We start from the raw sequence: 56,613 nt of genomic DNA on the forward strand, positions 1-56,613 counted from the left end.
CCAGGAGATGCTCAGCGAAATTGAATTCTCCGTGAAGATGCGGAGTACCCGCGGTTAGACGGAAAGACCCCGTGCACCTTTACTGCAGCTTCAGAGTGGCATTAGGAAAGAACTGTGTAGCATAGGTGGGAGGCTTTGAAGCACTGGCGCCAGCCGGTGTGGAGCCATAGGTGAAATACCACCCTGTTGTTTTCTGATGTCTAACCTCGATCCATGAAACTGGATCAGGGACCCTCTGTGGCGGGTAGTTTGACTGGGGCGGTCGCCTCCTAAAGAGTAACGGAGGCGCGCGATGGTAGGCTCAGGACGGTTGGAAACCGTCTGTTAGAGTGCAATGGCATAAGCCTGCCTGACTGCGAGACTGACGAGTCGAGCAGAGACGAAAGTCGGTCATAGTGATCCGGTGGTCCCGAGTGGAAGGGCCATCGCTCAACGGATAAAAGGTACGCCGGGGATAACAGGCTGATGATTCCCAAGAGCTCATATCGACGGAATCGTTTGGCACCTCGATGTCGGCTCATCACATCCTGGGGCTGGAGCAGGTCCCAAGGGTTTGGCTGTTCGCCAATTAAAGTGGTACGTGAGCTGGGTTCAGAACGTCGTGAGACAGTTTGGTCCCTATCTGCCGTGGGCGTCGAAATTTGAGAGGAGTTGACCCTAGTACGAGAGGACCGGGTTGAACATACCTCTGGTGTACCTGTCGTGGCGCCAGCCGCGCAGCAGGGTAGCTATGTATGGACGGGATAACCGCTGAAAGCATCTAAGCGGGAAGCCTCCCTCAAGATAAGATTTCACAGAGCCGTGGAAGACCACCACGTTGATAGATCGGATGTAGAAGCGCGGTAACGCGTGGAGCTAACCGATACTAATTGCTCTATTCGCACTTTAGAGTCCCGCCATCAACGACAAGCCTGACCGGTTTGTCTGCGACAAGCGGATGATTGATCAGACAGTATGCACGGACATCGATTGAAACCCTTTTGACCTACGCCGGCTTCATTGCTTGGTGACCATGGCGTCAGTGACCCACCCGATCCCATCTCGAACTCGGCCGTGAAACCTGACAGCGCCGATGGTACTATGGCTCAAGCCCTGGAAGAGTAGGACGTCGCCAGGCATTGCAGCCGACGTAAGGTCAAAACGGAAAACCCATTCACAAAGTCGGGGCGGCGTTGGCCGCCCTTTGCTGTTTCTGCGCCGCCGCTCCGGTCGGCCGCAGCTGGTTGACGCGGGATGGAGCAGCCCGGTAGCTCGTCAGGCTCATAACCTGAAGGTCGCAGGTTCAAATCCTGCTCCCGCAACCAACAAAAACCCGCCTTCCCCTGGGGACGGCGGGTTTTTTGCGTCCGGCGGGCGCGGCGATGTATCCGCTATGGAACCAGTCCGGCTCTCGCGCATTCCTCAGCCTCGGCGAGTTTGATATTCGCGCGAAAGGGTGAAATCGGTGCCGCGACCAGCGAGGCGCGCGATCCGGGTGGGGGGTATATGGCCGAAGCCGCAGGCAAAGGGATGGACGATGCCGTTCGCGGCATTCGCGACCGGCTGATGATCGAACTCGAGCGGCTCGATGCGCTCGGCGAATTCGTCGCGGCGGTCGAACTCGACACCGCGATCCGTATCCTCAACCGGCGGCTCGGCGACGAGCCGGGCCCCGAGGCTTCACTTTTTCCCGGCTGACGAACGATAGGCGCGGCCCGGCGCATCGGTGTCCCACGCGAGGAACAGCAAGTCGTCGAGGACCGCGCGGCGCGTACCCCCGATCCGCAGCAGCGGGCGCAGCGGCAGGGCGGCCGCATCGGCGCCGCGATCGATGTCGAAACGGATATATTGCCAGCCACCGCCCGCGACCTGCCGGGTCCCCGCAGGCCGGAGCGGTGCGCTTTCGAGCGCTTTGGTACGGCTGGCGCCCTTCGGCTGCTCCTGAAGCAGCAGTTCGAGCGTCGCGGGCCCCTCGGTCCTGATCCACCCGCCGAGCGTCAGCCGCCGTTCGGCGACCGGACGGAAGAAGGTCTTGGGCGCGATCGTCATCGGTGCGTCGCCCGCCGCCAGGGCGGCCATCGCCGTCGAGCCGCGGTGGGCATCGCCCACGAAATCGAGGGTCCCACCGTCGATTCCCCAACTCCGGTCGCGTGCCTCGCCATAGCGAGCCGCCTCGAAATCGCCGCGCATCAACAGATCGCGCGAGGTCGGCGCGTCGACGGCACAGGCGGCAGCGGGGCGGTGGAGATCATAGCCGAAGGCGATCAGGCCTTCCTCCGCGGGCCCGGCGCAGAATTGCGGCACTGGAATCGCCGCCGACGGCTGGATGACGCCGTGGCCGCCGGCAAGGCCGATGCGCGTGCCGCGCTCGGCCGACAGTTCGACGATCCGGCGCAGCGCCGCCTGACGCATGCCGGCGACGGCGGGGACGGGGCGATAGTCGAGGAGCTGGATCGGGATCATCTCGGCACGGAACAGCCGGTCGCCGTCCATCCAGACTTTCAGCGCATAGGTCGCCTGGGTTTCGGGGAAATATTGGTCGAACAGGAAGTTGCCGAGCGAATAGGCGATCAGGCGTCCCTTGTAGAGTTCGAGCCCGTGCGAAACGTGCGGGTGGTGCGACACGACGAGCGCGGCGCCGTTGTCGATCGCGAGCTTCATGCGCCGCTCGCTGATCTCGGTCGGGCGGTGGCTATATTCGCTGCTGCCATGATATTGGACGATCGGCGACCGGCCGGCCTTGACCTCGCGCCGCACCGCCGCCTCGATCGCTTCGTCGCTGCCGAAAGCCGCGCCGCCCTTGCCGCCTTCGGCGACCTGGTTCGGCTCGACCTTGCCCTTCCAGCCGACGAAGCCGAGCATCGACCAGGCGCGGCCGCCGGCGTCGAGCCGGGCCGCCTTCGCCGCCTCGGCCTCGTTCCGCCCCGCGCCCGACCAGGGCAGCTTCGCGGCGTCGAGCGCCGCGAGGGTCGAAGCGAGGCCGGGCTCGACATAATCATAGACATGATTGTTGCCGAGGGTGACGAAATCGATCCCCGCGTCGGCGAGCACCTTCGCCGCGTCGCTGTGGGTATAGAAGACGACCGACTTGTCGGGCGCGTCGCCGAGATCGCGGGTCGCGAGCACGGTTTCGAGATTGACCGAGGCGAGGTCGGCGCCCGCGAAATAGGGCTTCATCGGCTCGAGCAGGCGCGCCATGTCGGCGGTGCGGCTTTCGGGGTGAATCAGCACCCGTTCGTTCCAGATCGGATCCTCGAAGCGGCGCCCCATCATCACGTCGCCGCCGAAGAAGAGCTCGACGCGGCCCGGCGCGCGCGCGACCGCCTCGACCGCGGGCAGCGTCCAGCGGCCGTCGGCGCCGGCAAGCTCGCTGGGCGAAAAGGTGAAGACGGCGTCGAAGATGCCGGGGCCGCGGATCGTCAGCTGGACATGGTCGGCGTCGGTCGCGATCCCCGTGATGCGGCCATCGGGGGCGATCCGCGCCGGCGCGCCGTTGATCCGCACCTCGAGCGCCGCGAGATCCGCGCTCCCGCCGACGATGCCGAGTTGACCAGTGATCTCGTGCGAGGCCGGAGCCACCGCCGCCACGGCGTGCGGCGCCGCAAGCGGCGCGCATTCGCCGACGCCGAAAGCCAGCACGAGCGCGAGCGCCGTCGATGCCATGAGCCGCATATGATGATGTCCTATTTCGCGAAGAGCTGATCGAGGTCGGCGAAGGCCTTGAATTCGAGCGCATTGCCCGACGGGTCGTGGAAGAACATCGTCGACTGCTCGCCCGGCTCGCCGGGAAAGCGCGTATGCGGCTCGATCACGAAGCCGACCGACGCCGCGCGCAGCCGGTCGGCGAGCGCCTGCCAGTCGGCGGGCGGCAGCACGACGCCGAAATGCGGCACCGGCACCTCATGGCCGTCGACCGGATTATGCCCCGCGACCGCGTCGCGCGCGCCGACGCGGTGCGCGACGATCTGGTGCCCATAAAGGTTGAAGTCGATCCAGTCGCGGTCGCTGCGCCCCTCGCGGCAGCCGAGGACGGTGCCGTAGAAATGGCGCGCGGCGTCGAGGTCGTGCACGGGAAAGGCGAAGTGGAACGGGGCAAGCGCGGGCATGGCGGGCTCCTATTCGGCGGGTTTCAGCGTCGCGGCGAGAAAGGCGAGGATGTCGGTCTCGGTCGCGGCCTTGGCTTCGGCATTGGCCTTGACCGACTGGCGGCTCCTGGTCGGCGTGTCGTAACTGTGCGTCGCGCCCTTGAAGGTCGTGAGCGTGATGTCGCCACCCTTTTCGCGGGCACGGGCGACGAGCTTTTCGCAGAGCGTCGGCGACACCTCCTCATCGGCGGTGCCGATGAAGACGCGCACCGGGTTGTAGGGGCGGTAGCCGTCCTTCGCGAAGCGCTTCTTGAGGCCGCAGCCCGGATAGAGCGCGACGCCGACGCGAAAGCCGATCCTGCGCATGTCGCCCGGCTTGTCGTCGGCCATCGCGGCGAGCGTCGCGCTGCCGCCGTTCGACCAGCCGAGCAGGGCGACGTGCGTTCCGTCGACGTCGGGGCGCTGCTGGAGATAGCGGAGCGCGCCATAGGCGTGCAGCGGGCGATAGGCGACCTCGTCGACCACGGCGGGTCGGTCCTTGTAGGTGCCCGCCTTGAAGCCCCCCGGATAGCCGACGGGTCCGAAATCGTCGACCATCAGCGCGATATAGCCGCGGCGCGCGAGCAGCCGGCCCCACGCCTTGTGCCGCGCCGAGAGCGTGGCGGCGTCATATTCGCCCTTGGCGAGGCTCGAATAGGCGCCCGAGCGGCCGTGCATCATCACCACAGCGGGCGCGGTCGCGGGCGCATCCTCGGCCTTGAAGACATAGCCCTTCACCTCGGTTTTGCCGTCGCGGCTCGGGAATTCGACCGCCTCGACCTGGACTTTCTGGGCCACCGCGGGCGCGGCGATCGCGGTGAGGGCGAGCGACAGCGACAGGACGCGCAGCATCAGCGTTTCTCCGGCAGGATGATCGTCTTCGCGACACCGTCGCGGCGCGCGTCAGCGGCGCCGTCGAAGCGGCCGCCCTGAATCAGGACACCGTGAAGCCCCGAATCCTCGCCCGATCCCGCGCGCACCGCGACGCCGCGCCGCGCCATTTCGGCGCGAAGCGTCGGCGCGAAGCGGCTTTCCTCGCCCGCGAAGCTGTCGCCGCGCGCGACGAGGTTGGGCAGCGCGAAGGCGTCCTTCAACGGCATGTGCCAGTCGATCGCGCCGATCAGCGCCTTCGACACATAGCCGAGGATCGCATTGCCGCCCGGCGAACCGATTGCGCCCGCGAGGCTGCGGTCGCGGTTCAGGATGATCGTCGGGGTCATCGACGAGCGCGGCCGCTTGCCTGGCGCGATGGCATTGGGGCCCTTCGGCACGAAGGAGAAGTCGGTCATCTGGTTGTTGAGGAAGAATCCGTCGACCATGCGGCCCGAGCCGAAATAGCTTTCGACCGTCGTCGTCATCGACACCGCATTGCCGTCGCCGTCGATGATCACGAAATGCGAGGTGCCGGGAACTTCGGCGGTCGCGTCGATGCGCGCGGTGATCGCGCCGGGCGGCGTTCCTGCTTCGGGCGCCGGGCCGGCCGTCTCGCCGATCAGCGCTGCGCGCGAGGCGACATAGGCGGGATCGAGCAGGCCTTTGACAGGCACGTTCGGAACATCGCCGACATAGGCGTCGCGATCGGCGTACATCAGCCGGCTCGCCTCGGCATATTCGACCCAGGCGATCGGGTCGTTGGGGCCGCGCGCGGCGATGTCGGTGCGCTCGACCATCGCCATCAACTGGAGCAGTCCGACCCCGCTCGACGGCGGCGGCGGGACGCAGAGGATATAGACGCGGTAATCGCCGCACAGCGCCTGCCGCACGACGGGTTTGTAGGCCGCGAGGTCGGCCTCGGTCATGCTGCCCGCGAGATCGCCCTCGTGCAGCCGCGCGACGATGCGCTTCGCGGTTTCGCCGCGATAGAGCGCGTCGGGCCCCTCGGTCGCGAGGCGATGGACGAAGGCGGCGTAGGCGGGGTTTTTCAGCGTATCGCCGGCGTGGACCTTGCCGCCATGACCGTCGCTGAAATAGCGCACGACGTCGGGCGCGTTCGACTGCGGATAGGGGCCTTGGACGAAATGCTCCATCCGCTTGGTGACGGTGAAGCCGTCTTGCGCGACGCGGATCGCGTCGCCGAACAGGGCGTTCCACGCCAGCTTGCCATGCTGTTTCTGCGCGAGCGCGAGCATCGCGACCGCGCCGGGAACGCCGGTCGCGCGGCCGCTCAATACGGCGGTGCGGAAAGGCAGCGGCTGACCGCCGTCATCGAGGAACATATCGGCAGTCGCCCCCGCGGGCGCCACCTCGCGCCCGTCGTAGACCGTGACCGCTTTCGTCGCCGCGTCATAATGCACCATGAACGCACCGCCGCCGAGCCCCGAGCTTTGCGGCTCGACGAGCCCGAGCATCGCCTGGACCGCGACGGCTGCGTCGACGGCGTTGCCGCCGCGACGCAGCACGTCGAGGCCAGCCTCGACCGCCAGTGGATGGGCAGCGGCGAGGAAAGCCTGGCGTTGAGCCGGTTCGACCGCGGCCGGCGCGGCCGATTGCGGCGGCGGCGCGTCGGGCGTGCAGGCGGCGAGCAACGTCGCCGCGGCGAGGATCAGCGGCCGCATCATGGTTCGACCGCCAGCGCGCCGGGGCGGCGCGGGTCGGCGGCGCCGAGGAACAGCCCCTTGTCGATCATGATCGATTGCTCGCTTCCCATCGTCTCGTCGCTGGTGATCGGATGCCCCATCGCCTTCAGCGCCGCGACCGTGTCGGGATTGAAATTGGGCTCGACGCGCAGCGTATCGACCGCGCCCTGATAGATGCGCGGCTGGTGCGTCGCCTCGGCGATGTTCATGCCATGATCGATGACGTTGACAATGACTTGAACCACGGACGTGATGATCGTGCTGCCGCCCGGCGTCCCGGTGACGAGCCACGGCTTGCCATCCTTCATCACGATCGTCGGCATCTGCGTTGACAACATGCGCTTGCCCGGGGCCATCGCGTTGAGCGGCGGCGGCGCGCCGGTTCGCTGCGCCTCCCATGCCTGTTCGTGGCTGAAATTGTTCATCTCGTTGTTGAGGAGGATGCCCGTCCCCTCGATCATCACGCCGGAGCCGAAATCGGAGCCGAGCGTGAAGGTCGTCGACACGACATTGCCGTCCTTGTCGGCGACCGAGAAATGGGTCGTCGACGGGCTTTCATATTTCAGCGGGTCGCCCGGCAGCATTTCGGCCATCGGCCTGGCCTTCGCGGGATCGATCAGCTTCGCGCGTTCGGCGGCATAGGCCTTGGAGACGAAGCCGCCCACCGGCGCGGTGACGAAGCCGGGGTCGCCGAGCGCGCGGTAGCGGTCGACATAGCCGAGCTTCATCGCCTCGGCCATGACATGCAGCGACCGCGCCGATCCCGCACCCATCGCCTTCAGGTCGAAATGCTCGAGCTGGTTCAATATGTTGAGCAGTGTCGCGCCGCCCGCGCTCGACGGCGGCGCGGTGTAGATGGTGTAGCCGCGATAGCTGCCGACGAGCGGCGCGCGCTCCTCGGGCCGATAGGCGGCAAGGTCCTCCATCGTGATCAGCCCGCCGTGCGCCTTCATGTCGGCGGCGATGCGGCGCGCGACCTCGCCCTTGTAGAAGCCGTCGGCGCCGTGCTTCGCGATCTCGCCCAGCGTCCAGGCGAGCGCGGGGCGCTTCATCACCTCGTCCTTCGCATAGAGCGAGCCGTCCGCCTTATAGAAGGCGGTCTTGCCCGCTTCGCTCTTCGACAGCCGCTCCTTGCCCCAGCTGAAGACGAAGGCTTCGTCCGCGCTCAGCTTGACCCCGTTCGCCGCCAGCGCAATCGCCGGCGCGACGAGCTTGTCCCAGGAGAGCTTGCCCCATTTCCTGTGCGCATAATCGAAGCCCGCGACAGTGCCGGGCACCGCGGGGGCCATATAGCCGTAGCTCGCGACGCGGCGTTCCTTGCCCTGATTGTCGACGAACATCGCGGGGGTCGCGGCGCGCGGCGCGACCGAACGGAAATCGATGACGCGGACTTCGCCCGACGCGGCGTCATAGACGTTCATATAGCCGTCGCCGCCGATATTGCCCGCGCGCGGCAAGGTCACCGACAGCGCGAAGCCGATCGCGATCGCAGCATCGACCGCATTGCCGCCGTCGCGCAAGATCTGCGCCCCGACCTCGCTCGCGATCGCATTCTGGCTGACCACCATGCCGCGCGTTCCGACGACCGGCGAATGGACCGACGGATATTCCAGCAGGTGGCGGCTCTGCGCCGCGAGCGGTGCGGGCAGCGCCAGCGCCAGCGCGAGCGCGGCGGTGATCGAGCGGCGGAAGAGCATGGCGGACCTCATTCGTCGTTGGGTGAGAGATATTCGGCGACGTCCATTTCCTTTTCCCACCGGGCGACGGCGGTCGCGATAGAGAGGTCGGATGTGACGTTGGGGATGGTGCGGATCATGTCGAGGATGCGGTCGAAGGGGAGGACGAAGCCGACGACGATCGCGGTCTGCGCGGGCGTGATGCCGATCGCGTGGAGCACCGCGGCGAGAACGAAGAGCGAGCCCGACGGGACCGGCGCGACCCCCATCGCGACGATGGTGGTCGTCCCGGCGATGACGAAATAGTCGGCGAGGCTCAGATCGACGCCGAACGCCTGCGCGGCGAACAGCGTCAGCATCGCGACATACATGGCGGCGCCGTCCATGCCGATGGTGGCGCCGAGCGGCAGCACGGTCGAGGCGACCGGCGGCGAGACGCCGAGGTTGCGCTCGGCGACGCGGATCGCGACGGGCAGGGTCGCGCTCGACGAAGAGGTCGAGAAGCCGACCATGATCGCATCGGCGATGCCGCGGAAGAAGGGCAGGGGCGGCAGCCAGGCGAGCAGCCGCACGACGATGCCGCCGTGGATGACGAGGGTGACGATCGCCGAGCCGACGACGACACACAGCGCGAGCTTGAGCACCGCGAGGAAGCTCGATACGCCCGTGGTGCCCATGACCACCGCGATCAGCGCGAAGACCCCGAAGGGCGCGGTCTCCATCACGAAGCCGACGATGCGCAGCATCACCTCCGACCCGCCCGTGAGCAGCCGGCGCACCGGTTCGGCTTCCTTGCCCGCGGCGATGACCCCGGCGCCGACGAGCACCGCGAAGAAGATGACCGACAGCGTCGACCCGTTCGCCATCGCGCCGATCGGGTTGTCGGGCACGATCTCCATGAACATGCGCGCGGTGTCCTGCGGCTCGGCGACGACGCGCGGCACCGCGCCGGCGAAGCTCGCCCCCGCTCCCGGCGCGATCAGCGTCGCGACGATCAGCCCCGTGGTCACCGCGAGCGCGGTGGTGAACACATACATGCCGAGCGTCTTCACCCCGATGCTGCCGAGGCGCCTGGGATCGGCGAGCGCGGCGACCCCTGACGCGATGGTGAGGAAGACGAGCGGGATGACGAGCATGCGGATCAGCCGCACGAACAGCTCGCCGATCCACGCGATCGACGTCGCATCCTCGCCCCACATCACCCCGACGATCGCGCCGAGCACCAGCGCCCCCAATATCCGCTTCCACAGCGCCACCGCGAACCAGCCGCCTAGCAGGCGGCGCAGAAGGCCGGGGCGGCCCGCGCCGCTCCCCTTGCCCTCGTCGGGCTGGTCAATCGTCGTGTCGGTCATTCAGGCGCGTCCCCATATCGTCCGCTCTCCGGCGGCTTCCATCTCATTCATTCGGGCCGGTTCGGCGCCCGCCGCTCCAACCCCCTATAGGGAGGAAACGACGGGCGCGCACCGCGACCCAGTGCGGCGTGGCGCGATCAGAAGCGCTTGCTGATCGACGCGTAGATCTGGCGGCCCCGGTTGCTGTAGAGGTCGCCGATATAGCCATAGGTCCCGTCGGCCAGCGGCGCGAGCTTGTTGAAGATGTTGCGCGCGCCGATGCGGAAACGCGTGTCCTTCAACAGGCCCTTTTCGGGTTCGTACTGAACATAGAAGCTGTGCGTCATATGGTCGCCGACCCGGAAGCGTGTGCCGTCGTCGAGTGCCGCCGAGGTGTCGGTGACCGCGCCGACATAGCTGCTGTACCAGCCGGCACCCCAACCGTTCAGACGCCAGGTCAGGCTCGCCGAACCGCGCCATTTCGGACGCCCATTCTCCTCGATCAGGCTTTCGGCGCCGACGATGTTGACGAAGGGATTGAGCACGCCTGCGTCCTGCGCCTCGATCAGAGCCTGCGCGAGCGGTCCGGGCGCCTGATAAAATTCGAGCAGACGTGCCGCGTTCACGCGCAAGCTGAAGTCGCCGATTCCGGTATCTTTGACCTGATAATAGAGGCCAAGGTCGAAGCCACGCACTTTGCGGGGGCTGAGGTTGGTGTAGTTGTCGACCACCTGAATAATCTCGCCGACCGGCTCGATGCCACTGCCCGCAAAATCGTCGATATCATCCTGAGTCGGAGCAGCGCGCTCGACGTTGGGGTTGGATGAGCCTTGCAACCGCAGGAGATAATCGAGAATTAGCGCGTTGCTGTCTCCGAACAGCCCTATCACGTTCTTTTGGCGGATTTCCCAATAGTCCGCAGTAAAAGTGAGGCGGCCGGCGTCACCCATATTGACCTGGAAGGTGCCGCCAACCGAGAGATTCTCCGATTCCTCCGGCCTCAGGTCCTGGCTGCCCGAACGATTGCTAACCACGCCCTGGCTGCGACCCGAAAGGTCAGTGCAGTCGGCGAAGGTAGTGATGCGCCCCAAGCGGAAATCGGCCTCGCAGCGGACCCAGTCGGTGCGGGTATTGGAGCGTTGGATGCCGCTCTCGAAGAGTTGCGGCAGATTCGGTGCTCGGAAACCCTGCGACCAGGAACCGCGAAGTTGAAGGTTGCGGACGGGATACCAAGAGAGCGCGACTTTGGGTTTGGCGACGGTGCTGAAGCCCTGATAGGATTCCATGCGTCCCGCGAGCTGGAGGTCGAGCGAGTGGACCAGCGGCACGTCCATTTCGGGCGACACCAAAGGCACCGCGAATTCGAGATAGGCCGAGATGGTATTGCGCGCGCCCGAACTGTCGGGCGTGGGGCTCGCGCCCATCACGTCGCTGCCGTTGCCCGATCCGTCGAGCGCGACGAAAGCGATAGTTCCGTCGAGCCGGTCGTCGCGGTCGTCGGCGAAGGTCTCGCGCCGGAACTCGACCCCCGTCGCCATGCCGACCCGGCCGGCGGGCAGAGTGAACAAGTCGTTTTTGCTGAGTTTCAGGTCCGCCATCATCAGCTCGGTGGTGCTGATGCGCGACACCCCGACAATGAAACTGTCGATCACGCTCTGCGGATTGGCGGAGCTGTCGTAGCGCGAAGGGTTGAGCGGATCGCCGCCGTTGAACGGGTTGTAGGCTGTGGCGTCGGTACGCGAGAGCGCTTCCTGGAATAGCGTCAGGCTGGGTTGGTACATCGTGTCGTTGGTGCGCGCCTTTGAATAGAGGAGTGCCGAATCGAAATCCAGGCCGAGCAGTTCGCCGCGCAGTCCGCCGACGAAGCGAATCGTGTCGTTGCGGACGTTGACACGCAGCGGCCCGGCATCGACGACGCGATAATCGTCCAACTCAAGCGCCACGCCGTCAGCCGGAACTCCGGAGAGGCCGGGGATGCGGTTGGGGCTACCCACGGGACCGAGGGGGTTCCAATAGCCGGTTGTGGGAATGATCAGTCGCTGGCTGGCGAGCGCGGTTTCCTGCTCGCGGAACGATTCATAGTCGGAGTGATACCAGCCCGCCTCTGCGAACAGTTCGATGCCGGTGCCGAAATCATGGTTGAGGAAGCCGAACAGGTTGATGCGATTATTGCGGCCCTGGAGCGTGCGGTCGGTGTTGATGTCGTAGCGCAGGTTGCGGTCGGCGCCGGTCGTCGCGAGCGTGCTGTTATCGAAGCAGGTTCCCGGCGCTCCGGGCGCGATACAGCCATCGTTGGTGTCCGGCTGAATATGGAACGAGCCGCCGGTGCCGGTCGCCAGGGTGACGCCGTCCACACGTGTCGTGGGAACTGCATTGCTTGAGGTCGGACGTGAATAATCGGGATGCAGGCGATAGAATTCGCCCCACATCGTAGTCGTCGACGTGTTGTCGAAATCGGCATTGTCCTCCCACGGCGTCCCCACGAACAGCGGCCGCATGTCCGACGACGCCGAATTGCGGCGCTCTCGCGCATAGAGCGGATCGCGGTGATTGAACGACCCGAAGAGCGAGATGTTGGTGCGGCCGTCGTTGAAGGTGTGGCCGGCCTCGAAGGAGACTTCATATTCCCGCTGGTCGCTATCGTCGGTCAGGCTGTATTCGCCGTTCACGCGCAGCCCGTCGAAATTATCCTTGAGCACCGTGTTGATCACGCCCGCGACCGCGTCGGAGCCATAGACAGCGGCGGCGCCGTCGAGCAACACCTCGACCCGGCGCACCCCCATCACCGGGATCGCGTTGGTATTGACGCTCTGCACCGGAACCAGATTTTCGGACTGGGTGCCGGGGTGGAGGACCATGCGGCGACCGTTCAACAGCACTAGCGTGTTGCCGGTGCCGAGCGCGCGCAGGTTGATCGAGGCGACGTCGCCGCGCGCGTCGTTGATCCCGCCCGCGTCGCGGCTTTCGTTGAAGGCGACGTCGCCCGCCTGCGGGATGGCGCGGAACAGGTCGTCGCCGCTCGTCGCCGCGATCGCGTCGATATCCTGTTCGTTGAACAGGGTGACAGGCAAATTGCCCGCGACGTCGGCGCCCTTGATCTGCGAGCCGATGACGACGATTTCGTCGCCGTTGCTGCTCTGATCGTCCTGCACGTCGCTCGCGATCGGCGGCGATTCCTGCTGCTCGCTATTGTCCTGCGCCATCGCGGCGCTGGCGCTGGCGATGAGCGAGATGCCGCCCATCAGGCTGAAAATACGAAGACCCCTGTTCATCATTCTGCCCCTTCCCTGGGTTAACCGAATATCCTGCTCAATCCTCTCCATCGACGATCGCGGCGACGCGCTCCGCCGATCCGGCCGCATAGGTCCATCCCAATGCGCCATGTCCCGTGTTGGCGATGACCCCCGGCGCGATCGGCCGGGTGATCGGCAGCGAATCGGGCGTCATCGGCCGCAGGCCCGCCCAGCTCGTCTCGATCGCCTGATAGTCCGCCGCCTCGGGCAGCGCGGCGCGCGCGCTGCCGATCAGCGCCGCGAGCCGGCGTTCGTCGATCCGCGTATCGCTGCGGCCGAGTTCGGCGAGGCCCGCGATCCGCATCCGATCGCCCAGCCGCGCAAAGACGACGCGGTTCGCGGCGTCGGTCACGCTGACCGCCGGCGCGGCGGCGCCGGGCGGCGCGGTGATCGAATAGCCCTTCATCGGCACGATCGGCAAGCGGATGCCGAGCCGCCGCGCGAGCGCGGCCGACTGGAGCCCCGCGCACAGGATGATGCGGTCGGCCTCGATCCGCCGGCCCATATGGGTGACGGCGGCGGGCCGGGCGCCGGTGGTGTCGATCCGCGCGACGCCGGTGCGAAGGACCATCTCGCCGCGCCCCGTCGCCGCGAGCGCGGCCGCGGCCCCGGCGCAGAATCGATAAGGGTCGCCGACCTCTTCGCTGTCGGTATAGACGGCGCCGGCGATCGCCGAGCGGATCGAGGCGAGCATCGGTTCGATCGCGATCGCCTTGTCGGCGTCGAACAGGCGCTGGCGCGCGCCGTGCGCGGCCTTGATCGCGGCGAGGCGCTCGGCGGCGGCGAAGCTCTTGGCCGAGCGATAGACGATCATCTTGCCCGGCGCCGCATGGCCGAAATCGAGCGCGTGGCGCTTCGCGAGGCCGTGCAGCGCGCGGTGCGATTCAAAGGCGAGCGCCATGCCGTCCAGCGTGTTGCGGCGAAAGCGCGCCGCGGTGGTGTTGCGCAGAAAGGCGAGTCCCCAGCGCAGGAAATCGGGATCGAGGCTGGGGTGGAGCCGAAAGGCGGGGTCGAGCGCGAGGAGCAGCCGCGGCATCTGCATCAGCGTCGCGGGGCTGGCGAGCGCATCGGTATAGGCATAGCTCAGCTGCGCGCCATTGGCGAAGGAGGTGCCGCGCCCCGGGCCCTCGGCCGCATCGACGACGGTCACGCGGTGCCCGCGTTCGGCGAGCGTCAGCGCGGTCGCCATCCCGACGACCCCGGCGCCGATAACGAGCAGCTCCTCGGGCCGCCGCGCCATCGGCGGTTCGTCCAGACGAAATTCGGCCCGCATGCGTCAACCCGATCCCCTTTCGGCCGGGCTATCCGAATGGTCTCGTCGCCCGCCTTGAGGGGTCAGAATATCGCGCGGTGGCTCGCGGCCAATGCGCAATATTTGTGACGCCCATAGCCGCGGGTTATGGTCTAGGCGTTGCGGCTGTTTTCGAGGGTTTCCTCGAGGGTGCGGAGGAATTGCCGCGCGACCTTCGACGGCGGGCGATCCTCGAGCGTGACATAGGAGATGGTGAAGCCGAGCGGCGGATCGGTCGGCAGCCAGCCGAACCCCGGCGACTGCCACGCGCGCGCGGTGAACTCGTCGATCACCGTCACCCCGCCTTCGAGCTGGGCGAGGCGGGCGGCGATGAAGAAGGTCTGCACCGACACCGATTCGCGATAGGCGATCCCGCGCCCGCGCGCCGCGCGCGTCAGCACGTCGCCGATCGGGCCGGTCGCGGCGACGCCGATGACGTCGCGGTCGGCAAGCTCGCTCAGCGGCAGGCGCGCGCCGACCTTGCCGAAAGCGCCCGTGGGAAAGAAGACGACGAGCTCGCCCTCGGCGAGCAGCGAGCGCGTCAGCCGCGGATGCGGGGGCGGCGTGTAGGCGACCGCGATATCGGTCTCGCGCTCGATCAGCGACTGGACGAGGTCGTCATGGTGATGGGTGTGGACCTCGAAGGTGACGCGCGGCCATTGGCGGCGGAATTGCGCCATCGCCTGCGGCACGATGTCGAGCGCGAGGCTGGGGACGATGCCGAGCCGGATATGCCCGCCGCCCGCCTGCGACAGGTTGCGCGCGGTGTGCTGGAGCGAGGTCAGCCGGTCGAAGATGTCGCCCGCCTCGCGCATCAGCGCATGCGCCTCGTCGGTGGGGACGAGGCGGCCGCGCGCGAGCTGGAACAGCGGAAAGCCCAGGCTGTCCTCGGCATGATGCAGCGTCTTCGACACCGACGGCTGCGACACGCCGAGCGCGCGCGCCGCGGCACTGATCGACCCGTGGGTGTAGACGGCGTGAAAGACTTCGATCTGGCGGAACCGCATGCCCCCGCTGTAGGCGCGCAGCAGGCGGGGGCCAACAGTCTTTGCGGTCATCGGCGCAGCGCGATCGCCTCGACCTCGATCAGCGCGCCGGGCGCGAGCAGCGCCGACACCACGGTCGAGCGCGCCGGCCAGGGTTCGCCGAACAGCCGGCGATAGGCGGCGTTGAACGCGGCGCCGTCAGCGGGGTCGGTCAGCCAGGCGGTGACTTTCACGACATCGGCGGGGGTGCAGCCTTCGCCTTCGAGCGCCGCGGCGAGATTGGCGAGCGCGCGCTCGGCCTGCGCCTCAATCCCGCCCGCGACGATCGCTCCGTCGTCGCCGCGCGCGAGCTGGCCCGAGGTGAAGACGAGCGCACCCGCGGAGCGGGCGGGCGACAGCGGCGGCGTGGTCATGGCGTTCCCCTTTGGATTTGCGATGGCGCGGCGACGCTATGCGCGCGCCGACCGCGGGAACATGGCAAATGGGGTGGTTGCCCATAGGCGGAGGTTATGGGCTGGGAGCGATATCAGCTCCGGCTCGAAGGACCCTCGCGATAGTCCCTGGGATTGATCCCGTGGCGGCCGAGCTTGTCGTAGAGCGTCTTGCGCGGCACGCCGAGAATCGTCATCGCCCGCGCGATGTCGCCGCCGCACGCGGTCATCGCGTCGCGGATCACCGCGCTCTCGAAGCGCGCGACGCGCTCGGCGAGCGTCATCTCGCCCTGGAGCGGCGCCCGCCCGGCGTCGGAGGGGAGGTCGAGGACGACGCTATAGGCGAAATTCTTGAGCTCGCGGACATTGCCCGGCCAGTCGTGCTCGACCAGATAGCGGCGGGTGCGGTCGTCGATGCGGAACCCCGGCAGCCCCATCTTTCCTGCCGCCTCGTCGAGGAAATAGGCGAAGGTCTGCGGAATGTCCGAACGCCGCTCGCGCAGCGGCGGGATGCGCAGCTTGACGACGTGGAGCCGGTAATAAAGATCCTCGCGGAAGGTCCCCGCGCGCACCGCGTCCATCAGGTCGATCTTGGTCGCGGCGACGACGCGCAGGTCGACCGGCTCGGGCGCCGCGGCGCCGATCGGCTGCACCTCGCGCTCCTCGATGACGCGGAGCAGTTTCGCCTGGACGGCGGGGTGCATCGTGTCGATCTCGTCCAGAAACAGCGTCCCGCGATGCGCGCTGCGGATGCGGCCGGCGTGGCCGAGCTTGCCGGTGGCGCGGTCGATAAGGTCGCTGCCGAACAGCTCGGCCTCGGCGAGTTCCTGGGGCAGCGCGGCGCAATTGACCGCGACCAGCGCGCCGCCGCTGCGGCGGCTCTGCCGGTGGATCATGTGCGCGACCAGTTCCTTGCCGGTTCCGGTCTCGCCCTCCACCAGCACGTCGATGTCGGCCTGCGCGAGCTGCGCGATCGTCTCGCGCAGCCGCGTCATGCCCGCGCTTTCGCCGATCAGCGGGCTGTCGATGTCGGCGACCGCGGCGACGAGGCGGCGGTTGTCGAGGATCAGCGCGCGATGCGCGAGCGCGCGGCGCGCGGCGCTCGCCAGATGGTCGGCGGCGAACGGCTTGGCGAGAAAGTCGAAGGCGCCGTCCTGCAGCGCGCGCACCGCCATCGGCACGTCGGCGTGGCCGGTGATCAGGATGACGGGGATGTCGGGATCGACGCCGTGGATCGCCGCGCGCAGTTCGAGCCCGTCCATGCCGGGCATGCGGATGTCGGTGACGACGATGCCCGGAAAATCGCGCGCGATGCGCGGCAGCACGCTCGCCGCGTCGGCGAAGGCCTCGACCGCGAGGCCGGCGAGGTCGAGCGACTGGAGATTGGCCTCGCGCAGCTGCGGATCGTCGTCGACGAAGAGGATCGTCTGCTGGCCGGTGAAGAAGCTCATGCGCGCCGTAGCTCCAGCCGGAAGCCGGCGCCGCCGAGCGGCGAGGCGATCAGCGACAGTCTGCCGCCGAAATCGGCCATGATCTGGCTCGCGATCGCGAGCCCCAGGCCCAGCCCGTCGGCGCGCCCGGTGACGAAGGGGGTGAAGAGCTGCGGCACCAGCTCGGCGGGCACGCCGGGGCCGTTGTCGCACACGTCGATGCGGACGGGGTCCGCGCCGTGGGCGCGGATCGAAAGGCGGGGATCCGGGGTCTCGTGCAGCGCCTCGGCGGCGTTCTGCAGCAGGTTGACGAGAATCTGCTCGAGCCGGACGCGGTCGGCGTGGACTCGCGCGCCGGGATCGCCCAGCGCGACGTCGAGCGCGATGCCCTGGCCGCGCAGGCGGTCGCCGATCAGCAGCATCGTCCCGTCGAGCGCGGCCTGCACCGCGACCGGGCCGAGCGGCATCGGCTTTTTCCGCGCGAAGTTGCGCAGCTCGCCGGTGATCGCGCCGACGCGCGCGGTGAGGTCGACGATGGTGCCCAGGTTGCCGCGCGCCTTGTCCGCGTCGCCGCGGTCGAGATAGCGCAGGCTGTTTTCGGCGAAGGTGCGGATCGCCGCGACGGGCTGGTTGATCTCGTGCGCGACGCCGGCGGTGATCTGGCCGATCGAGCCGAGCCGGCTCGCCTGCGCCAGCTCCTCGCGCGCGGCGCGGTAGCGGCGGTCGGTCTCGCTCTGGAGTTCGGAAGCCTGCTGGAGCTCGGCGTTGGCGGTGCGCAGATCCTGCGTCCGCGCCGCGACCTCGCGTTCGAGCGCCTGGTGCGCGGCGTGGCGCATCGCCTGGCGCTCGACGAGGCGGAGCAGGGTGACGATCGCCGCGCCAACGAGGATCAGCAGGATGAGGAAGATCACGCGCGCGGTGGCGTTGGCGGCGTCGCGGCGCGGCGCAAGCGGCTGGAGCTGGTGCAAGGTGGTGCCGGGGAGCGAGATGCGCTCCGACGCCTGGCGATAGAGCGCCGCGCCGCCATCCCCGGCGATGCGCAGGTCGCCGCCGCGAGGCTGGAGCCCCAGTGGCGCGAGCGCGCGCTCGCCATAGCGCCGCGAGGCGCGCAGCCGGTCGCGCGCCGCCGCCGACAGCCGATCGAGCGAGCGGAACTGCCACGCGGGTTCGCTCGCCATGATGATGATGCCGCTGCTGTCGGTGACGAGCGTGGCGCCGCTCGAATCGGCCCATTTGCGTTCGAGCCGGTCGAACTCGACCTTGACCACGATCACCCCCAGCGTCCTGCCTTCGGGCGCGACCTTGCGCGCGAGATAGAGGCCGGGGCGGCCGCTGACGGTGCCGAGCGCGAACAGCTCGGCCTCGCCCTGATCCATCGCGCCGCGATAATAGGGGCGGAAACGGTAATTCTGTCCGACGAAGCTGGTGGGCGCGCGCCAGTTGCTCGCCGCGATCGTCGTGCCGTTACGGTCGAGCACATAGATGACCGCCGCATCGGTGCGCGTCGCAAGCTGTTCGAGTTCGGTGTCGAGACGCCGCGAAGCGGCGGCGCTGTTGTCGGCGAGCGCGAGGCGGACGTCGGGAAATTCGGTGAGCACGCGCGGCAGCAGGCGGAATTTCTGCAGCTCGCTTTCGAGCAGGCTGGCATGCGCGCGGGCGCTCTGGCGCGCCTCGGCGTCGGTCTCCGACCGCGCATGGCCGAGCGCCCATTGGTTGAGCCCCACCGCCGCGATCAGGAGCACCAGCGCGCCGGCCAGCGTCGCCAGCACCAGCCGGCGCCGGTCGAGCCAGGGGCGGGCAGCAAGGGGCGAATCGTCGGCGGGCATTTGTGCGGAATATCGCACAAACATCGATTGTTCCATGCGGAAAATTGCACAAATCAAGCCGGCCTGAGCGGAGCGATCAAATATTATTGTTGTAAATCAATTATATAATACTGGCCTTCTCGCCCTTTGACCGGGACTCTCCACCTTTCTAGCTTTCCCCAAAATCCGGGCGAACGGCCGGAGCCGCGCCGCGAGCGCGACGAACAAAGGGAGAGGCTGGTGGCAGCCACGATCGATCTGATGCCGCAGGAAGCGGCCCGGCCCCGCCCCTGGTGGTCGCACCTCTATGTCCAGGTGCTGACCGCCATCTTCGCGGGCGTGCTGCTCGGCCATTATTTCCCCGAGATCGGCATCGCCTTCAAACCGCTCGGCGACGGCTTCATCAAGCTGGTCAAGATGATCATCGCGCCGGTGATCTTCCTGACCGTCGCGACCGGCATCGCCTCGGTCGGCGAGGCGAAGACGCTCGGCCGGCTGACGATCAAGACCTTCGCCTATTTCCTCTTCTTCTCGACGCTCGCGCTGATCGTCGGGCTGATCATCGCCAACGTGGTGCAGCCGGGCGCCGGGATGAACATCGACCCCGCGACGCTCGACGCCGGGGCCGTCGCGCAATATCAGCAGAAGGCGCATGAGGCGACGCTGACCGGCTTCCTCCTGTCGATCATCCCGGAAACCTTCGTGTCGGCGTTGACCTCGGGCTCGATCCTCCAGGCGCTGTTCGTCGCGATCCTCTTCGGCCTCGCGCTGTCGCACACCGGCGCGGCGGGGGCGCAGGTGCTGGGGATCCTCGAGAAGGTCTCAGTCGTCTTCTTCCGCATCGTCGCGATGCTGATGCGCTTCGCGCCGGTCGGCGCGTTCGGCGCGATGGCGTTCACGATCGGCAAATATGGCGTCGACTCGCTCGCCAACCTCGGTGCGCTGATCGCGACCTTTTACCTCACCTCGCTCTTCTTCGTGATCGTCGTGCTCGGCACGATGGCGCGGCTTTGCGGCTTCTCGATCTTTCGCCTGATCGCCTATCTCAAGGCCGAACTGCTGCTCGTGCTCGGCACCTCCTCGTCGGAGGCAGCGCTGCCGAGCCTGATCGAGAAGCTCGAACGGGCGGGCTGCGCGAAGCCGGTGGTCGGCATGGTCGTGCCGACCGGCTACAGCTTCAACCTCGACGGCACCAACATCTACATGACGCTCGCCGCGCTGTTCGTCGCGCAGGCAACGGGCATCCACCTGAGCCTCGGCGAGCAGCTCGCGCTGCTGCTCGTCGCGATGGTGAGCTCGAAGGGCGCGGCGGGGGTCACCGGCGCGGGCTTCATCACGCTCGCGGCGACGCTGTCGGTGGTGCCCTCGGTGCCCGTCGCGGGGCTCGCGCTGATCCTCGGCATCGACCGCTTCATGAGCGAATGCCGCGCGCTCACCAATTTCATCGGCAACGCGCTGGCGGCGATCGTCGTCGCGATGTGGGAAAAATCGCTCGACCGCGATGCGCTCGATCGCGCGCTTCACGGCGAGCCCGCGCCGGGGCTCGCCGCGCGTCCGGTCGAGACCGACACGGATTGAGGTCCGCCCGGGCCAGCAAGGAACAACGACAATGGGGAGTGAGACAATGATTTCGACCAAGGCCCGCTGGGCCCGCCGCAGCAGCTACACCGCTTTGATCCTTTGCGCCGCGCTCGCGCAGCCGCTCGCCGCGCAGGAGACGCCGGCCGACGCCGCTAGCGCCGACGCGCCCGCCGGCGAGATCATCGTCACCGGCAGCCGCATCGCGCGCGACACCTATGACACCGCCGCGCCGACGATCGGGGTGACGAGCGAGGATCTGCTCGAATCGGGCGACAGCGAACTCAGCGAGACGCTCGCCGACCTGCCGCAGCTCGAATCGTCGACCAACGATTCCACGGTCACCGGCAGCACGCAGAATTCGGGGCTCAGTTCGATCGAGCTCCGCCATCTGGGTCCGAACCGCACGCTGGTGCTGGTCGACGGGCGCCGCACGGTGTCGAACAGCGGCATCACCAACCTCGTCAGCCTGTCGACGATCCCGAGCGACTTCGTCGACCGGGTGGAGATCATCACCGGCGGCACCTCGTCGGTCTATGGCTCGGACGCGGTGGCGGGCGTCGTCAACATCATCACCAAGAAGAACGAACGCGGGCTCACCCTGCGCGCGCGCACCGGGATCACCGATCAGGGCGACGGACAGGAACTGACGCTGGGCGCGACATGGGGCGCGCGCTTCGCCGACGGGCGCGGCTATCTTCTCGTCAGCGGCACCTATGACCGCGACTGGGGCATTCGCGCCGTCGACCGCGAATGGGCGATCCGCCCGGTGTCCTACGACTATGATTTCGATACCGGCCTCAACATGTTCGAGGGTGTCTATCTGAACGGCAGCGGCGCGCCGACCAGCGGATCGCGCCCGGCCTCCGAATTCCCGCCGCTCGTGATGAGCGACCTCAGCTCCTTCATCCCGGGGGGCGTCTTCTCGGGCGGCAATTCGTCGCGCGACCGCTTCTACCGCAATGGCGAGCTGGTTCCGCTCGGCCCCGACGTCCAGACCGGCCAGCCGATCGACATCGGCACGACCGATAACGGCAACACCGGCTATTTCCTCCCCAACCGCGACGGCTACAACCAGCGCACCGGCCGTTCGCTGATCCTCGCGCGCAAGCGTTACCTCGGCGCCGCGAAGCTCGATTTCGAATTCTCCGACACGCTCGAAGCGTTCGCGCAGGTCCAATATTCGCGCATCGAATCGGGCGAGACGCGCGAATCCTATGGTCTCGGCTGGGATTCGACCTTTCCGCTCACCGACCCCGTCACCGGGATCACGACCGAGATCGAATATGGCAAGATCCCGTGTCGCCGCGCCCCCGGCGCGTGCAATCCGTTCGTGCCGCCCGAACTGCGCGGGTCCGAAACGCCCTCGACCGGGGTCGGCATCGCGTGGGACCGCCGTTTCGACGAGGTTGGCGGCCAGATCACCGAAAATACTCGCCAGACGATCCGCAGCTGGGCCGGGCTGCGCGGCAAGATTTCGGATAGCTGGAACTGGGAAGCGAGCGCCGGTTTCGGCCAGTATAAGCAGGATCAGTGGCGCCGGAACGAGATCAACGGCCTGAACCTCATCCAGGCGCTCAACGCCGAGATGGGGCCCGACGGCCCGCGCTGCGTCGACGCCGACGCGCGCGCGGCGGGCTGCGTCGCGATCGACCTGTTCGGCGAAGGATCGATCACTCCCGAAATGGCGAACTGGATCCGCGCCGACCTGCACCAGGATCTGACGATCCGCCAATATACCGCGCAGGCGTTCGTCACCGGCGACCTGTTCCAGCTCCCCGCCGGCCCCGTCGGCGCCGCGTTCGGCGTCGATTTCCGCAAGGACAGCCAGCAGCTGCGCGGCGACCTTCTCGCCCAGACGGGGGGCACCACGGGCAACGCGATCCCCAATTTCGGCGGGTCGATCAGCGCCTGGGAAGGCTATGGCGAGGTCAGCGTGCCGCTGCTCAAGGACGCGCCGGGCGCCCATCTGCTGAGCATCGACGCTTCGGCGCGCGCCGCGCATTACAGCATCGACAATGTCGGCACGGTGCTGAGCTATCGCGCCGGCATCCAATATGCGCCGATTCCCGATATCCGCTTCCGCGCCCAGTTCGCCCGCGCCCAGCGCGCGCCCGACATCGCCGAGCTGTATTCGCCGCCGCGCGGCAATTTCGAGAGCGCCGACGACGAATGCGACGGCGTGACCCCGACCACCGCCGGCCGCCTCGCCGCGAATTGCCGGCTCGACCCGGGAATCCAGGCGCTCTTCGCGCGGCAGGCGGCCGACGGCGTCGATCAGGAATATCAGCAGGCGGGCAATAACATCTACAGCCCCAACGGCGGCAGCCTCGACCTCAAGGAGGAGACCGCCGACACGCTGACCTTCGGGACGGTGATCGCGCCGCGCTTCCTTCCCGGGCTGACGCTCGCGGTCGATTATTACGACATCCGCATCAAGGACGCGATCGACGCCTATTCGAACCGCGATATCCAGCTGCAATGCTATGACACCGACGTGCCGCAGGCGGAGAACCCCTTCTGCGCCGACATCACCCGCAACCCGATCAACGGCCAGATCGTCTCGCTGGTGCAGCGCCAGGCCAACCTCGCGAGCTTCGACACGACGGGGATCGACGTCGCGTTCAACTATCGCTTCCGCCTCGACGATCTGGTCGGCATCCCCGGCCGGTTCGACCTGCGCTATGACGGCACGCACGTGCTGAAGCAAAAGGTCAGCTTCGAGGGCGTCGACGGCACCGTCACCAACGACCTCGCGGGCAGCCTCGCCGACGGCAGCTTCAAATATCGGGCGCGCGGTTCGCTGAGCTGGAAGCTCGATAATTTCCGCATCCGCTGGACGACGACCTATTATGGCAAGATCAACGACAGCAACCAGCTGCGCGACGATTATCGCGCGCTGCTCGCTACCAACCCCGATGCCGAGGTGCCGATCTTCCTCAACATCGGCGACGTGTGGGAGCACGACCTGTTCCTGTCGTTCGACGTCGACAGCGGCGGCAAGGAGTTCCGCCTCTATGGCGGGGTGAACAATCTGTTCAACTCGATCAGCCCCTTCCTGCCCACCGGCACCGAAGCGGGGCGGCTCACCAACCAGGAGGGCGTCTACGACATCGCGGGCCGCCGCTTCTACGTCGGGGCGACGGTGAAATTCTGATGCGCGGCATCGGTCTTCGAGCTTCGCGGGCCTTGTCCACTGGGTCCGTGAAGGCCATCGCGGCGGCGGCGCTGCTGGCACTGGTAGGGTGCGCGCCCGGCCAGGCGCTCGCCAGCGCCGCCCCGCATGGCGAGACGGCCTTGCAGAAAAAGCTGTTCGCGGCGGGGGCGAAGCGCTTCACCTTCGACGGCTGGGCGGGACCCGCCTTTCCGGTCTGGACCTATCGCTCGGCGGACACCCCCGCCGACGCGCCGGTGCTGTTCGTGTTCCACGGGGTCAAGCGCGACGCCGACAAATATCTCGGCGAGTGGATCGGCCTGGCGCGGAAATATCGGATCGCGCTGATCGTCCCCGAATATAGCCGCGAGGCGTTTCCGGGCGTGCGCTCCTACAGCCACGGCTGGTTCACCGAAAAGGATGGCACGCCGCGCCCCGCGGACAAATGGTCGTTCGCCGCGATCGAGCCGGTCTTCGCCGCGGTGAAGGCGCGCGAGGGGCTGACCGCCGAAACCTACGCGCTCTACGGCCATTCGGGCGGGGCGCAGTTCGTCCACCGCTATATCCTCGCGGGCGGCGGGCCGCATATGGGACGCGCGGTGTCTGCCAACGCGGGCTCCTATGCGATGCCCGATCCCGCGGTCGCCTGGCCCTTCGGGCTCGGCGGGCTGCCCGCGGGCCTGTGGAATCCCGCGAAGGCGCTCGCGCTGCCGGTGACGGTGCTGCTCGGCACCGAGGACACCGACCCCAATCATCCGAGCCTGCCGCGCCAGCCCGAGGCGATGGCGCAGGGGCCGTACCGGCTCGCGCGCGGCGAGGCCTTCTACGCGAGGGCGCGCGCGCTCGCGGCGGCGGAGCATGTCGGCTTCGGGTGGAGCTGCGCGCTCGTGCCCGGCGTCGGTCACGACAATGGCGGCATGGCGCCGGTCGCGGTGCGCATATTGTTCGGCGACGCGAAACCGGTCGCGGGGGGCGACTGCAAGCCGCTGTCCCAATAGCCTCGTATCTGCGTTACGGATGCGCCGGTCACCAAGGAGTCGGATATGAAATATGGCATCGGCCTTTTGATCGCCTCTGCCGCGCTCGCCATCGTCCCGGCGGCCGCGGCGCAGGAAACCGCGCCCGCGCCGGCGGCCGAAAAGGCCGTGGCGCCGCGCACGATCCTGTTCATCGGCAACAGCTTCACGCAGGGCGCGCATTCGGCGGCGCGCAACTGGCACGCCGGCACGGTCACCGACCTCAATGGTGCGGGCTATGGCGGGGTGCCGGCGCTGTTCAAGTTGTTCTGCGAACAGGCGGGGCTCGACTATGAAGTCAGCCTCGAGACGCAGGGCGGGAAGACGCTCGGCTTTCATTACGACGAGCGCCGCGGGCTGTTCGACCGGGCCTGGGACGTCGTCGTGCTGCAGGAACTCAGCGTCCTCAATCGCGCGAAGCCGGGCGACACCGCCAACTATCTGCGCGACGTCGCGCGGCTGACCTCGCTGTTCAAGGCGCGTAACCCCGCGGTCGATATCCGGCTGGTGGCGACCTGGACGCGCGCCGACCAGACCTACCGGCCCGAGGGGCATTGGTACGGCCAGCCGGTCGCCGCGATGGCCGGCGAGTTGCGCGCCGCCGCCGACCGCGCCCGCGCCGCGACGCCGGGCGTCACCGGGGTGCTTCCCGTCGGCCAGGCGTGGAACCGGGCGATGGCGGAGGGCGTCGCCGACCCGAACCCCTATGACGGCATCGCTTACGACCAGCTCGATCTGTGGGCCTATGACCATTATCACGCGAGCGTCGCGGGCTATTATCTGTCGGCGCTGGTGACCTTCGGCGCGGTGACGGGCATCGACCCCACCACGCTGGGGGCCAAGGAAAAGGGCGCCGACGAGCTCGGCCTTTCGGACGCGCAGGCCGCGGCGCTGCAGCGCGTGGCGCGCGACACGCTGGCGGCGCAGGGGCGCAGCTGATCGGAGGCTGATGGGACTTGGGCTTCGCGCCGCCCCGTGCTAGGCGGCGCGCCCATGCTGACGATCAACGGCCTCACCGTGCGCCTTGGCGGGCGCACCATCCTCGACCGCGCGAGCGCGAGCCTGCCGGCGAAGAGCCGGACGGGGCTGATCGGCCGCAACGGCGCGGGCAAGTCGACGCTGATGAAGGCGATGATCGGCAGCCTCGAGGCCGACGAGGGCGGCATCGAGATGCCGCGCAAGACGCGCATCGGCTATATCGCGCAGGAAGCGCCGAGCGGAACCGCGACCCCGTTCGAGACCGTGCTCGCCGCCGACACCGAGCGCGCCGACCTGCTCGCCCAGTCCGAAACGGTCACCGACCCCGACCGGCTCGGCGACATCCACGAGCGGCTGATCGCGATCGACGCCTATACCGCGCCGGCGCGCGCGGCGCGCATCCTGATCGGGCTCGGCTTCGACGAAGCGATGCAGGGCCAGCCGCTCGACAGCTTCTCGGGCGGGTGGAAGATGCGCGTCGCGCTCGCCGCGCTGCTTTTCTCGAACCCTGATTTGCTGCTGCTCGACGAGCCGTCGAACCACCTCGACCTCGAAGCGACGATGTGGCTCGAAATCTTCCTGCGCGGCTATCCGGGGCAGCTCGTCGTGATCAGCCACGAGCGCGACCTCCTGAACAATGTCGTCGACCATATCCTGCACCTCGAAGGCGGCAAGGTGACGCTCTATCCGGGCGGCTACGACGCGTTCGAGCGCCAGCGCGCCGAACGCGCGGCGCAGCTCGCCGCGGCGAAGGCGGCGCAGGACGCGCAGCGCGCCAAGCTGCAGGACTATATCGCGCGCAACAGCGCGCGCGCCTCGACCGCGAAGCAGGCGCAGTCGCGCGCCAAGCAGCTCGCGCGGATGCAGCCGATCGCCGCGCTCACCGAGGATCCGAGCCTGGTGTTCGACTTCCCGAGCCCCGCCGACGAGCTGAAGCCGCCGCTGATCACGCTCGACCTCGCGAGCGTCGGCTATGCGCCGGGCGAGCCGGTGCTGAGCCGCCTCAACCTGCGCATCGACCCCGACGACCGCATCGCGCTCCTCGGCCGCAACGGCAATGGCAAGACGACGCTCGCGCGGCTGCTCGCGGCGCAATTGAAGCCCGAGGACGGCGGCATGGCCGCGTCGGGCAAGATGCGCGTCGGCTATTTCACCCAATATCAGGTCGAGGAGCTCGATGGCGCCGACACGCCGCTCGGTCACATGACCCGCGTGATGGCGGGGAAGACGCCGGGCGCGGTGCGCGCGCAATTGGGGCGCTTCGGCTTTTCGGGGACCAGGGCGACGACCGAGGTCGGCAAGCTGTCGGGCGGCGAGCGCGCGCGGCTCGCGCTCGCGCTGATCACGCGCGAGGCGCCGCATCTGCTGATCCTCGACGAGCCGACCAACCACCTCGACGTCGACGCGCGCGAGGCGCTGGTGCAGGCGCTCAATGGCTTCGACGGCGCGGTGCTGATCGTCAGCCACGACCGCCACATGCTCGAACTCAGCGCCGACCGTCTGGTGCTCGTCGACGGCGGGACGGCGCGCGATTTCGACGGCAGCATGGACGATTATGTCGCCTTCATCCTCGGGAAGTCGGCGGCGAACGACGATGCCCGGACGGCACCCGCGAAGCCGAAGGACGCGAAACTCGCGCGGCAGGAAGCCGCGAGGGCGCGCGAGGCGCAGGCGGCACTGCGCAAGTCGGCGAAGGAGCTCGAAGCGCAGGCGGCGAAGCTCGCGGCGCGGATTTCGGCGGTCGACCGCGCGATGTTCGACCCCGCGAACGCCGAGCCCGCGCTCGCCAAGCTGACGATGGGCGACCTGTCGCAGCGCCGCGGCAAGCTGGCGGCCGAGCTGGAGGGCGTCGAGGCGGCGTGGATGAACGCGCTCGAGGCGATCGAAGAGGCGGCGGCCTAGGCGACGATTGCGGCCAACGACCGACACGGGGAGAGAGGTGACATCCCCAACCTTCGCCATTCCCGCGAAAGCGGGAATCCAGGGCGAGCGTCGGCTGACCCCACACTGGGTTCCCGCTTTCGCGGGAATGACGACGTTATGGGGCAGGGAATGTCGCGAAGCGGTCGGTTTTAGATATTCCTCATCCCCAATCTTTCGACCGGGTCCGCGATGCCGGGCGCGCCGAAAATTTCGCTGTCCTACATTATCCGGCTGTGCCAGCCTCACCCCATGGCGTTTTTCCCCGGACAAACCCGCCCGTCGCGCATCGGCGGCGCCCCCGCGTGGTGGCTGCGCCAGCCGCGCGGGGAAGGCGAAAGGAGGGGGACGTAGTGTGACTTTCGTGAACTTTGGAATAATGTTGCGCGCCATCGCGGCGCCCGCGCCCGCGACCCGGACCCTCCCGAATCGGACCGGCACGATGCGCGGGGCGGCCGGTCGCTCGCGCATTGACTCGCCTTTCGCCTTTCGTCATAATAGTTTCAATTGAAACCATATGAGGGACTGACCATGGCCGACCTGTTCGACAATCCGCTGGGGCTCGACGGCTTCGAATTCGTCGAATTCTCGGCGCCCGAAAAGGGGCAGCTCGAGCCGGTGTTCGAACGCATGGGCTTCACCCGCATCGCGCGCCACCGTTCGAAGCAGGTCGAACTCTGGCGCCAGGGCGACATCAACCTGATCGCCAATTACGAGCCGAAGTCGCCCGCCGCCTATTTCGCCGCCGAGCATGGTCCGTCGGCGTGCGGCATGGGCTGGCGCTGCCGCGACGCCGCGAAGGCCTATGCCGAGGCGATCGCGCGCGGCGCCGAACCGGTCGAGGTGCGCACCGGCCCGATGGAATTGCGCCTGCCCGCGATCCGCGGCATCGGCGGGTCGATCATCTATCTGATCGATCGTTATGGCGACGACCTCAGCATCTACGACATCGATTTCGTCTATGAAGAGGGGGTCGACCGCCACCCGGTCGGCGCGGGGCTGAAGCTGATCGATCACCTGACGCACAATGTCTACGGCGGCCGCATGGCGCATTGGGCCGCCTTCTACGAGCGGATCGCGGGCTTCCGCGAGATCCGCTATTTCGACATCAAGGGCGAATATACCGGCCTGACCTCGAAGGCGATGACCGCCCCCGACGGCAAGATCCGCATCCCGCTGAACGAGGAAGGCGCGGGCGGCGGCGGCCAGATCGAGGAATATCTGCGTGCGTATAATGGCGAAGGCATCCAGCATATCGCCTTCGCCTGCGACGACCTCTACGCGTCGTGGGACAAGCTCAAGGCGCTCGGCAATCCCTTCGCGCCGTCGCCGCCCGAAACCTATTATGAGCTGCTCGCCGAGCGCCTGCCCGGGCATGGCGAGCCGGTCGAGGAACTGAAGTCGCGCGGCATCCTGCTCGACGGCTCGACCACCGAGGGCGACCCGCGCCTCCTGCTCCAGATCTTCGGCCAGACGGTGATCGGCCCGGTCTTCTTCGAATTCATCCAGCGCAAGAAGGACGAAGGCTTCGGCGAGGGCAATTTCACCGCGCTCTTCAAGTCGATGGAACTCGACCAGATCCGCCGCGGCGCGCTGGAGGTCGAAAAGGAACCCGCCGAATGACGAGCCCCACCAAAAGCCCGGTCAAATTGGGCGGCGTCCACCACGCCGCCTATCGCTGCAAGGACGCGAAGGCGACGGTCGAGTGGTACGAGCGAATGCTCGGCATGACCTACACCACCGCCTTCGCTGAGGATCATGTGCCCTCGACCGGCGAATATGACCCATACATGCACGTCTTCCTCGACGCGGGCGGCGGCAATATCCTCGCCTTTTTCGAGCTGCCGAACCAGCCCGACATGGGCCGCGACCAGAATACGCCGCAGTGGGTCCAGCATCTCGCCTTCAAGGTCGGCAGCTATGACGAGTTGGTCGCGGCGAAGGCGCATCTCGAGGCGAACGGCGTCGACGTGCTCGGCCCGACGCACCACGGCATCTTCAAGTCGATCTATTTCTTCGACCCCAACGGCCACCGCGTCGAACTCGCCTGCGACATCGGTACCGACGAGCAATATGCCGAACTGCGCCGCGTCGCGCCGCTGATGCTCGACGAATGGAGCCGGACCAAGAAGGCGCCGCGCCACGCCGACTGGCTGCATGCGGCGGCGAACGAGTGACCTTTTTCCCCTCCCGCAAGCGGGAGGGGCAGCGAGACTTACGAGCTTGCTCGTTAGTCGCAGCGGGGTGGGCCATAGCAACGGCGCTGCCCACCCCCGACCCCTCCCGCTTGCGGGAGGGGAGATCAGGCCGCTACCGCTGAGCCTACTTCCGGTCCAGCCCGATGCTCTCCAGCGTCGCGCCGCTGCATTTGTCGGCGGTCTTCTCGCCCCCGCCCGACAGCGCGCCGATGATCAGGAATCCGGCCACCACCGCGACGAGAAACCCGCCCGCGACCCAGGCGAGATATTTGTCGATGAATGCCTTGATCGGCGCTCCGAACAGCCGGAACAGGATGCCGACGAGCATGAAGGAGAAGGCCCTGCTGGCAAGGCTCGCCCACAGGAAGGTCCAGAAATTCATGTGGATGAAGCCGGCGGTGATCGTCAGCAGCTTGAACGGGATCGGCGTCGCGCCCTTCACCAGGATGATCTCGGCCCCATAGTCGCGGAGATAACAGGCTGCGGACGGAAAGGCGTCGGTCAGCCCGAGCACGCCGAGCAGCCACAGCCCGACGCTCTCGTAAAGGAAATAGCCGATCGAATAGCCGAGCATTCCCCCCGCGACCGACGCGAGCGTGCAGATGAGGGCATAGCGCACCGCCTTCTTCGGATTGGCGAGGCACATCAGCCCGAGCATCGGGTGCGGCGGGATCGGGAAGAAGCTCGCCTCGACGAAAGAGACGAGCGCGAGCCAAAACTCGGCGTGCGGATGCGCCGATTTCTCCATGGTCCAGTTATAGAGCCGCTGGATCATGGACTTGTTGCGGGCGGTGGCGGTCATGCTGGTCCTTGGTTGGGGGTCAGGATGACCACGGCTTTCCTATGCCGTTCGTATGGGGCGAAGTCGATAATAAAGCCCCTCCTCTGAAGAGGAGGGAATGAAAGGCATCAATGCCGGAAATGCCGCATCCCGGTGAACACCATCGCCAGCCCCGCTTCGTTCGCTGCCGCGATCACCTCGTCGTCGCGGATCGAGCCGCCGGGCTGGATCACGCAGGTCGCGCCCGCTTCGGCGGCGGCGAGCAGGCCGTCGGCGAAGGGGAAGAAGGCGTCGCTCGCCACCGCGCTGCCGACGGTGCGCGGCTGCGCCCAGCCCGCGGCCTCGGCCGCCTCGCGCGCGCGGACGGCGGCGATGCGCGACGAATCGCGGCGATTCATCTGCCCCGCACCGATGCCCGCGGTCGCGCCGCCTTTGGCATAGACGATCGCGTTCGACTTCACATGCTTGGCGACGGTCCAGGCGAAGAGCGCGTCGGCGAGTTCTTCATCGCTCGGCGCGCGCGTGGTGACGACCTTGAGGTCGTCCCTGGTGATCCGGCCATTGTCGCGGTTCTGCGCGAGCCAGCCGCCGGTGATCGTCTTCATGACCAGCCCGCCGCGAACCGGATCGGGCAGTTCGCCGGTGAGCAGCAGGCGAAGATTCTTCTTCTTCGCGAAGACCGCGCGCGCGTCGGCGTCGGCGTCGGGGGCGACGACGACCTCGGTAAAGATGCTCGCGATCGCCTCGGCGGTCGCGCCGTCGAGCGGCCGGTTGAGCGCGACGATGCCGCCGAAGGCCGACACGCTGTCGCAGGCGAGCGCTTCGTTCCAAGCCTCGGTCAGGCTCGCGGCGGTCGCGACGCCGCACGGATTGGCGTGCTTGACGATCACGCAGGTCGGATCGGCCTCGCGGAATTCGGCGACGAGTTCGAGCGCGGCGTCGGCGTCGTTGATATTATTGTAGCTGAGCTCCTTGCCCTGAACCTGCTCGGCCTGGGCGATGCCGCGCGCCGCGGGGCCGGCGGGAAGGTAGAGTGCCGCCTTCTGGTGCGGATTCTCGCCATAGCGCAGCTCGGCCGACAGTTTCGCGGTCAGCGGCAGCGTGTCGGGGAAGAGCTTGCCCTGGTCGGCGAAGGCGAACCAGCTTGCGATCATCCCGTCATAGGTCGCGGTGTGCGCGAAGGCGGTCGCGGCGAGGCGCTTGCGCAGCGCGAAGCTGGTCGCCCCGCTGTTGGCGTCCATCTCTTCGATCAGTGCGGCGTAGTCTTCCGGCTCGGTGACGATGCCGACGAACGCGTGGTTCTTCGCCGCCGAACGCACCATCGCGGGGCCGCCGATGTCGATATTCTCGATGATGTCGTCGCGCGGCGCGCCCTTGGCGACGGTCGCGGCGAAGGGGTAGAGGTTGACGACGACGAGGTCGATCGCGCCGATGCCGTGCGCGTCCATCGCCGCGACATGCGCGGTGTCGTCGCGCACCGCGAGAATGCCGCCATGGACCGTCGGGTGAAGCGTCTTGACGCGGCCGTCCATCATCTCGGGAAAGCCGGTGAGGTCGGCGACGTCGAGCACCGTATGGCCCGCTTCGCGCAGCGCCTTCGCGGTGCCGCCGGTCGACACGAGCTCCACCCCGTGGCGAACGAGCGCGGCGGCGAGGTCGGCGAGGCCCGCCTTGTCGCTGACGGACAGGAGCGCACGGCGGACGGGAACGAGATCGGTCATGGGGAGGAAGCCTCGGCTGGCGGTGAAAGGAGTCGCCGCCGCCCTAGGCCGGTGATCGCCGTTGGGCAAGGTTTTGGAAGGGTCGCCGGGGCGCGCGGAGCAGGAAATTCGCGCAGGGACGCAGAGAGGAAAAGCAAGGTTCATGCGATGGCGTTTCATTCCATCGTCACCCTGAACTTGTTTCAGGGTCCATGGTCTGCCCGCGAATATGGCGCCCCGCTTTACGAGAGCGCGGGCCATGGATGCTGAAACAAGTTCAGCATGACGAGGAAAGAGAGAGGACGGCGATTCGCTCGAACGTGTCAGCCGATATGCTTGAAGATCCAGCCGATGCTGGCGCCGCCCGCCGGCGCGATGCTGGTGACGACGAGCTGTTCGGTCGGGTGCGGTCGGCCCTCACCGTCGACCCACAGGCTTTCCTCGACCGCGAGCCGGCCTTCGGAGGTGCGGAACTGCCACAGCGGCCCGCCCGCGATGCGCAGCAGCCCGCCCAATCCGTCGGCGGTCAGGCTCGCCGAAATATGGGGTCCGAGGTGAAAGCGCAGCGCGAAGCCCTTGTCGCCCTTGCGGCGGGTGCGCGGGGCGGGGAGCAGCATGTCCTCGCCGCGCAGTTCGCGCCCGTTGGGCGACAGGATGAGGAGGCGGCGGTGGATCAGCCCGTGGCGGCGCGCATAGCCGTCGTGACTCATCTCGAGCCTGCTGCCCTGCGTCGTCTCGCGCCGGTCGAGCTCGACCTCGGTCACGCCCTTGCCGAGCGAGCCGTTGGCGAGGATCGCGGTCGAATTGCTGTCGGCGACGATCAGGGTCGAGTGGGCGGCGGTGGTGCGCAGCCCGCGCGCGAGGTCGGCGGGGATCGTCGCGCCGGTCAGCGCGGCGCCGCCGCAATTGACGACGATACGCTCGTCGCCGTCCGACAACTCGAAGGCGAGGGTGGAGGCGCAGCCGGCCTCGGTCACGCGGGCGATCGGCGGCGGGGCGGCGTCGGCGAGGACGACGACCTTGTTCCCGACAAGGCGCTGATAGCCCCAGTCGCGCGCCTGCTTGAGCGGGCGGGTGCGTACGCCGCTCGCCTGCACGATTGCCTGGATCTGCGCGGCGGGGGTCGCGCCGCTGCCCTGCCAGCTTCCCATGCCGCCGTCGCTGTGGGTGAGGCCGAGCAGCGCGGGGACGGCGCGCGCGAGCACCTCCTGCACGAAGGGAGGCACCGCGATCCGGCGCATGTCGTAGATGCGCGCGAGCATCGACAGCGCCATGATCGCGTCCTGCTGCGCCTGCGGCGATCGCGAGATGGTGCCGCCGTCGGCGTAGAAGCTGGTTTCGAGCACCTTGCGCAGCCCCGCCTCGCCGAAGATCTGCCGCGGCTCGCCGCCGGGCATGAGGAGCGAGGCGGCGACGATGCCGACCCAGGCGACGAGTTGGCCGACGCCGGGGCGCGTCTTGTCGGCGATGCGATCGAGGTGGCGCGCGGTGCGCGCGAGATGGTTGAGTACCGCCGAGCGATAGATGAGGTCGCTCGACGAGAGGATCAGCGGTGCATGGCTCGCCCAGAACAGGATGCGCCAGCCGCTGTTCTCGGCGCTCCACGCGGGTTCGCTGACCGTCTCGCCGTGCGCGGCGAGCCACTGGCGGACGAGCGGCTCGGCGATCGGCGCGGTCTCGGCGCGAGTGCCGGCGGCGGCGAGATCGCGCAGCCAGGCGAAGCTGTGGAGATAGTCGGCGAAGGCCGGCGCGACGGCGAGCGCCGCGAAATCGAGTTCGGCGAGCGGTTGCTTGAGGCCGCGGTGGAGGAAATGGCCGGCGCGGATCGCGGTCCCCGCGCGCGCGTCGCCGGGCACCGGGTCCTCGGGCACGCCGAGCAGCTTGAGCGGAAAGCGGCCCTTGAGGCGGAAGGCGTGCAGCGGCGTGCGCCAGGTCAGCCGGGTGATATGGTTGGCGATACGGTCGCCGAGCGAGAGGCCCTTGTCGGCGGGCAGGCGGATCAACCGCTTGCCCGGCTCGATCGTGTCGTCGAGCGTCGCGGGGGTGTCGTCGGGTTCGTCGGTGGCGCCGGTCAACGCTTTCCCTCCACCCGTCAGGCGCCGCGCAGCCGCCGGATATTATCCGCGTAGGCCTCCGCGCCGCCCTTGAAGGTCGCAGTGCCGGCGACGAGGACGTCGGCGCCCGCCGCGATCGCCTGCGGCGCGGTGGCGGCGTCGATGCCGCCGTCGACCTCCAGCCTGATGTCGCGGCCCGACTTGTCGATCATCTTGCGCACGGCCTCGATCTTGCGGAGCTGGCTCGTAATGAAGCTCTGGCCCCCGAAGCCGGGATTGACGCTCATCACGAGGACGAGGTCGATGTCGTCGATCAGATAGTCGAGCATCTTCGCGGGCGTCCCGGGGTTGAGCGACACCCCCGCCTGCTTGCCGAGCGACTTGATGTGCTGGACGGTGCGGTGGATGTGCGGCCCCGCCTCGGGATGGACGGTGATGATGTCGGCGCCCGCCGCGGTGAAGGCGTCGAGGAAATGGTCGACCGGCGAGATCATCAGATGGACGTCGAAGGGCAGTTTCGAGTGCGGACGCAGCGCCTTCACCACCATCGGGCCGATCGTCAGATTGGGGACATAATGGCCGTCCATGACGTCGATATGGACCCAGTCGGCGCCCGCTTCCTCTATGGCGCGCACCTCTTCGCCCAGCCGCGCGAAATCGGCGCTGAGGATCGAGGGGGCAATGCGGACGGGGACGGGGCTATCGGCGGTCATGAGGACCGGCCTTAACCATCAAGCGAGGGGTGGGCAAGGTGTCGCCCGCGCGGGCGCGCCGGGTATCCCGAATATTCCGTCCACTGACGGCGGGCGGTTATTTCCGTCGCCCGTTTCGCGGCCGCTTTTCTTCGGCGCGGCCGCCCGAGCGCCAGTGCCAGCCGCCTTCGGTTCGGGCGCGGTAGAGCGGCATCGGCGCGATCGCCGCGAGGATGACGAGGGTCACCGTCACCACCGGATGGCCGCGCAGCAGCGCGGTCACGCCCGCGATCAGCGCGAGATGCGCCGCGAGCATCGCCCAGCCCTGCCAGGCGATCGGCAGGCCGGCGCCATAGCCGTGGTTCTTGGCCCGGAACCACGGGCGATCGTCGAGGAAGAGGTGCAGCATCACGCATTCTCCTTGTTGGGTGGCCGTCCGCGTTTCGGCGGTGCCGGGGGTTTCACCGTCACCCCGCGCCGCGCCAGCGCCTCGCGCAGCAGCACCTCGATCTGGGCATTGGCGCTGCGCAGGTCGGCCGCCGCCGCGCGCTCGATCGCCGCATAGAGCGCGGGATCGAGGCGGAGGGCGAAGGCTTTCCTGGATGGTACGGACATGGTTCGGCCTTGCGGGCGCTCAGTAGAGCGAGCCCGTGTTCACCACCGGTTGCGTGTCGCGCTCGCCGCACAGCACGACCATCAGGTTCGACACCATCGCCGCCTTGCGCTCGTCGTCCAGCTCGACAACGTTCTTCTCCGACAGATGGGTCAGCGCCATCTCGACCATTGTCACCGCGCCCTCGACCAGCTTCTTGCGCGCCGCGATCACCGCCTCGGCCTGCTGGCGACGGAGCATCGCGCCGGCGATCTCCTGCGCATAGGCGAGGTGGGTGAGGCCGCATTCGTCGACGGTGATCCCGGCGACCGCGAGCCGCTCGATCAACGCCTTGCGCAATTCCCCGCCGACCTCGTCATGATTGCCGCGCAGCGTGATTTCCTGATGCTCGATATCGTCATAGGGATAGCGCGAGCCGATCGAGCGCACCGCGGCCTCGATCTGCGCGAGGACGAATTCCTTGTAATCGTCGACGTCGAACAGCGCCTGCGCGGTGTCGGTGACGCGCCACACGACCTGCGCCGCCATCTCGATCGGGTTGCCGCGCAGGTCGTTGACCTTGATCTTGTCCGAAATGATGTTGTTCGCGCGCACCGCGATCTTCTTGCGGCTGAGCCACGGCAGCACCCAGCGCAGCCCGGTCTCGCGGTCGGTGCCCTTGTAGCTGCCGAAGAGCTGGATCGCCGCCGCCTCGTTGGGGTTGATGAGGTAGAAGCCGCAGAGGATCAGCGTGCCGACGACCGCGGAGATAACCACGACCACCCACTTCCACGCGACCTGGACTTCCGCGGTGCCGTTGCTGATGCCCGCCCATAGCGCGAGCGCGAGCAGGACGAGCCAGACGAACAGCATGAGATAGCCGCTCGCGGTCGCCGCGCGCACCTCGCGCGTCGGGTTCAGCGCGGCCGTTGCAATCGAATCATTCATGACGCCCTCCGATATAAATATGATATCATCTTTATATCGAATGCGACGGCGGTCAAGCCCCTATTCATCCGCGGGCAAGGTTGGCGCCTCCACAATCGGCGCATGATCCGTCCGCTGATCCTCGCGCTTTCCTTGTCGCTCACCGCAACCGGTTCCGCGCTGGCGACCGAACCCGCGTCCGCCCCGGCCGAGGGGCGGGCGGTCGTGCATCGGCTGACGCCCGAGCAGATGGAGGCCGAGGCCGAAGCCGCTGCACGCGCCAACGGGCGGCACGAAGATCGCGCCTCGGGGCTGGAAACCGACAGCCGTCCCCGCATCACCCAGCATGGGACGATTGGCGCGTGGGTCGATTCGAACGGCGGCAACGGCATCGGCGGGACGAGCGTCACCCAGTTCGGCGACAATGCGACGCTGGTGATATCGGGCGCGCGCGAAGATTATGGTCACGTCAAACGCCGCTGGCGGCGCTAGCACCGCCTGACTTGCCCCGCTCGGCGGCGGCGCCCGAAATGGTCGCCGCCACCCTTTATTTCCCTATTCGCTGGTCGGGAAGCCGCGGCGTTCGAGCAGCGCCTTCACGTCGGGGTCGCGGCCGCGGAAGGCGCGATAGGCTTCGGCGCGGTCGGTTTCGTTCCCGGTCATCAGCAATATGGTGCGGAAGCGGTCGGCGACCTTGCGGTCCCACGGCCCGCCGGCCTCGGTGAAGGCGGCCCAGGTGTCGGCGTCCATCGTTTCGGACCAAAGATAGCTATAATAGCCCGCCGAATAGGCGTCCGAGCTGAACAAATGGCCGAATTGCGGCAGGCGGTGCCGCATCACGATTTCCTTCGGCATTCCGATTTCCTTGAGCGTGTCGCGCTCGAAGGCATCGATGTCGGTGACGGGCGTGGTGCGGTCGTGGAGCTTCATGTCGACGATCGCGCTCGCCAGATATTCGACCGTCTCGAATCCCTGGTTGAACTTCTGGCTCGCGAGAATCTTATCGACCAGCGCCTGCGGCATCGGCTCGCCGGTCTTGTAGTGCGTCGCATATTTCGACAGGATTTCCGGCGTCATCAGCCAATTCTCGTTCACCTGGCTCGGATATTCGACGAAGTCGCGCGGCACGCCCGCGAGCCACGGATATGTCACCTGCTGGAGCAGATAATGGATGCCGTGGCCGAACTCGTGGAACAGGGTAGAGGCGTCGTCGAGGCTGACGAGCGTCGGAACGCCCTTCGCGCCCTCGGTGAAATTATTGTTGTTCGACGCGAGCACGTTGCGTTCGCCGCCGAGCGTCTGCTGGCTGCGATAGGTGGTCATCCACGCGCCCGAACGCTTCCCGTCGCGCGCGAAATTGTCGAGATAGAGGAGCCCGACATTCTCGTTCGTCTTGAGGTTATAGACCTCGAACGTTCGCACCTTGGGGTCGAAGACGGGGACCGTGCCGGTGTTTTCCCTGAAGCCGAGATCGTAGAGCTGGCCCGCCGACCAGAACATCGCGTCGACCAGCTTGTCGAGCTGGAGATAGGGCTTTACCTCGCTTTCATCGAGGTCGTATTTCGCCTTGCGGACCTTCTCGGCATAATAGCGATAGTCCCACGGCTCGATGGTGATCTGCGGTCCCCCGCCTGCCTTTGGGCCGGCCTTCGCGTCGGCATCGGCGATCGCCTGCATGTCCGCCACCTCCTCATGGACGCGCGCGACCGCGGCGGGCCAGACCTTCATCATCAGATCCATCGCGTTGGCGGGCGTCTTCGCCATCGTGTCGGCCATGCGATAGTCGGCGTGGGTCTTGAAGCCGAGCAGTTCGGCACGCGCCTGGCGCAGCTTCAGGATCGCGGCGATCGTCGTATTGGTGTCGTTCGCGTCGCCATTGTCGCCGCGGCCCACGAAGGCGCGCCAGACCTTTTCGCGAAGCGCGCGGCTGGTCGCATTCTGCAGCACCGGCTGGGCAGACGAGCGGGTGTTCTTGATCGCCCACTGGCCAGGCTTGCCCTGTGCCGCAGCGGCATCGGCGAGCGAGGCGACGAAGGCGGGCTCGAGCCCGGCGAGTTCGGCTTCGTCGGTGACGAAGGTGTAGAGCTTTTCATCGGCGAGCAGCTTCGACGAAAAGGCCGAGAACAGGCCCTCGAGCTCGGAATTCATCGCGACGAGCTTCGCCTTGTCGGGCGCCGACAGATTGGCGCCGTCGCGCACCATCTCGTCATAGCTGCGCTCGACGATGCGGATCTGCTGGGCGTCGAGACCGCTGTCATGGCGCTTGTCGTAGACCGCCTTGTAGCGCGCGAAGAGACCCGGATCGAGGAAGAGTTCGGTATAGAAGCTCGACAGTTTCGGGCTCCATTCGGCGTCGATCGCCTCGACCCGCGCGGTCGACTTGTTCGAGGTCTGGACGCCCCACACCGCGTAGAGGCGGTCCATCGTGTCGCCCGCGAGCATCATCGGGACGAAGGTGTTGTCGAAGGTCGCGGCTTCGGGATTGTCGATCACCGCCTGCACCTCGGCCTTCACCTCCGCCATCGCCTTGGTGAAGGCGTCGGGGAACAGCTCGGGGTCCATCTTGTCCCACGGCGGCACCCCTTCGAAGGGGCCGGTCCATTTGGCGAGCAGCGGATTGTCGCCCGCGGGTGCGGTGGCGGCCGGAGCGGCGGAGGGCTCGGCGGCGGAGGCGGTCTGGATGTCCATGCCGCTATAACCCGCAAACAGGGCAGTGGATGCAAGCAGCATCGACAGCTTGCGGCGAGGGGGCGCGTTGCGCGGCATCATGAAGTCTCCCGGAGAAACAGGTTTCGGACGAAACCGGATTCGCCTGTCCTAGCCGGATAAGACGGCGCCGCGCAAGCTCAGCCGCCGAACATCGGCTGCGCGAGGCCCGGCACATCGACGCGGAAGGTGAAGAGGCCGCCCGCGTGCGGCTGCGCCTTGCGCTCCGCGTCGGTCAGATTCTTGCCCGCGCTGGTGACGAAGGCAGTCATGAGGTCGGCGCCGCCGAAGGCGATCATCGTCGGGCGCTGCACCGGAAGCTCGACCGTCTGGAGGAGTTCGCCTGCGGGCGACAGGCGCACGACGCGCCAGCCGTCCCACAGCGCCGACCAGTAGCAGCCCTCGGCGTCGACCGCGGCGCCGTCGGGGCGGCCGGCGCTGAGTTCGAACTGGTGGAAGATGCGCCCGTCGCTCAGCGTTCCGGCGGCGGCGTCGACGTCATAGGCGCGCACCGCATGGGTCGGGGTGTCGGCGTGGTAGAAGATGCGACCGTCGGGACTGAAGGCGGCTCCGTTGCTCGTCGTCACGCCGCCGAAGATTTCGGTCAGCGATCCGTCGGGATCGAGGCGATAGAGCGCCGCCCGCGGGTTCGCCTTGTCGCTCGTCAGGCTGCCGACCCAGAGCCGACCAAGGGCGTCGACGCAGCCGTCGTTGAAGCGCTGCTCGGGCTTGTCCGCCAGCGCAGCCTGGCCGAACGGGCGCGGCACGTCGCCCCAGGCGTCGATCAGCGCGCAGCCGTCCTCGAGCGCGGCGATGAGTCCGCCACTCGCGCGCGGCGCGATGCAGCCGACCTGTTGATCGAGGATCATCACCGCGTCGGCGCCCGTTGTCGGATCGGTGCGGTGGATTTCGCGGCCTTCGATATCGACCCAATAGAGGCACTGTTCCTGGGCGCTCCAGCGCGGCGATTCGCCGAGCAAGGCGCCGGCATCGAGAAGAAGGTCGACCATGTGCGGGGGTTTAGCGCGGGTGGTCGTCGCTGCCCAGCGCTCGACCACGGCTGCAATCCTATTCGTCGCCCCAGCCAAGATGAGATCATGTTGTTTGCAGATGTGCCGGTTGCCGACCCGCCCCTCTGTCTCGTCACCCCTGAACTTGTTTCAGGGTCCATGGCCTGCCGTTTTCTTCAACGCAGCGCGGAACGAGAGGTCCGGCCATGGATGCTGAAACAAGTTCAGCATGACGAAGTTGGAAATGGGCGGGCCTGCGCGGGGATGAAGCGATACACCGACTACGGCTTTTGCCTTCGCGGCGGCGACGCGAAAGAAGTTTCCCGCCGTAGCGTCATTTCTACTTGACGTGCACGTAAACGTAAGGTCTCTTGGCCACCGAAGATTGCGGCCGACTCTCCGCTCGCGTTCGGCTGCCTCCAAGGAAAGGAAGATGATGTCGCTCGATAACCTCTCGCGCACCGCCTACAACGAGGATCATGAGGCGTTCCGCGCGACGGTGCGCCAGTTCCTCGAAAAGGAAGTCGCGCCGAACGCCGCGCAATGGGCGGAGGACAAGATCGTCCCCAAGTCGATCTGGCCCAAGGCCGGCGAGATCGGCATGCTGTGCCCGACGGTTCCCGAAGCCTATGGCGGGCTCGGGCTCGACTTCGGCTATAATGCGATCGTCGACGAGGAAAGCGCCTATTACGGCCGCGCGACGACGGGCTTCTCGCTCCAGTCGGACATCGTCACCAGCTACATCGTCAAATATGGCAGCGAAGAGCAGAAGAAGCACTGGCTGCCCAAGATGGTCTCGGGCGAGGTGATCACCGCGATCGCGATGACCGAGCCAGGCACCGGCTCCGACCTTCAGGGGATGCGGACGACCGCGAAGAAGGATGGCAATCACTATGTCATCAACGGGTCGAAGACCTTCATCACCAACGGGCAGAACGCCGACCTGATCCTCGTCTGCGTCAAGACCGACACCGAGGTGCAGCCGGCGTGGAAGGGCGTGTCGATCGTCCTCGTCGAGGCCGATCGCGAGGGTTTCCAGCGCGGCCGCAACCTCGACAAGATCGGGCAGGACGAGGCCGACACGTCGGAGCTGTTCTTCAACGACGTCCGCGTGCCGATCACCAACTGCCTCGGCGAAGAGGGGCAGGGCTTCATCTATCTGATGAGCGAACTGCCCCAGGAACGCCTGTCGATCGCAGTTTCTGCGCAGGCCTCGGCGCAGCGCGCCTTCGACGACACGGTTGAATATACCCGCGACCGCAAGGCGTTCGGCAAGCCGATCCTCGATTTCCAGAACAGCCGCTTCGTCCTCGCGGACCTCAAGGCAAAGTTGCAGGTCGGCTGGGCGCACCTCGACTGGGCGCTCGCGCGCCACATGAAGAAGGAGCTCACCCCCGAAGAGGGTGCCGCGGCGAAGCTGTGGCACACCGACCTCCAGTGGGAGGTGATGGACAAGTGCCTCCAGCTGTTCGGCGGATCGGGTTACATGAACGAATATCCGATCGCCCGCGCCTGGCGCGCGGCGCGCGTGACGCGCATCTTCGGCGGCACGAACGAGATCATGAAGGAACTGATCGGGCGGAAATTGTAACCCCGCCCGCTTGCGGGAGGGGCAGCGAGCTTGCTCGCTAGTCGCAGCGGGGTGGGCGATCTCACCCCCGGATGCTCGCTCCGCTCGCGCCCACCCCTAACCCCTCCCGCCTGCGGGAGGGGAACAGATGTGAAAGGAATTCCCCATGGCTACAGCCTATATCGTCGACGCCGTTCGCACCGCCGGCGGCCGTCGCGGCGGCCGGCTCGCCGGCACGCACCCCGTCGACCTCGGCGCCGCGGTGTTCGACGCGATCGCCGACCGCAATGATTTCGATACCTCGAAGATCGACGACGTCATCACCGGCTGCGTGTCGCAGGGCGGCCAGCAGACGATGGACCTCGGCCGCAACGCGGTGCTTGCGTCGAAGCTGCCCGACTCGATTCCCGCGGTCACCATCGACCGCCAGTGCGGATCGTCGCAGCAGGCGGTGCAGTTCGCGGCGCAGGGCGTGATGTCGGGGACGCAGGACATGGTGCTCGCCAGCGGCATCGAAAGCATGACGCGGGTGCCGATGGGCAGCGTCGCGACGCTGTTCATGAAGGAGGGGCTCGGCAATTATAAATCGCCGCGGCTCGAGGAAAAATATCCCGGCATCATGTTCAGCCAGTTCATGGGCGCCGAAATGATCGTCAAGAAGCATGGCTTCACCAAGGACGATCTCGACGCCTTCGCGCTCGAAAGCCACCGCCGCGCCATCGCGGCGACCGAGGCCGGCCTGTTCGATCGCGAGATCGTGCCGGTCGAGATCGAGACGGCCGAGGGCAAGCAATGGCACAAGGTCGACGAGGGCATCCGCTTCGACGCGACGCTGGAGAGCATCGCGGGGGTGAAGCTGCTCCAGGAAGGCGGCACGATCACCGCCGCGACCTCGAGCCAGATCTGCGACGGATCGTCGGCGGTGCTCGTCTGTTCCGAACAGGCGCTGAAGGACCACGGCCTGACCCCGCGCGCGCGCATCCATCATGTGTCGGTCACCGCGGGCGACCCGGTGATCATGCTCGAGGAGCCGCTGTTCGCGACCGAGCGCGCGCTCAAGAAGGCGGGGCTCAAGATCGACGATATCGACGTCTATGAAGTCAACGAGGCGTTCGCCCCGGTGCCGCTCGCGTGGCTCAAATATCTGGGCGCCGATCACGCGCGGCTCAACGTCCACGGCGGCGCGATCGCGCTCGGCCACCCGCTCGGTGCCTCGGGCGCCAAGCTGATGGCGACGCTGCTGAACGCGCTCGAAGCGCGCGGCGGCAAATACGGGCTGCAGACGATGTGCGAGGGCGGCGGCCAGGCCAACGTCACGATCATCGAGCGATTGTAACGATCTACGCCCTCCCCTTCAGGGGAGGGCAGCGAGACTTGGCAGCTTGCTGCCTAGTCGCAGCGGGTGGGGTCCATCGGCCTTGCTCTGCGCCGCGAAACCCCACCCCAACCCCTCCCCTGAAGGGGAGGGGCTTTAGTTAGGAGAAACCCATGAAACTCGATTCCACCATATCCGCCGTCGTCACCGGCGGCGCCTCGGGCCTCGGCGCCGCCACCGCCCGCGCGCTCGCCGCCAAGGGCGTCAAGGTCGCGATCTTCGACCTGCAGGAAGAAAAGGGCAAGGCGATCGCCGAGGAACTCGGCGGCGTCTTCTGCGAATGCAACGTCACCGACGACGCGTCGGTCGACGCGGCCTTTGAAAAGGCACGCGCCGCGCACGGCCAGGAGCGCATCCTCGTCAACTGCGCGGGCACCGGCAATGCGATCAAGACCGCGAGCCGCTCGAAGGAAGACGGCAGCATCAAGCATTTCCCGCTCGACGCTTTCAACTGGATCATCCAGATCAACCTCGTCGGCACCTTCCGCTGCATCGCGAAATCGGCGGCGGGCATGCTGACGCTCGACCCGATGGCGGACGGCGAGCGCGGCGCGATCGTCAACACCGCGAGCGTCGCGGCCGAGGACGGGCAGATCGGCCAGGCGGCCTATTCGGCGTCGAAGGGCGGCGTCGTCGGCATGACGCTCCCCATCGCGCGCGACCTCAATAACGAGAATATCCGCGTCAACACCATCTTGCCGGGCATCTTCGACACCCCGCTGCTCGCCGGCGCGCCGCAGAATGTCCGCGATGCGCTCGGTGCCTCGGTGCTCAACCCGAAGCGCCTCGGCAACCCCGACGAATATGCGAACCTCGCGCTCTGCATGATCGAGAACGGCTATTTCAACGGTGAGGACGTCCGCCTCGACGGCGGCATCCGCATGGCGCCGCGCTGATATGGCGAAACCGGAAAGCTGGCGGCTCGACGCCGCCAGCTACCCCGTCTGCGAAGAATTCCAGACGCGCTTTCAGGACATGGACATCAACGGCCACCTCAACAATGTGGCCTTCGCGGCGTTGTTCGAAAGCAGCCGCGTGTTGCTGAACCGCCGGGTGCGTCCGCTCGGCGAGCGGGCGACGAACGAGCGGACGATGGTCGCCGCGGTCGAGATCAACTATCTCGCCGAGGGGAATTTCCCCGACCCGGTCCGGATCGCGACCGGCATTGGCCGCATCGGCACGTCGAGCTGGACGATCGTCCAGGCGATGTTTCAGAACGGCGGCGCGATCGCGACCTGCGACACGGTGGTCGTGTGCCGCACCGACAATCAGGCGAGGCCGCTGCGCGCGGAGATTGTCGCCGAACTGAACGCGAATCTTGCCCGTCCGGGCTAGATTTCATCGGATGTCGAACGGGATGGCGAGCGCTCGAGTCTCCAGCCCGAAATAGCCCAGAGCAGCAGGCCGGCGAACAGTGCGCCGAAGATGAAGATCGAGACCCAGAATTTGCCGGGATTTTCGGCGAGGCTCGTCACATGACCCCGAAATGCAAATCGGCCGTCGATCACGTCGATGGCTAGGCCGGCCACCCCGATGAAACCTATCGCCCCAAGCAAAAATCGGCCAGCTCGAGGGCGAAGTTTCATTGCTCGCTCTACAGCTTCTTGTCCGCGTCGGGCACCGAGCGGATCAGGTCGCGCGCGAAGCCGATCAGCCCGATCTGGCGGCGGCGCTTCAGCCGCTCGGCGCGCAGGATCGCGCGCACCTCGTCGAAACAGCCATCGACATCGTCGTTGATCAGGACATAGTCGTAGCCGTCCCAGTGGCTGATCTCGTTCGCGGCGCGCTCCATGCGCGCGGCGATCACCTCATCGCTGTCGGTACCCCGCGACCGCAGCCGGCGTTCCAGCTCCTCCATCGTCGGCGGCAATACGAAGACGCGCACGACGTCGGGGCCGGCTTCCTGATAAAGCTGCTGCGCGCCCTGCCAGTCGATGTCGAAGAGCACGTCCTTGCCCGCGGCGAGCAGCGCCTCGACCGGCGCGCGCGGCGTGCCGTAACGGTGGCCGAAGACATGCGCCCATTCGAGAAACTCACCGTCGGCCGCCATCTTCTTGAAGGTTTCGGTGTCGACGAAGTGATAGTGGACCCCGTCGACCTCGCCCGGACGCGGCGGGCGCGTCGTCGCCGAGATCGACAGCGCGATGTCGCTGTCGGCGTCGAGCATCATGCGCGAGATGGTGGTCTTGCCCGCGCCCGAGGGTGAGGAGAGGACGAACAGGACGCCGCGGCGGTTCAGGTGGACGCTTTCGGTCATGCGCGCTATTCGCGCGGGGAAGGGCGGCGGTCAAGCGGGAAGGGGCGGCGATGACGCGAAACGGGTGGCTGGTCGCGGGCGCGCTGCTGGCGCTGCTTGCCATCATTCTGGTCGCGATGGGCCGCCCGCCGATCTGCCCGTGCGGGACGGTCAGCCTGTGGCACGGCGTCGTCCAGTCGAACCAGAACAGCCAGCAGATCGCCGACTGGTACAGCTTCAGCCATATCATCCACGGCTTCATCTTCTTGGGGCTTTCGCGCTGGCTGATGCCGCGCGCGCCGCTGTGGGCCGCGCTCGCGGTCGCGATCGGTATCGAGGGTGCGTGGGAAATCCTCGAAAATTCGCCCGTCATCATCGACCGCTATCGCGAGGTGACGATGGCCTATGGCTATTCGGGCGATTCGGTTCTCAACTCGGTGAGCGACGCCGCCTTCATGGTGCTGGGCTTCCTCGCCGCGAGCCGGATGCGCTGGTGGATGACGGTGGGGATCGCGATCTTCTTCGAACTATTCACGCTGTTCGCGATCCGCGACAATCTGACGCTCAACGTGCTGATGCTGGTTTCACCGATCGAAGCGGTGAAGGAATGGCAGGCCGGGTAAAATATATCGTCATTGCGAGTGAAGCGAAGCAATCCAGGGCGGTTTTCTCCACTCTGGATTGCTTCGCTTCGCTCGCAATGACGGAAGTGAGGTGGGGCCTCAGTGAACCGACGGACGCTTGCCGTTCGCCTCGACCGGAATCGCCGGAGGCAGCGCGTCGCCGATGCTCTGGCCGTCGGTTGGCGCGGTGCCGGCATAGCTGTCGACCACGCCCTCGCGGGCGAGCGTGGGGTCGGCGACATGCGCCGCTTCGGCTTCCTTGCGCATCTCGGCGCGTTCGGCCCATTTCTTGGTCAGATAGGCGGCGGCCGCGGTCGCCGCGAGCACCGCGTAGCGCTGCGGAAACAGGCGCCGCGCCGCGAACAGGGTGCCCGCGCCGATCACCGCGCCCGCGATGGGATGATTGCCCTTGCCGCGCCCGATCGCGCTGCCGAGCACGCCGCCGATGATCCGTCCCATCATCCTATCTCTCCTTCGCCCTTATCAATTCCCCGCGGAGCCATCGGGTTCCGGCCCGAGCATCGACCGCGGGTCGACGAGCCGGTCGAAGGTCGCGGCGTCGACAGCGCCGAGGTCGAGCGCCGCCTCGCGCAGCGTCGTGCCGCGCTCGTGCGCCTGCTTCGCGATCTTCGCCGCCTTGTCATAGCCGATTTCGGGGGCGAGCGCGGTGACCAGCATCAGCGAGCGGTCGACGAGTTCGGCAATGCGCGCGCGATTGGGCTCGATGCCATCGACGCAGCGGTCTGCGAAACCCTCCATGCCGGTCGCGAGCAGGTCGATCGAACGCAGGACGTTCGCGCCGATCAGCGGCTTGAACACGTTGAGTTCGAGGTGACCCTGCATCCCGCCGACAGTCACCGCCTGGTGGTTGCCGATCACTTGGCATCCGACCATCGTCAGCATCTCGCACTGGGTCGGGTTGACCTTGCCCGGCATGATCGAACTGCCCGGCTCGTTCGCGGGCAGGTCGAGCTCGCCGAGTCCGGCGCGCGGACCCGATCCCAGCAGGCGGATGTCGTTCGCGATCTTGGTCAGCGCGACCGCCAGCGTGTTGAGCGTCCCCGATAGATGGACGAGCGGATCGTTCGATGCGAGCGCCTCGAACATATTCTCGGCGGGCACGAAGGGGTGGTCGGTGATGCCTCGCAGCGCCGTGCAGAATTCGCCGGCGAAGCCCGCCGGCGAATTGAGCCCGGTGCCGACGGCGGTGCCGCCCTGCGCCAGGCGGTTGGTGCCATGGGCGATCGCCGGCTCGATCCGCTGTCCGGCGCGATAGAGCTGGTTCGCATAGCCCGAAAATTCCTGCCCCAGCGTCAGCGGGGTCGCATCCTGCAGATGGGTGCGGCCGATCTTGACGATATCGGCCCATTCGGCCGCCTTGGCGTCGAGCGCGCCGCGCAACCGGGCGAGCGCGGGGAACAGGCGGCGCGTCGCCGCGAGCGAGGCGGCGATGTGCATCGCGGTCGGGAAACTGTCGTTCGACGACTGGCCGCGGTTGACGTCGTCATTGGGGTGGACCGGCGATTTTCCGCCGCGCGTGCCCGTCAATATCTCGTTGGCGCGGCCCGCAATCACCTCATTGGCGTTCATGTTGCTCTGGGTGCCGCTGCCCGTCTGCCAGATGACGAGCGGGAACTGGTCGTCGAGCTGGCCCGCGACGACCTCTGCCGCCGCCCGTTCGATCGCATCGGCCTTGTCGGCGGGAAGTCCGTGGCGGCGGTTGACCCGCGCCGCGGCCTGCTTGACCAGCGCGAGCGCGTGGACGATCTCGATCGGCATCCGCTCGCGCGCGCCGAAGGGGAAATTCTCGATCGAACGCTGCGTTTGCGCCCCCCAATAGGCGTGTGCCGGCACCGCGATCTCGCCGATGCTGTCGCTCTCGATCCGCGTATCGCTCATCCGGCCAGCATCCTCGTCACCAACACCGCGCCCGCCCAGATCATCGCGATCAGGCCGAGCAATTGCCAATAGCCGCCTTCGCCCACCCGTCGCCGCAGCCACGCCGCGGCGAGCCAGACGAGCACGAGCGCCGGGGTCAGGATCAGCAGCGTGAAGCGCAGCAGCCCTTCGGCGATCTGGCCGTGCCGGCGGGTTTCGAAGATGGCATAGCCCTCGACACCCCACCAGAAGGCCGCGGTCAGCACCACCATCCCGGCGAGCGCCCAATATTGCCAGAAACGGCTGGGGGGCCAGGGAGGGCCCGTCATGCTATTTCCGCTTGCCGAAATCCACGGTCACGACGTTGGAGCCGTCCTCGGCCGAAACGTCGGGGCGGTCGTTGTCGGCCTCGTCGTGCGGTTCGGGGTCCTCGCTGTCGTCGCTGACCTGGAACTGCAGCCCGAAATCGACCGACGGATCGACGAAGGCGGTGATCGCCGCATAGGGAATGGTGAGCATCGACGGCGTCTGGTTGAACGACAGGCCGACGCTGAAATGATCGTCCTCGACCGTCAGGTCCCAGAAGCGGTTTTGGAGCACGATCGTCATCTCGTCGGGGAATTTGGCGATCAGATGCCCGGGAATCGCGACTCCGGGCGCCTGCGTCTTGAAGGTGATATAGAAATGATGTTCGCCGGGCAGGCTGTCGCTGCCCTCGATCTGCCGCAGCACGCGGCCGACCACGGCGCGCAGGGCATCCTGCACGATTTCATCATAGGGAATCAGGCTGTCGCGGACATCGTCACTCATGGCCGTGGGGGATGAACGCGGCGCGCGCGGCGGTCAAGTGGGGAGAGTCGCCTTGCAACGCGAAAAGTCGCTGCTATGGGGCGTCTCATGCGAACCGCCACTGTCCAGCGCACGACCAAGGAAACGGATATCGCGATCACCGTCAATCTCGACGGCAGCGGCGACTATTCGGTGTCCACCGGTATCGGTTTCCTCGACCATATGGTCGAGCAATTGTCGCGCCACTCGCTGATCGACATCGCGATGACGGTGAAGGGCGACCTCCATATCGACCAGCACCACACGGTCGAGGATTCGGCGCTCGCGCTCGGCGAGGCGGTGGCGAAGGCGCTCGGCGACAAGCGCGGCATCGCGCGCTACGGCGAAGCGCATTCGCCGATGGACGAAACGCTGACCCGCTGCGTCCTCGACATTTCGGGGCGCCCGCACTGCGTCTGGAAATCGGGCTTCTCGCAGCCGCGCCTCGGCGAGATGGATACCGAGCTGTTCCCGCACTGGTTCGCGAGCTTCGCGCAGACCGCGGGGATCACGCTGCACATCGAAACCCTCTATGGCGAGAACAACCACCATATCGCCGAGAGCATGTACAAGGCGCTGGCGCGCGCGCTGCGCGCCGCGGTGGAGATCGACCCGCGCAAGGGCGATGCGATTCCGAGCACCAAGGGGGTGCTATGATTCTCCCCTCCCGCTTGCGGGAGGGGTTGGGCGAGGGCCTGTTTCAGGCCGCCGCCACTAATCGGACATGCCCTCCCGTAACCCCTCCCGCAAGCGGGAGGGGAATTTGACCATCGCCCTGATCGACTATGGCGCGGGCAATCTTCGCTCGGTGCACAATGCGCTTGTTGCCGCGGGCGCCGAAGATGTCGCCGTGACCGCCGACCCCGATGCGGTGGCGAAGGCCGACCGGATCGTGCTTCCGGGGGTCGGGGCCTTCGCGGCGTGCATGAACGGCCTTTCGGCGATTCCCGGTCTCGTCGAGGCGATGGAGCGGCGCGTGCGCGGCGAGGGCGCGCCCTTTCTCGGCATCTGCGTCGGCATGCAGCTGCTCGCCGATGCGGGCGAGGAGCATGGGCGGCATGCGGGGCTCGGCTGGATCGGCGGCACGGTGCGGCCCTTCGCCCCGGCGCCGGGCCTGCGCATCCCGCACATGGGGTGGAACGACGTCGTCCCGACCTTCGCGCATCCGGTGATCGCGCGCGGTGAGGCCTATTATCTCCACGGCTATCATTTCGCCGAGGCCGCGCATGTCGCGGCGACGAGCGAGCATGGTGGGCCGTTTACGGCGGCGGTCGCCCGCGACACGATCGTCGGCGTCCAGTTCCACCCCGAAAAAAGCCAGGCCTATGGCCTCGCGACGCTCGAAAGGTTTTTGTCTTGGCGACCCTGACCATCTTCCCCGCGATCGACCTCAAGGGCGGGCAGGTGGTGCGGCTTGCCGAAGGCGATATGGCGCGCGCGACCGTCTATGGCGACGATCCGGCGGCGCAGGCGCGGCTGTTTGCTGGCGCGGGTGCGAGCCACCTGCATGTCGTCGATCTCGACGGCGCCTTCGCGGGCGAGAGCGTCAACGGGTCGGCGGTCGAAAGTATCGTCGCGGCCTTTCCGGGCAAGGTGCAGGTCGGTGGCGGCATCCGCGATCGTGCGGGGGTCGACCGCTGGCTCGCGCTCGGGGTCGAGCGGGTGATCATCGGCACCGCCGCGCTCAAGGACCCGGAGTTCGTCAAATCGGCCGCGCGCGACCTCCCCGGACGCATCGTCGTCGGCGTGGATGCGCGCGACGGGATGGTCGCGACCGAGGGCTGGGCCGATGTCTCCGACGTGCGTGTCGAGGATCTGGCGCGGCGGTTCGAGGATGCCGGGGTCGCGGCCCTGCTCTTCACCGATGTCGGGCGCGACGGGTTGCTCAGGGGCTGCAATGTCGAGGCGACGGTGGCGCTGGCGCGCGCGGTCGCCATTCCGGTGATCGCGAGCGGTGGGGTCGCGGGGATCGACGATATCCACATGCTGCGGCCGCATGTTGCCGACGGCATCGAGGGCGTGATCACCGGGCGGGCGCTCTACGACGGCCGGCTCGATCTGGCCGAGGCGATCGCGGCGGGAAATTCCCCTCCCGCTGGCGGGAGGGGCTAGGGGAGGGCATGTCGAAAATGCTTCTCTCCCGAAACAGGCCCTCCCCCAACCCCTCCCATAAATGGGAGGGGGGTATATGACCGTCCGCGTCCGCGTCATCCCCTGCCTCGACGTCGCCGATGGGCGCGTGGTCAAGGGGGTCAATTTCGTCGACCTGCGCGACGCGGGCGATCCGGTCGAGGCGGCGCGCGCCTATGACGCCGCGGGCGCCGACGAGCTTTGCTTTCTCGACATTTCGGCGAGCCACCAGGGGCGCGGCACGCTGCTCGACATGGTCAGCCGCACCGCCGAGGTCTGCTTCATGCCGCTGACCGTCGGCGGCGGGGTGCGCAGCGCCGAGGATGCGCGCGCGCTGCTGCTGGCGGGCGCCGACAAGGTGGCGGTGAACAGCGCCGCGGTCGCGCGACCCGAACTCGTCGCCGATATCGCCGACCGCTTCGGCAGCCAATGCGCGGTCGGCAGTATCGACGCGCGCCGCGTCGAAGAGGGCCGCTGGGAAATCTTCACCCACGGCGGACGCAAGCCCACGGGGATCGACGCGGTCGAGCATGCGATGCGGCTCGCGGCGCTCGGCGCCGGGGAACTGCTGGTGACCAGCATGGACCGCGACGGCACCAAGGACGGCTACGACCTCGCGCTCACCCGCGCGATCGCCGATGCGGTGAGTGTGCCGGTGATTGCGAGCGGCGGCGTCGGCAACCTCGACCATCTGGTCGCGGGCGTGATCGAGGGCGGCGCGAGCGCGGTGCTCGCCGCGAGCATCTTCCACTTCGGCGAGGCGACGATCGCCGAGGCGCATGCGCGGCTCGCCGCTGCGGGATTGCCGGTGCGATCGCATTAACTTTCTACCAAAAAATGCCGCCCCGCGGGTAGCCATCGGGAAATGCGGCTGCAATAAAGCCGCATGAAGAGCAAAATCCGCCGCATCGCACCCGACGTCTTCCCGGTTCTTGGTTTCCTCGTCGCGTTGGCGAGCCTTGGCATGGCGCTCAATCCGCTCCTCGTCGGACTGGTTCTCGGTGCGTCGGTGGTGACCGCGGTCCACCATGCCGAGGTCGTCGCGCACCGCGTCGGCGAGCCCTTCGGCACGCTGATCCTCGCGCTCGCGGTGACCGTGATCGAGGTCGGACTGGTCCTGACGCTGATGCAGGCCGAACCCGACAAGGCGCAGACGCTGGCGCGCGACACGGTGTTCGCGGCGGTGATGGTGATCCTCAACCTGTTGATGGGGCTCTGCCTCTTGAGCGGGGCGATCCGCCATCACGAGCAGCGTTTCCAGCGCACCGGCATCGGCGCCGCGCTCGCGACGCTGACGGTGCTCACCACGGTGACGCTGGTCCTGCCCAATTTCACCTCGAGCGTGCCCGGACCCTTCTATTCAGGGACGCAGCTCGGCTTCGTCGCGGCGGTGTCGCTGATCCTCTATGCGACCTTCGCGCTTGTGCAGACGGTGCGGCATCGCGACTATTTCCTGCCCGAAGGCGAGGCGCAGGACGAGCCCGACGCGCACGCCGAACCGCCTAGCGCGCAGCGGATGTGGATCTCGCTCGGCCTGCTCGTCGCCTGCCTGTTCGGCGTCGTGCTGCTGGCGAAGGCGCTGTCGCCCACCATCGGCGCGCTGCTTGCCGATTGGGGCGCGCCGCCGGCGGTGCTCGGCGTCCTGATCGCGGCGCTGATTCTCGCACCCGAAGGGCTCGCGGCGGTGCGGGCGGCGAAGTCCGATCGCCTGCAGACCAGCCTCAACCTCGCGCTGGGCTCGGCGCTCGCGACGATCGGGCTGACGATTCCGGCGGTCGCGATCCTGTCGATCGTCGTCGACCTGCCGATCAGCCTCGGCCTCGATGCCAAGTCGTCGGTGCTGCTGTTCCTGTCGCTGATCGTCGCGTCACAGACGCTGGCGAACGGGCGCACCACCGTGCTGCAAGGCGCGATCCACCTGATGCTGTTCGCGGTCTATCTGTTCACGACGTTTGTGCCCTGACGCTCACGTCTTCCGCACGAACACCGTCCCCGCGCTATAACCCGCGCCGAACGAGCAGATGAGGCCGGTGTCGCCCGCGGCCATATCTTCGTGGTTCAGGTGAAAGGCGATGATCGATCCCGCGCTCGACGTGTTGCCATAGGTGTCGAGCACCGTCGGGCTCTCGTCGGCGCTTGCCTCGTGCCCGAGCACGCGCTGCGCGATCAGGCGGTTCATGTTGGTGTTCGCCTGGTGGAGCCACAGCCGGCGCATGTCGGCGCCTTCGAGCCCGAGCTTCTCCATCTCCTCGACGATCATCGCCGCGACCATCGGCACGACTTCCTTGAACACCTTGCGGCCCTCTTGGACGAAGAGCTTGTCGGTCTTGGGTCCCGACTGGTCGATGCCGCCGTGGGTGCGGTTCAGGAAACCGAAATTGTTGCGGATATTGTTCGAAAAGACGGTCTTGAGCCGGGTGCCGAGGATGTCCCAATGGCCGGCGGGCGCGATATCCTTGGCCTCGACGAGGATCGCGGTCGCGACGTCGCCGAAGATGAAATGGCTGTCGCGGTCGCGCCAGTTGAGGTGGCCCGAACAGATTTCGGGGTTCACGACGAGCACGCTCTTCGCATGGCCGGCACGGATATAGTCGGCGGCGGTCTGGATGCCGAAGGTCGCCGACGAGCAGGCGACGTTCATATCGAAGCCGAAGCCGTCGATGCCGAGCGCGTCCTGGATTTCGACCGCCATCGCCGGATAGGCGCGCTGCATGTTCGAGGCCGCGCACAGCACCGCGTCGACGTCGCCCGCATCGCGGCCGGCGCGCGTGAGCGCATCCTTCGCCGCCGCGACGCCGATCTCGGCGAGGATCGACAACTCGTCGTTGCCGCGCTCGGGCAGGCGCGGCGCCATGTGCGCGGGGTCGAGAATGCCCGTCTTGTCGACGACGTGGCGCGAGCCGATGCCGCTCGCCTTCTCGATGAACTCGACGCTCGATTCGGTGAGTTTGGCGACCTCTCCCGTGGCGATCGCTTCGGCATGCTCGCTGTTATGCAGCGCGACATAGGCGTTGAAGCTGGCGACCAGTTCTTCGTTGGAAATGACTTCGGCGGGGGTGAAGAGGCCGGTGGCGGACAGGACCGGCTGCGGTGTGTGCGACATGAGAGTCCCTGCGTCTTTTGTTCTGCAAGTCATGCTGATTAGGCTTCGCCGCGACACCGCGCAACGTTCCTGCGATCCGGCTGAACATATCCCGACATCATGGTTAACTCACCGCTAACCCTTTTCGTGGCAGATTGTCCGATGCAAGCCTCCGGGGGATGGCTCCCCGGGTGCGATGCGGGAGCATGACGATGGCGACGCGTTCAGGACCGGCTACAGGCGACCTGTCGATTTCGGAGATCAAGGAATTCGCGGGCTTTCCCGCCGCGACGCAGCGCTATATCCGCCGCTCGCTCGACATCGGGCTGGAGCGCGACGATGCGATCGCGCGCTGGTCGCGCGACATGGTCGAGGAAACCGCGATTCGCGTCCAGGCCCGCGTCTATCAGCGACTCATCGAGATTCGCGCCCATATTCCCGACGACAGCGGCCTCGATGCGCTCGAAGGCTTTATGGCACCGCTGGTCGCGGTGTCGGCCTTCGACCTCGGACAGGACCGGCTGCCCGGCTTCGCACCCTATCGCTTCCTCTACGAGCGGCTGCTCGGCGCGCATGCGCGGCCGTGGCTGCCGGGCGCCTTCTGCGCCGCGGCGTCGCTGCCGCACCTCCACCCCGACAAGCGGCGAGCCTTGCTCCAGTCGATCAGCGAAGCCGCGGCGACCGCGCCCGGCTGGTCGGCGCGCGAACCGAGCTTCTATCCCGAGTGGGTCGACAAGATCGACGAGACGCGCCCGGCGCAATGACGAGAAGGGGTGACCCCGTCCTTACACCAGCACCTTGTACAGCCCGAACGCGCTCGTCGCGGTCAGCACCGCACCCACCAGCACCAGCATAAGCTTGGGCGAGAAGCGCTTCGCCATCACCGCGCCAAGCGGCGCCGCGAGCACGCCGCCGATGAGGAGGCCGAGCGTGGCGCCCGCGATGTCGGCGAGGCCGAGATGCCAGATGAAGGTCGCCGACACCGCGAGGGTCAGAAAGAATTCGACGCTGTTGACGGTGCCGACGACCTTGCGCGGCTCGGCGCCCTGGACGAGCAGGTTCGACGTCACCACCGGCCCCCAGCCGCCGCCGCCCGCGGCGTCGAGGAAGCCGCCGATCAGGCCGAGCGGCGCGATTACCTTCGGCTTGCGAATCTTGGGCGGATAAAGGAGTCCGCGGACGAGAAGCCAGACGCCGACCGCGACCAGATAGGCAAGGACGAACGGCTTGACGAGATCGCTGTGGAGCGAACTCAGCAGATAGGCGCCCGACACGCCGCCGATCAGCCCGGGAATCAGCAGCTTCAGGAACAGCCCCCACTCGATGTTGCGGTGGAGGAGGTGGCTGATCCCCGACACGCCCGTCGTGAACACCTCGACGACATGGATACGCGCCGACGCCGCCGCGGGCGGCACGCCCATCACCGCGACGAGCAAGGTGTTGCAGATGACGCCGAACGCCATCCCCAGCGCGCCGTCGACGAGCTGCGCCGCGAAGCCGATGAGGATGAAGGGCAGGAGCGCCGTGGGGTCCAGGGCGGCCAGATCGATCATGATTTCATCCCAACTGTTTTAGTTGACAACTAGGCTGCCGCGTTTCGGGCGGAATCGCCAGCGCAATTTTTCTGCGCACGGCGAAGGGATTTGTTTCTGCGGCGCATCGAATCCCGATCAGCCGGTCACATCGTCGGGCAGATAGTCGCGGACATAGTCGATGAAGGCGCGCAGCTTCGGCATCACCTGCTTGCGGCTCGGGTAATAGAGGAAGAGGCCCGAGGTCGAAGGCGCATAGTCGCCGAGCAGCACCTCGAGCTCGCCCGCCGCGACCATCGCCTTGGCGGTCGGCTCGGCGATCGTGCCGATCGCGACCCCGCTGCGCATCGCGACGGTCATCGCATGGAAATCATTGACGATCACCGGGCCGGTCACCGCGACGTCGAACTCGCGATTGCCGCGCTCGAAAGTCCACGGCATCATCGCGCCGGTGCCGAGGCGCAGCCGCACGCAGCGGTGGTCGCGCAAATCCTCGGGGGTTTGGGGCCGCCCGTAGCGGGCGATATAGGCGGGCGCCGCGGCGGCGACGAAGCGGAAGGGACCGGTCAGACGCACCGCGATCACGTCGGCGTCGAGCGATTCGCCCATCCGCACCCCGGCGTCGAAGCCGCCCGCGCTCAAATCGGCGAGCGCGTCGTCGGCGAAGATTTCGAGCTCGATCTCGGGATAGGTGTCGCAAAAACCCGCGAGGATCGGTTCGAACAAGGGCTGCACCGCGCCGCGCATCAGATTGATCCGCAGGCGCCCTGCGGGCCGGTTGCCAAGGTTGCGCGCCGCCTCATAGGCGTCGGCGAGCCCCGAATAGGCCGGCGCCGCGCGTTCGAGGAACATTTCGCCCGCCTGGGTTAGCCCGACGCTGCGCGTGGTGCGCATGAACAGCGGCGCGCCGACGCGCGCTTCCAGGGCTTTCACGGTCTGGCTGATCGCCGAGGGCGAGACGCCGAGGTCGGCGGCCGCGGCGGAAAAGCTCCGCCTCTCCGCGACGCGCAGGAAAGCTTCGATCCCGTCGAGCGCCCCATGGGGGATTGTTAAATCCTGCTTCAAGGCACTTGCAGATTATAGAGGATTATCTATTGGCGCAAGCGCGGCTAAAAAGGTTGCACAACGAAA

51 protein-coding genes, 1 tRNA gene and 2 rRNA genes (1 of these 54 only partly in view) are annotated in these 56,613 nt (G+C 67.3%); 24 read left to right on the forward strand and 30 right to left on the reverse strand.

Going from position 1 to position 56,613, the window contains the following annotated elements; all coding sequences use genetic code 11:
* From CD928_RS10135 to CD928_RS10150, 4 genes are all read left to right on the forward strand, one after another.
* Positions 1 to 888, forward strand: a 23S ribosomal RNA gene (locus tag CD928_RS10135); it begins 1,903 nt to the left of the window's first position.
* A 114-nt stretch (positions 889 to 1,002) separates the two neighbouring features.
* A 5S ribosomal RNA gene (gene rrf, locus CD928_RS10140) occupies positions 1,003 to 1,117 on the forward strand.
* A gap of 110 nt (positions 1,118 to 1,227) precedes the next feature.
* Positions 1,228 to 1,304, forward strand: a tRNA-Met gene (locus CD928_RS10145).
* 181 nt (positions 1,305 to 1,485) lie between these two features.
* Positions 1,486 to 1,677, forward strand: a complete 192-nt coding sequence (locus CD928_RS10150) for a hypothetical protein (RefSeq protein WP_141237131.1) — start codon at positions 1,486 to 1,488, stop codon at positions 1,675 to 1,677.
* Here the strand turns inward: CD928_RS10150 and CD928_RS10155 are convergent.
* From CD928_RS10155 to CD928_RS10210, 12 genes are all read right to left on the reverse strand, one after another.
* Positions 1,660 to 3,651 carry a CapA family protein gene (locus CD928_RS10155; protein ID WP_095386950.1) on the reverse strand — a complete coding sequence of 664 codons (1,992 nt, stop codon included), beginning with the start codon at positions 3,649 to 3,651 and terminating at the stop codon, positions 1,660 to 1,662. The genes CD928_RS10150 and CD928_RS10155 overlap by 18 nt on opposite strands.
* 11 nt (positions 3,652 to 3,662) lie before the next feature.
* Positions 3,663 to 4,085 (reverse strand): VOC family protein, encoded by a 423-nt coding sequence (locus tag CD928_RS10160; protein WP_095386951.1) that lies wholly within the window; start codon positions 4,083 to 4,085, stop codon positions 3,663 to 3,665.
* A gap of 9 nt (positions 4,086 to 4,094) precedes the next feature.
* Positions 4,095 to 4,955: a dienelactone hydrolase family protein gene (locus tag CD928_RS10165; protein ID WP_095386952.1), complete on the reverse strand. Its 861-nt coding sequence runs from the start codon at positions 4,953 to 4,955 to the stop codon at positions 4,095 to 4,097.
* Positions 4,955 to 6,661 (reverse strand): gamma-glutamyltransferase, encoded by a 1,707-nt coding sequence (gene ggt, locus CD928_RS10170; RefSeq protein WP_217983751.1) that lies wholly within the window; start codon positions 6,659 to 6,661, stop codon positions 4,955 to 4,957. Before ggt (CD928_RS10170) ends, CD928_RS10165 begins: the two co-directional genes overlap by 1 nt.
* Complete coding sequence (ggt, locus tag CD928_RS10175) at positions 6,658 to 8,376, reverse strand: gamma-glutamyltransferase (protein ID WP_095387377.1); 1,719 nt, start codon at positions 8,374 to 8,376, stop codon at positions 6,658 to 6,660. Before ggt (CD928_RS10175) ends, ggt (CD928_RS10170) begins: the two co-directional genes overlap by 4 nt.
* An 8-nt stretch (positions 8,377 to 8,384) precedes the next feature.
* Positions 8,385 to 9,707 (reverse strand): dicarboxylate/amino acid:cation symporter, encoded by a 1,323-nt coding sequence (locus CD928_RS10180; RefSeq protein ID WP_095386953.1) that lies wholly within the window; start codon positions 9,705 to 9,707, stop codon positions 8,385 to 8,387.
* 137 nt (positions 9,708 to 9,844) lie between these two features.
* Positions 9,845 to 12,958: a TonB-dependent receptor gene (locus CD928_RS10185; protein WP_217983752.1), complete on the reverse strand. Its 3,114-nt coding sequence runs from the start codon at positions 12,956 to 12,958 to the stop codon at positions 9,845 to 9,847.
* A gap of 37 nt (positions 12,959 to 12,995) precedes the next feature.
* Positions 12,996 to 14,252 carry an FAD-dependent oxidoreductase gene (locus tag CD928_RS10190; RefSeq protein ID WP_255247106.1) on the reverse strand — a complete coding sequence of 419 codons (1,257 nt, stop codon included), beginning with the start codon at positions 14,250 to 14,252 and terminating at the stop codon, positions 12,996 to 12,998.
* 131 nt (positions 14,253 to 14,383) lie between these two features.
* Positions 14,384 to 15,328 (reverse strand): LysR family transcriptional regulator, encoded by a 945-nt coding sequence (locus tag CD928_RS10195; RefSeq protein WP_095386955.1) that lies wholly within the window; start codon positions 15,326 to 15,328, stop codon positions 14,384 to 14,386.
* On the reverse strand, positions 15,325 to 15,669 hold the full coding sequence (locus tag CD928_RS10200; RefSeq protein ID WP_095386956.1) for a RidA family protein: 345 nt from the start codon (positions 15,667 to 15,669) through the stop codon (positions 15,325 to 15,327). Before CD928_RS10200 ends, CD928_RS10195 begins: the two co-directional genes overlap by 4 nt.
* A gap of 113 nt (positions 15,670 to 15,782) precedes the next feature.
* Positions 15,783 to 17,138: a sigma-54 dependent transcriptional regulator gene (locus CD928_RS10205; protein WP_095386957.1), complete on the reverse strand. Its 1,356-nt coding sequence runs from the start codon at positions 17,136 to 17,138 to the stop codon at positions 15,783 to 15,785.
* On the reverse strand, positions 17,135 to 18,967 hold the full coding sequence (locus CD928_RS10210) for an ATP-binding protein (protein ID WP_176473536.1): 1,833 nt from the start codon (positions 18,965 to 18,967) through the stop codon (positions 17,135 to 17,137). Before CD928_RS10210 ends, CD928_RS10205 begins: the two co-directional genes overlap by 4 nt.
* A 216-nt stretch (positions 18,968 to 19,183) precedes the next feature.
* Between CD928_RS10210 and CD928_RS10215 the strand changes: the two genes are divergently transcribed.
* From CD928_RS10215 to CD928_RS10245, 7 genes are all read left to right on the forward strand, one after another.
* Positions 19,184 to 20,500, forward strand: coding sequence for a dicarboxylate/amino acid:cation symporter (locus CD928_RS10215; protein WP_095387379.1), 1,317 nt, complete (start codon positions 19,184 to 19,186; stop codon positions 20,498 to 20,500).
* A 46-nt stretch (positions 20,501 to 20,546) separates the two neighbouring features.
* Complete coding sequence (locus tag CD928_RS10220; RefSeq protein ID WP_176473537.1) at positions 20,547 to 23,657, forward strand: TonB-dependent receptor; 3,111 nt, start codon at positions 20,547 to 20,549, stop codon at positions 23,655 to 23,657.
* A gap of 32 nt (positions 23,658 to 23,689) precedes the next feature.
* Positions 23,690 to 24,652, forward strand: coding sequence for an alpha/beta hydrolase (locus tag CD928_RS10225; protein ID WP_141237132.1), 963 nt, complete (start codon positions 23,690 to 23,692; stop codon positions 24,650 to 24,652).
* A gap of 45 nt (positions 24,653 to 24,697) precedes the next feature.
* Positions 24,698 to 25,609: a DUF4886 domain-containing protein gene (locus tag CD928_RS10230; protein ID WP_095386961.1), complete on the forward strand. Its 912-nt coding sequence runs from the start codon at positions 24,698 to 24,700 to the stop codon at positions 25,607 to 25,609.
* 54 nt (positions 25,610 to 25,663) lie between these two features.
* Positions 25,664 to 27,550: an ABC-F family ATP-binding cassette domain-containing protein gene (locus CD928_RS10235; RefSeq protein ID WP_095386962.1), complete on the forward strand. Its 1,887-nt coding sequence runs from the start codon at positions 25,664 to 25,666 to the stop codon at positions 27,548 to 27,550.
* Positions 27,551 to 28,099: 549 nt separating this feature from the next.
* Complete coding sequence (gene hppD / locus CD928_RS10240) at positions 28,100 to 29,191, forward strand: 4-hydroxyphenylpyruvate dioxygenase (RefSeq protein WP_095386963.1); 1,092 nt, start codon at positions 28,100 to 28,102, stop codon at positions 29,189 to 29,191.
* Positions 29,188 to 29,745 carry a VOC family protein gene (locus CD928_RS10245; RefSeq protein ID WP_095386964.1) on the forward strand — a complete coding sequence of 186 codons (558 nt, stop codon included), beginning with the start codon at positions 29,188 to 29,190 and terminating at the stop codon, positions 29,743 to 29,745. The genes hppD and CD928_RS10245 overlap by 4 nt, the downstream gene beginning before the upstream one ends.
* 145 nt (positions 29,746 to 29,890) lie before the next feature.
* On the opposite strand, the gene CD928_RS10250 is transcribed toward CD928_RS10245, so the two are convergent.
* From CD928_RS10250 to CD928_RS10280, 7 genes are all read right to left on the reverse strand, one after another.
* A complete protein-coding gene (locus CD928_RS10250) occupies positions 29,891 to 30,541 on the reverse strand; it encodes a YqaA family protein (protein WP_095387380.1) in 651 nt (216 codons plus the stop codon).
* 134 nt (positions 30,542 to 30,675) lie between these two features.
* Positions 30,676 to 32,268: a bifunctional phosphoribosylaminoimidazolecarboxamide formyltransferase/IMP cyclohydrolase gene (gene purH / locus CD928_RS10255; RefSeq protein ID WP_095386965.1), complete on the reverse strand. Its 1,593-nt coding sequence runs from the start codon at positions 32,266 to 32,268 to the stop codon at positions 30,676 to 30,678.
* A gap of 302 nt (positions 32,269 to 32,570) precedes the next feature.
* Positions 32,571 to 34,322 (reverse strand): heparinase II/III family protein, encoded by a 1,752-nt coding sequence (locus CD928_RS10260; protein ID WP_095386966.1) that lies wholly within the window; start codon positions 34,320 to 34,322, stop codon positions 32,571 to 32,573.
* A gap of 17 nt (positions 34,323 to 34,339) precedes the next feature.
* Positions 34,340 to 35,014 (reverse strand): ribulose-phosphate 3-epimerase, encoded by a 675-nt coding sequence (gene rpe / locus CD928_RS10265; protein WP_095386967.1) that lies wholly within the window; start codon positions 35,012 to 35,014, stop codon positions 34,340 to 34,342.
* A gap of 97 nt (positions 35,015 to 35,111) precedes the next feature.
* Complete coding sequence (locus CD928_RS10270; protein WP_095386968.1) at positions 35,112 to 35,402, reverse strand: hypothetical protein; 291 nt, start codon at positions 35,400 to 35,402, stop codon at positions 35,112 to 35,114.
* A complete protein-coding gene (locus CD928_RS10275) occupies positions 35,402 to 35,608 on the reverse strand; it encodes a toxin-antitoxin system HicB family antitoxin (protein WP_095386969.1) in 207 nt (68 codons plus the stop codon). Before CD928_RS10275 ends, CD928_RS10270 begins: the two co-directional genes overlap by 1 nt.
* A 19-nt stretch (positions 35,609 to 35,627) precedes the next feature.
* On the reverse strand, positions 35,628 to 36,533 hold the full coding sequence (locus CD928_RS10280; protein ID WP_095386970.1) for an SPFH domain-containing protein: 906 nt from the start codon (positions 36,531 to 36,533) through the stop codon (positions 35,628 to 35,630).
* Between the two features lie 102 nt (positions 36,534 to 36,635).
* Between CD928_RS10280 and CD928_RS10285 the strand changes: the two genes are divergently transcribed.
* Complete coding sequence (locus tag CD928_RS10285) at positions 36,636 to 37,004, forward strand: hypothetical protein (protein WP_095386971.1); 369 nt, start codon at positions 36,636 to 36,638, stop codon at positions 37,002 to 37,004.
* A gap of 63 nt (positions 37,005 to 37,067) precedes the next feature.
* Here the strand turns inward: CD928_RS10285 and CD928_RS10290 are convergent, their stop codons facing one another.
* Both CD928_RS10290 and CD928_RS10295 read right to left on the reverse strand, forming a co-directional pair.
* The gene (locus tag CD928_RS10290; protein ID WP_095387381.1) at positions 37,068 to 39,278 is read right to left on the reverse strand and encodes a M3 family metallopeptidase; all 2,211 of its coding nucleotides are present in this window, start codon (positions 39,276 to 39,278) and stop codon (positions 37,068 to 37,070) included.
* An 80-nt stretch (positions 39,279 to 39,358) separates the two neighbouring features.
* Positions 39,359 to 40,276 (reverse strand): SMP-30/gluconolactonase/LRE family protein, encoded by a 918-nt coding sequence (locus CD928_RS10295; protein ID WP_255247107.1) that lies wholly within the window; start codon positions 40,274 to 40,276, stop codon positions 39,359 to 39,361.
* A gap of 39 nt (positions 40,277 to 40,315) precedes the next feature.
* Here CD928_RS10295 and CD928_RS23015 point away from each other — a divergent pair, with 39 nt between their 5' ends.
* The 5 genes from CD928_RS23015 to CD928_RS10315 all read left to right on the forward strand — a co-directional run bounded on the left by CD928_RS23015 (position 40,316) and on the right by CD928_RS10315 (position 44,508).
* The gene (locus CD928_RS23015) at positions 40,316 to 40,576 is read left to right on the forward strand and encodes a hypothetical protein (RefSeq protein ID WP_141237133.1); all 261 of its coding nucleotides are present in this window, start codon (positions 40,316 to 40,318) and stop codon (positions 40,574 to 40,576) included.
* 88 nt (positions 40,577 to 40,664) lie between these two features.
* On the forward strand, positions 40,665 to 41,819 hold the full coding sequence (locus CD928_RS10300) for an acyl-CoA dehydrogenase family protein (RefSeq protein WP_095387382.1): 1,155 nt from the start codon (positions 40,665 to 40,667) through the stop codon (positions 41,817 to 41,819).
* A gap of 145 nt (positions 41,820 to 41,964) precedes the next feature.
* Entirely contained in the window at positions 41,965 to 43,134 is a 1,170-nt protein-coding gene (locus tag CD928_RS10305; protein WP_095386973.1) for an acetyl-CoA C-acetyltransferase, read from the forward strand.
* 152 nt (positions 43,135 to 43,286) lie between these two features.
* Positions 43,287 to 44,069, forward strand: a complete 783-nt coding sequence (locus tag CD928_RS10310) for an SDR family NAD(P)-dependent oxidoreductase (RefSeq protein WP_095386974.1) — start codon at positions 43,287 to 43,289, stop codon at positions 44,067 to 44,069.
* Position 44,070: 1 nt separating this feature from the next.
* A complete protein-coding gene (locus tag CD928_RS10315; RefSeq protein WP_095386975.1) occupies positions 44,071 to 44,508 on the forward strand; it encodes a thioesterase family protein in 438 nt (145 codons plus the stop codon).
* Here the strand turns inward: CD928_RS10315 and CD928_RS10320 are convergent.
* Both CD928_RS10320 and gmk read right to left on the reverse strand, forming a co-directional pair.
* On the reverse strand, positions 44,505 to 44,759 hold the full coding sequence (locus CD928_RS10320) for a hypothetical protein (RefSeq protein ID WP_141237134.1): 255 nt from the start codon (positions 44,757 to 44,759) through the stop codon (positions 44,505 to 44,507). The genes CD928_RS10315 and CD928_RS10320 overlap by 4 nt on opposite strands.
* Before the next feature lie 8 nt (positions 44,760 to 44,767).
* A complete protein-coding gene (gmk, locus tag CD928_RS10325; protein ID WP_095386977.1) occupies positions 44,768 to 45,430 on the reverse strand; it encodes a guanylate kinase in 663 nt (220 codons plus the stop codon).
* Between the two features lie 50 nt (positions 45,431 to 45,480).
* Here gmk and CD928_RS10330 point away from each other — a divergent pair, with 50 nt between their 5' ends.
* On the forward strand, positions 45,481 to 46,032 hold the full coding sequence (locus tag CD928_RS10330; RefSeq protein WP_095386978.1) for a DUF2585 domain-containing protein: 552 nt from the start codon (positions 45,481 to 45,483) through the stop codon (positions 46,030 to 46,032).
* Positions 46,033 to 46,131: 99 nt separating this feature from the next.
* Here CD928_RS10330 and CD928_RS10335 read toward each other — a convergent pair whose 3' ends face one another.
* Genes CD928_RS10335 through CD928_RS10350 form a run of 4 tightly spaced genes read right to left on the reverse strand, consistent with a single transcriptional unit; the run spans position 46,132 to position 48,720 of the window.
* The gene (locus tag CD928_RS10335; protein WP_095386979.1) at positions 46,132 to 46,494 is read right to left on the reverse strand and encodes a hypothetical protein; all 363 of its coding nucleotides are present in this window, start codon (positions 46,492 to 46,494) and stop codon (positions 46,132 to 46,134) included.
* Positions 46,495 to 46,515: 21 nt separating this feature from the next.
* Positions 46,516 to 47,931, reverse strand: a complete 1,416-nt coding sequence (fumC, locus tag CD928_RS10340) for a class II fumarate hydratase (RefSeq protein WP_095386980.1) — start codon at positions 47,929 to 47,931, stop codon at positions 46,516 to 46,518.
* Positions 47,928 to 48,239 carry a hypothetical protein gene (locus CD928_RS10345; RefSeq protein ID WP_095386981.1) on the reverse strand — a complete coding sequence of 104 codons (312 nt, stop codon included), beginning with the start codon at positions 48,237 to 48,239 and terminating at the stop codon, positions 47,928 to 47,930. The genes fumC and CD928_RS10345 overlap by 4 nt, the downstream gene beginning before the upstream one ends.
* Before the next feature lies 1 nt (position 48,240).
* Positions 48,241 to 48,720, reverse strand: a complete 480-nt coding sequence (locus CD928_RS10350; protein ID WP_095386982.1) for an SspB family protein — start codon at positions 48,718 to 48,720, stop codon at positions 48,241 to 48,243.
* An 87-nt stretch (positions 48,721 to 48,807) separates the two neighbouring features.
* Here CD928_RS10350 and hisB point away from each other — a divergent pair, with 87 nt between their 5' ends.
* From hisB to CD928_RS10375, 5 genes are all read left to right on the forward strand, one after another.
* A complete protein-coding gene (gene hisB / locus CD928_RS10355) occupies positions 48,808 to 49,395 on the forward strand; it encodes an imidazoleglycerol-phosphate dehydratase HisB (protein ID WP_095387383.1) in 588 nt (195 codons plus the stop codon).
* Between the two features lie 106 nt (positions 49,396 to 49,501).
* Positions 49,502 to 50,107 (forward strand): imidazole glycerol phosphate synthase subunit HisH, encoded by a 606-nt coding sequence (gene hisH / locus CD928_RS10360; RefSeq protein ID WP_095386983.1) that lies wholly within the window; start codon positions 49,502 to 49,504, stop codon positions 50,105 to 50,107.
* Entirely contained in the window at positions 50,095 to 50,850 is a 756-nt protein-coding gene (gene hisA / locus CD928_RS10365) for a 1-(5-phosphoribosyl)-5-[(5-phosphoribosylamino)methylideneamino]imidazole-4-carboxamide isomerase (RefSeq protein WP_095386984.1), read from the forward strand. The genes hisH and hisA overlap by 13 nt, the downstream gene beginning before the upstream one ends.
* Before the next feature lie 76 nt (positions 50,851 to 50,926).
* Positions 50,927 to 51,691, forward strand: a complete 765-nt coding sequence (gene hisF / locus CD928_RS10370) for an imidazole glycerol phosphate synthase subunit HisF (protein ID WP_095386985.1) — start codon at positions 50,927 to 50,929, stop codon at positions 51,689 to 51,691.
* A gap of 63 nt (positions 51,692 to 51,754) precedes the next feature.
* The gene (locus CD928_RS10375; protein ID WP_095386986.1) at positions 51,755 to 52,831 is read left to right on the forward strand and encodes a calcium:proton antiporter; all 1,077 of its coding nucleotides are present in this window, start codon (positions 51,755 to 51,757) and stop codon (positions 52,829 to 52,831) included.
* A 3-nt stretch (positions 52,832 to 52,834) separates the two neighbouring features.
* Here the strand turns inward: CD928_RS10375 and CD928_RS10380 are convergent, their stop codons facing one another.
* Entirely contained in the window at positions 52,835 to 53,971 is a 1,137-nt protein-coding gene (locus CD928_RS10380) for a beta-ketoacyl-ACP synthase III (protein ID WP_095386987.1), read from the reverse strand.
* A gap of 191 nt (positions 53,972 to 54,162) precedes the next feature.
* Between CD928_RS10380 and CD928_RS10385 the strand changes: the two genes are divergently transcribed.
* The gene (locus CD928_RS10385; RefSeq protein ID WP_095386988.1) at positions 54,163 to 54,714 is read left to right on the forward strand and encodes a hypothetical protein; all 552 of its coding nucleotides are present in this window, start codon (positions 54,163 to 54,165) and stop codon (positions 54,712 to 54,714) included.
* A 21-nt stretch (positions 54,715 to 54,735) separates the two neighbouring features.
* On the opposite strand, the gene CD928_RS10390 is transcribed toward CD928_RS10385, so the two are convergent.
* Positions 54,736 to 55,503, reverse strand: coding sequence for a sulfite exporter TauE/SafE family protein (locus CD928_RS10390; RefSeq protein WP_095386989.1), 768 nt, complete (start codon positions 55,501 to 55,503; stop codon positions 54,736 to 54,738).
* 117 nt (positions 55,504 to 55,620) lie between these two features.
* A complete protein-coding gene (locus CD928_RS10395; protein ID WP_095386990.1) occupies positions 55,621 to 56,547 on the reverse strand; it encodes a LysR family transcriptional regulator in 927 nt (308 codons plus the stop codon).
* Positions 56,548 to 56,613 lie beyond the last annotated feature (66 nt).

This window comes from Sphingopyxis sp. GW247-27LB, from assembly GCF_002277025.1.
In the GTDB taxonomy this organism is placed as follows: Bacteria; Pseudomonadota; Alphaproteobacteria; order Sphingomonadales; family Sphingomonadaceae; genus Sphingopyxis.

Coding starts and splice junctions, on each gene's coding strand:
- CD928_RS23015 (WP_141237133.1), top strand. CDS start 40,316: ATGTTGTTTGCAGATGTGCCGGTTGCCGACCCGCCCCTCTGTCTCGTC.
- CD928_RS10330 (WP_095386978.1), top strand. CDS start 45,481: ATGACGCGAAACGGGTGGCTGGTCGCGGGCGCGCTGCTGGCGCTGCTT.
- CD928_RS10310 (WP_095386974.1), top strand. CDS start 43,287: ATGAAACTCGATTCCACCATATCCGCCGTCGTCACCGGCGGCGCCTCG.
- CD928_RS10210 (WP_176473536.1), bottom strand. CDS start 18,967: ATGTTTGTGCGATATTCCGCACAAATGCCCGCCGACGATTCGCCCCTT.
- CD928_RS10280 (WP_095386970.1), bottom strand. CDS start 36,533: ATGAATGATTCGATTGCAACGGCCGCGCTGAACCCGACGCGCGAGGTG.
- CD928_RS10235 (WP_095386962.1), top strand. CDS start 25,664: ATGCTGACGATCAACGGCCTCACCGTGCGCCTTGGCGGGCGCACCATC.
- CD928_RS10345 (WP_095386981.1), bottom strand. CDS start 48,239: ATGACGGGCCCTCCCTGGCCCCCCAGCCGTTTCTGGCAATATTGGGCG.
- CD928_RS10315 (WP_095386975.1), top strand. CDS start 44,071: ATGGCGAAACCGGAAAGCTGGCGGCTCGACGCCGCCAGCTACCCCGTC.
- hppD (WP_095386963.1), top strand. CDS start 28,100: ATGGCCGACCTGTTCGACAATCCGCTGGGGCTCGACGGCTTCGAATTC.
- CD928_RS10155 (WP_095386950.1), bottom strand. CDS start 3,651: ATGCGGCTCATGGCATCGACGGCGCTCGCGCTCGTGCTGGCTTTCGGC.
- CD928_RS10305 (WP_095386973.1), top strand. CDS start 41,965: ATGGCTACAGCCTATATCGTCGACGCCGTTCGCACCGCCGGCGGCCGT.
- fumC (WP_095386980.1), bottom strand. CDS start 47,931: ATGAGCGATACGCGGATCGAGAGCGACAGCATCGGCGAGATCGCGGTG.
- CD928_RS10165 (WP_095386952.1), bottom strand. CDS start 4,955: ATGCTGCGCGTCCTGTCGCTGTCGCTCGCCCTCACCGCGATCGCCGCG.
- ggt (WP_095387377.1), bottom strand. CDS start 8,376: ATGCTCTTCCGCCGCTCGATCACCGCCGCGCTCGCGCTGGCGCTGGCG.
- CD928_RS10335 (WP_095386979.1), bottom strand. CDS start 46,494: ATGATGGGACGGATCATCGGCGGCGTGCTCGGCAGCGCGATCGGGCGC.
- CD928_RS10250 (WP_095387380.1), bottom strand. CDS start 30,541: ATGATCCAGCGGCTCTATAACTGGACCATGGAGAAATCGGCGCATCCG.
- CD928_RS10350 (WP_095386982.1), bottom strand. CDS start 48,720: ATGAGTGACGATGTCCGCGACAGCCTGATTCCCTATGATGAAATCGTG.
- CD928_RS10375 (WP_095386986.1), top strand. CDS start 51,755: ATGAAGAGCAAAATCCGCCGCATCGCACCCGACGTCTTCCCGGTTCTT.
- hisF (WP_095386985.1), top strand. CDS start 50,927: ATGACCGTCCGCGTCCGCGTCATCCCCTGCCTCGACGTCGCCGATGGG.
- CD928_RS10380 (WP_095386987.1), bottom strand. CDS start 53,971: ATGTCGCACACACCGCAGCCGGTCCTGTCCGCCACCGGCCTCTTCACC.
- CD928_RS10385 (WP_095386988.1), top strand. CDS start 54,163: ATGGCGACGCGTTCAGGACCGGCTACAGGCGACCTGTCGATTTCGGAG.
- CD928_RS10200 (WP_095386956.1), bottom strand. CDS start 15,669: ATGACCACGCCGCCGCTGTCGCCCGCCCGCTCCGCGGGTGCGCTCGTC.
- hisB (WP_095387383.1), top strand. CDS start 48,808: ATGCGAACCGCCACTGTCCAGCGCACGACCAAGGAAACGGATATCGCG.
- gmk (WP_095386977.1), bottom strand. CDS start 45,430: ATGACCGAAAGCGTCCACCTGAACCGCCGCGGCGTCCTGTTCGTCCTC.
- CD928_RS10185 (WP_217983752.1), bottom strand. CDS start 12,958: ATGAACAGGGGTCTTCGTATTTTCAGCCTGATGGGCGGCATCTCGCTC.
- purH (WP_095386965.1), bottom strand. CDS start 32,268: ATGACCGATCTCGTTCCCGTCCGCCGTGCGCTCCTGTCCGTCAGCGAC.
- ggt (WP_217983751.1), bottom strand. CDS start 6,661: ATGATGCGGCCGCTGATCCTCGCCGCGGCGACGTTGCTCGCCGCCTGC.
- CD928_RS10205 (WP_095386957.1), bottom strand. CDS start 17,138: ATGAGCTTCTTCACCGGCCAGCAGACGATCCTCTTCGTCGACGACGAT.
- CD928_RS10150 (WP_141237131.1), top strand. CDS start 1,486: ATGGCCGAAGCCGCAGGCAAAGGGATGGACGATGCCGTTCGCGGCATT.
- CD928_RS10190 (WP_255247106.1), bottom strand. CDS start 14,252: ATGCGGGCCGAATTTCGTCTGGACGAACCGCCGATGGCGCGGCGGCCC.
- CD928_RS10220 (WP_176473537.1), top strand. CDS start 20,547: ATGATTTCGACCAAGGCCCGCTGGGCCCGCCGCAGCAGCTACACCGCT.
- CD928_RS10160 (WP_095386951.1), bottom strand. CDS start 4,085: ATGCCCGCGCTTGCCCCGTTCCACTTCGCCTTTCCCGTGCACGACCTC.
- CD928_RS10285 (WP_095386971.1), top strand. CDS start 36,636: ATGATCCGTCCGCTGATCCTCGCGCTTTCCTTGTCGCTCACCGCAACC.
- CD928_RS10195 (WP_095386955.1), bottom strand. CDS start 15,328: ATGACCGCAAAGACTGTTGGCCCCCGCCTGCTGCGCGCCTACAGCGGG.
- CD928_RS10320 (WP_141237134.1), bottom strand. CDS start 44,759: ATGAAACTTCGCCCTCGAGCTGGCCGATTTTTGCTTGGGGCGATAGGT.
- CD928_RS10300 (WP_095387382.1), top strand. CDS start 40,665: ATGTCGCTCGATAACCTCTCGCGCACCGCCTACAACGAGGATCATGAG.
- CD928_RS10215 (WP_095387379.1), top strand. CDS start 19,184: ATGCCGCAGGAAGCGGCCCGGCCCCGCCCCTGGTGGTCGCACCTCTAT.
- CD928_RS10290 (WP_095387381.1), bottom strand. CDS start 39,278: ATGCCGCGCAACGCGCCCCCTCGCCGCAAGCTGTCGATGCTGCTTGCA.
- CD928_RS10270 (WP_095386968.1), bottom strand. CDS start 35,402: ATGCTGCACCTCTTCCTCGACGATCGCCCGTGGTTCCGGGCCAAGAAC.
- CD928_RS10180 (WP_095386953.1), bottom strand. CDS start 9,707: ATGACCGACACGACGATTGACCAGCCCGACGAGGGCAAGGGGAGCGGC.
- CD928_RS10275 (WP_095386969.1), bottom strand. CDS start 35,608: ATGTCCGTACCATCCAGGAAAGCCTTCGCCCTCCGCCTCGATCCCGCG.
- CD928_RS10390 (WP_095386989.1), bottom strand. CDS start 55,503: ATGATCGATCTGGCCGCCCTGGACCCCACGGCGCTCCTGCCCTTCATC.
- rpe (WP_095386967.1), bottom strand. CDS start 35,014: ATGACCGCCGATAGCCCCGTCCCCGTCCGCATTGCCCCCTCGATCCTC.
- CD928_RS10230 (WP_095386961.1), top strand. CDS start 24,698: ATGAAATATGGCATCGGCCTTTTGATCGCCTCTGCCGCGCTCGCCATC.
- CD928_RS10245 (WP_095386964.1), top strand. CDS start 29,188: ATGACGAGCCCCACCAAAAGCCCGGTCAAATTGGGCGGCGTCCACCAC.